Genomic DNA, 55637 nt, shown 5'->3' with positions numbered 1-55637 from the left:
CCGACATAGGCAAACAGGGCAGGGGACGGGGTTTCGGCTTTTAGCGGCATGCTGGTCATGGTAAGCAGTGCGATGGAAAGCGCCATTCTTTTGGCGCCGCGAATGAAAGGTCTCTGGTGTTGCATCTTTTCTCCTGTGCCATTTGTTTCGCAAGAACCGAAGCTGCCCGGATTGCGCCAGGGTGGCGGGTTCGCATCATTTTTGCATCACCGAATCGAATAACGATGACGCCAGCAGCTGGTCCAGCCAAGCTGCCAGGCTCTTGTATTCGCTGGCATAAAACCATGCTTCGTCAACGTGTGCGAATTGCCGTATGAACGGAAAGATGGCCATGTCGGCCAGGCCCGGCCTTTCACCGCACAGGAATCCGTGGCGTGCAATGCGCGCATCCAGCTGCGCCAGGATGGCTTCGCCCTGGGCCCGGTAATGGGCAGCGGGATATTCCGGGAAACGCGCGGCATATTTGTAGCGGTCCAGCCAGCCCTTGAACGGGCCGTCATTCTGCTGGATCAGTTCTTGCGCCTGCTGCCGCACTGCGGGGTCCGGGCTTAACCACTGTGCCGGATCATGCTGTGCGAGCGCCCAGTGCATGATGTCCAGGCTTTGTTCAAGCGGCGGGCCATCCGCCAATTTCAGGACCGGGACCGTGCCTTTGGGCGAACAGTCCAGCATCGCTTGCGGTTTGTTCCTCAAACTGACTTCATGCATTTCCACCTCGACGCCGCTGATCTTGATCGCAAGACGGGCGCGGATGGCATAGGGACAGCGGCGGAAGGTGAATAAAATCGGTTTCAAGTAAGCGTATCCATGGCAGGCGGGCGTTAACAAAATAGCAGAAATTCCCGTTCGCCGGCAGCCAAGGCGCTTGAATTGAACGGCAATGCGTCAATTCACCGCCGCAATGGACGAACCTTGGGCGGCGCCTGCTGTCAGAACGCCAGGCGCTGAAATCTCGGGATGCGCCGTGTTCTCGGCTAAAATGGCGCTCGCATCGTGATTTTAAAGGCCGGGATGGACTTCCAATTCATTAGCCCCAGAAAAAATGCCCTGGTTTACCTGGTCAAGATCCTGACCGGCGCGCTGATCACCTGGTACGGATTGCGCGCCCTGGGTTTGCAAGAGCCGTATTGGGCCATGATTTCCCTGATTATCGTGACCGAGCCGGATGTCAACCTGGCCAAGGCGAATTTCCGGGCCCGCTTGATCAATACCTTGAACGGTTGCGTGGTTGCCTGCCTGGCGCTGGTGCTGTTCGGCCCGGGATTCCTGTCCTTGCTGGTTGCTTTGGCAACATCGGTGCTGGTAGCCATGCTGTTGCAGAACTATCCGGCCAACTGGCGCCTGGGGCCGGCGACCGTGGTGATCCTGATGTCCGCTGCGATCGGCGGCAAAGGGCTGCACCAGGAGCTGGAGTATGCTTTGTTGCGGGTCGGTGAGGTGATCGTCGGCAGTACCGTGGCATTATTGCAGTCGCTGGCGTATTCCTATGCGCTCAAGCGATTGGCGCCCAGCACGAATTGATGGCCGGCCGCGAGATTCATTGGTCTAATCTATTGACGTAATTTCCTTAGCAACACTATAGTGACAAAATGATTTCAGAATTCCATCAATTATCAGAAAAAATCGGCCAGCTGGCTGAGTTGACGCACACCTTGCGCCGGGAAAACGCCCAGCTGCGCCTGCGTGCAACCGGCTTGCAGAGTGAAAACGAAGAGTTGAAGCAACGCATCGGCGAAGCGCACCAGCGGGTTGCCGCACTGCTTGAGAAATTTCCTGCGTTGCCGCAAGAGTTATCGCAAGAGTCGCAAGATCAGGAGCTTACATGAGCCAGTTAAGCGTTAACATCATGGGCCAGCCCTATACCTTGGCTTGCAAGGAAGGCGAGGAAAAGGCGCTGCAGGAAGCCGTGGCTTACCTGGACGGCAAAATGAGCGCCATCCGCGACGCTGGAAAAATCCGCGGCAATGACCGCATCGCCGTCATCGCCGCGCTTGGCATCGCTGCCGAATTATTGGGCAGCAAAGCGCCTGCCGGTCCGTTGTCCGACCTCACCATGTCGGAAGTGAAGCAGAATATAACTGCAATGCATACGGTCCTGGATGAAGCCCTGGCAGCGCAGGAAGACTTGTTCTGACCCTGCGGCCAGCCATGCTGCAGGCCGTGTTGCCGGTCGTGTTGCAGGAAAAACTTTCGGCAAAAGGGGTTTGACTTGGGATGCGTTTGGAGTAGACTAACGTCTCCTGCCGTGTTCGCGATTGTCATAAAATCCTTGAACCATTTATACGCAACGGCTGCGGAATTTTGTTCGATAGGTGTGAGCGTCGCTAGTCCGATGAACCCGAAATTGAACTAACTGCGGCCAACTTGAACTGCTTTGGTTCAGGATGCCGACAAAGCGGCACAGGCGGGACTTGATTCTGAAGCGGTTGCATGCATGTGCAGCCGCTTTTTTTATTGCCGGCTTGTTTCTAACTTTCTTTCTGATATCCAGACTAGGGGCGAAATGAATTATTGGCTAATGAAATCCGAGCCGGACGACGCCAGCATCGACGATGTCCTGGCCATGGCCGGACAAACCATCGCCTGGTACGGCGTGCGCAATTACCAGGCGCGCAATTTCATGCGCGATGCCATGCAGGTCGGCGACGGCGTGCTGTTTTACCATTCCGGCTGCGCCGTGCCGGGCATCGCCGGACTGGCCGAGGTGGCGAGCACGCCTTATCCCGACGACACGCAGTTTGATCCGAAGAGCAAATATTTCGATCCCAAGGCAGATCGCGAAAACCCGCGCTGGATGCTGGTCGACGTGCGCGCCTTGCGCAAGACACGGCTGATTCCCCTGCCGGAATTGCGGCAGCAGGAAGCGCTGGCCGACATGCAGATCCTGCGCCGCGGCAACCGCCTTTCCATCACCCCGGTCAGCGCCGCCGAATGGCGCCATATCGCCAAGCTCATGAAGGCGTGACGCTGCCCGCAGCCGGTAGCGCATAACGCTCGCGCAATACATTCTTTTGCACTTTACCCATGGTGTTGCGCGGCAGTTCTTCTGCGAAGAACACCTGTTTGGGCACCTTGAAATTGGCGATCGAGGTTTTCATCATGGCGATCACATCCGCCGTCGTCAGGCTGGCTTCGGGCCGCTTGACGATCACCGCGGTCACCGCCTCGCCGAAATCGGCGTGGGGAATGCCGATCACCGCCGATTCCAGCACGCCATCGATTTCATCTATCACGCTTTCAACTTCCTTCGGATAGACGTTATAGCCGCCTGAAATGATCAGGTCCTTGCTGCGGCCGACGATCGCCAGGTAACCCTCGTCATCGAATTTGCCGACGTCGCCGGTCTTGAAATAACCGTCGGCGGTGAACTCCTCCGCAGTCTTTTCCGGCATGCGCCAGTAGCCATGGAACACATTCGGCCCCTTGACCTGGATGTCGCCGATTTCACCTGCGCCGCACAGCGCGCCGTGGCCTGCCTGGTCGCTCTTCATCAAGCGCAGCGAGACGCCCGGCAGCGGCAGGCCGACGGTGCCGCCGCGCCGTTCCTGCGCATACGGGTTGGAGGTCAGCATGGCGGTTTCGCTCATGCCATAGCGCTCCAGTATGGTGTGGCCGGTGCGCTCCGCGAATTCGGCAAAGGTGTCGGCCAGCAAAGGCGCCGAGCCGGACACGAACAGGCGGATATTGCGGCAGGCGTGGCGGTCGAAGCCGCCATGCGCCAGCAGCCGCACGTAATAGGTCGGCACGCCCATGAAGACGGTGCTGTGCGGCAGCTGGCGGCAGACTTCGGCGGCCTCGAACTTCGGCAGGAAAATCATCTTGCTGCCGTTCAGCAGCGCGCCGTTGGCCGCCACCAGCAAGCCGTGGATGTGGAACAGCGGCAACGCATGCAGCAGCACGTCGCCGGCCTGCCAGTGCCAGTATTGCTGCAGCACCTGGGCGTTCGAGCCGATATTGCCGTGCGAGAGCATGGCGCCCTTGCTGCGGCCGGTGGTGCCTGAGGTATACAAGATGACGGCAAGGTCGTCGGCTTGTTTTTCAACCGTGTCGAATGAATCCGGATGGTGCATGGCGCGCGCCAGCAGCGAGCCGGAATTCCTGCGGCCGTTGCCGCCTTCATCCAGGGTGAACAGGTGGCCGGTGCCGGCCTTGAATGCAATCTGCGCTACCCAGCCGAAATTTTGCGGCGTGCAGACAAACACCGCCGGTTCCGCATCGCCGATGAAATATGCGATTTCGGCAGCACGGTATGCGGTGTTCAGCGGCAGGTAGACAAACCCGGCGCGCAGGGTCGCCAGGTAGAGTATCAGCGCCTCGGGCGATTTTTCCACCTGCGCGGCGATGCGCGCGCCGCTCGGCAAATCCAGGCTGGCGAGCAGGTTGGCGATGCGGGCGGAAGCGTGTTCGATGTCGCCCCAGCTGTAGTACTGGCCGTCATGGGTTTCGATGCAGCAAGCTGTGTCGTCGGCCGGGAAGCGCGACGCAAAAAGGGCGTAAAGATTGGCGGTCATGTTCAGGGCGGGGAAGGCGTGCGGGAAACATGCGCCTGGCTGGCTGCCAGGCGCATGCCGGTTCAGGTAGCAGAGCGCGTTGCGGCCTTGGCCGGCGGCGCATCGGCGGGGCCGGCATACTGGCGCGGATTGCGGTAAGCGATCACCAGCAGCACGATGCCCAGCACGATCATCGGCACCGACAGCATCTGGCCGGCGGAAATGGTGATGTCGCCGAACGTCACGTTATAGTCCGGCACGCGGAAATATTCGGTGAAGAAACGGGCGCAGCCATACAGCAGCGAGAACATGCCCGCCACCGCCATGCGCGGCCGCGGCTTGCGCGAGAATATCCAGAGGATGATGAACAGCAGTATACCGTCGACCAGCATCTGGTAGATCGGCGACGGATGGCGCGGCAGGCTGTCGACATTCGGCCAGATCATGGCCCATGGCAGCGACGGATCGGAAACCACCCGACCCGGCAGTTCGCCGTTGATGAAATTGCCGAGGCGGCCTGCAGCGTAGCCGAGCGGCACCAGGGGCGCGATGAAATCCATGATGTCCATCAGCTTGCGGCCCGCCTTGCGGCCCCACCAGGCCATGGCGATCATGACGCCGAGAAAGCCGCCGTGGAACGACATGCCGCCCTTCCAGACCGCGATGATTTCGGCCGGATGCGAGAAATAAAAGGAAGGATCGTAAAACAGCACCTGCCCCAGGCGGCCGCCGATCACCACTCCCAGCACGCCATAAAACAGCATGTCGTCGATGTCCTCTTTTTTCCAGCCGGCGGCGGCGACATGCGGCTGCTTGATCCTGATCCTGCCGATCCAGATAAACAGGATGAACGCCAGCAGGTACATCAAGCCGTACCAGCGTACATGGAGCGGACCGAGGGAAAAGGCGATCGGATCGGGCAGGGGATGAATCAGCATATTCTTTATTTCTTTCGTAACAATTCCAAAAAGGCTTGCAGTACCGGTGAAACATTATCGCGGCGCCAGGCCAGGCCGGTTTCGACCAACGGCGCCTGGTCCTGCAATTCACGATAGTCGACCCCCGGGCGTTGCAGGTTCGACACCGATTGTGGCACAAGCGCGATCCCCATGCCAGCCGACACCAGGCCGACGATGGTTTGCATCTGGATCGCCTCCTGGCCGATATGCGGGGTGACGCCGGCGGCGCGGAAGCAGCCGAGGATGGTGTCGTGGAAGCCGGGCGAGATGCGGCGCGGGAAAATGATCAGGGGCATGTCGGCCACAGAGCTCAGCGCAATCCTGCCTTTCGCCCGCAACGCCTTGAGGCCGCTGGGCGCGGCCAGGATCAGCGGTTCCGCCAGCACCGGCTGGTAATCCAGCGCCAGCTTGGCCTTGTCCGGCAGCGGCGGGATCAGCAGGCCGGCGTCGATCCGGCCCTCCATCAGCTGCGCCAGCTGCAGGTCGCTGGTGGCTTCCTGCAGGTCGATCTGCACCTGCGGATAAGCTTCGCGAAAAGCGCGCAGCAGCGGCGGCAGGATGCTGTAGTCGGCGGTCGAGACAAACGATAGCGTGAGCAGGCCGGATTCGCCCGAAGCCGCGCGCCGCACCAGGTCGGGCAGGGTAGCGGCCTGCTGCAGCAGGCGCTGCGCTTCCGGCAGCAAGGCCAGCCCGGCCGGCGTCAGCGCTACGCTGCGCTTGGTGCGGGCAAAGAGCGGCGTGCCAAGGTTGGCTTCCAGCGCCTGGATCGCTTGCGACAGCGGCGGCTGTGTCATGTGCAGGCGCAGCGCGGCGCGGCCGAAATGTCTTTCTTCAGCAACCGCGACGAAATAGCGCAATTGCCGCAGCTCTATGTTCATGGATCCGAGCCCATGGGGCTAATAAAAAAGCCGGGAGGTACCGGCTTATGTTGTGCAGTCCCGCGCGTTTCAGCGCCGTTTATGGGGGTCGAAAGTCTTCTTGACCCGGTCTTTCCTGGTCTTTTCGATTTCCTCGTGGGCCTTGCGCTTGTCCAGGCCCAACAGCCGCTCAAGGAACTCGAACCAGATAAAGGCCACCGCCATCAAAGCGGCGATCCACCACCAGGAGATGCCGGCAAACGGGCCGACTTCGAAGTATTTTAACGCTATTAACGAAACGATAATGATAATCAGTGGCATGGCATTCCCTTTTCTTTGCGGAAAGGATAGGGCGAAAGATGCTTGTGGTCAACGGATGTCGGTCTGATATGTCGGATTCCAGATGTATGTAGGTGTTTCAGGGATATGAGACAATGCACGCGGGCAGGTAAAATGGTGTCACATTTTTTGACGGAGATAAGAATGAAACGTTTGTTGATCTGTGCACTGCTGGGGACAGTGGCCTCGGGATCCGCTCTGGCGGACGCCGGCCTGGACCTGGCCAAGAGCAAGAACTGTATGGCATGCCACTCGGTGCAAAACAAAGTGGTCGGCCCGGCATACAAGGACGTTGCAGCAAAATACGCGGGTCAAAAAGATGCGGAAGACAAGCTGGTGCTGAAAGTGATGAAGGGCGGATCAGGCACTTGGGGCGCGATCCCGATGCCGGCCAATCCGCAAGTCAGCGAGGCTGAAGCGCATACCCTGGTGAAATGGGTTTTGTCGCAGAAGTAATTCCGCTGGCAAGGCAAAAAAAATGGCGCTCGATCGAGCGCCATTTTTTTTGGGGGGAAGACCAGGACCTTTATTTGGTTACCGTCAGCTGGGAGCGTTGCGCGCCCCGGTAAGTGTACAAGGTGATGCTGCCGTCCCTGATGTCGCCCTTGGCGTCAAACGAGATCATGCCGGTCACGCCCTGGTGGTGGATCTTGGCCAGTTCCGGCAGGTATTTTTTCGGATCGGCAGACTTGGCTTTTTGCATGGCGTCCACCATGGTCATCAGGGCATCGTAGGTGTACGGCGCATAGATCACGATGTCCTTGCCGTACTTGATCTTGTAGGCGGTCTTGTAGGCGTCCAGCGCTTTCCTGCCTGACTCTTCCACACCGCCGGCTTCCGCGCAGATCACCTGGTCGTTGCTGATGCCGTCGCCGGCCAGCTTGGGCAGGTCGGAAGTGCAGATGGCGTCGCCGCCCATGAACTTGGCCTGGATCCCCAGCTGCTTCATCTGGCGCAGCATGGGGCCGGCGCCGGCGTCGAGTCCGCCGAAGAATACGACGTCGGGTTTCTTGGCCTTGAACGAGGTCAGGATGGCGTTGAAGTCGGTCGCCTTGTCGTTGGTGTACTGGGTCGCCACGATAGTCATGCCGGCAGCCTTGGCAGCCTTGGTGAATTCCTCCGCCAGGCCCTGGCCATAGGCGGTACGGTCATCGATCACGGCGGCTGTCTTGGCATGCAGGGTGTTGGCTGCGTAGCGGCCCAGGGCGCCGCCCAGCTGGCTGTCGTTGGCCACCACGCGGAAGGTCGTGTTAAAACCCTGCTGGGTGTATTTGGCGCTGGTGGTCGACGGCGAGATTTGCGGAATGCCGGCGTCGTAATAAATCTTCGATGCGGGAATCGAAGTGCCGGAATTGACGTGGCCGATGACGCCGGCAACTTTGGCGTCCACCAGTTTTTGCGCAACCGCGGTCGCCTGCTTGGGATCGGATGCGTCGTCTTCCGCCATCAATACGAACCGGGTTTTCTTGCCGTCGAGCGTGATGCCTTGTTTGTTCAATTCTTCGATCGCCATCCTGGCGCCGTTTTCGTTGTCCTTGCCGAGATGGGCAATGGGACCGGTGATCGGGCCGACATGGGCAATCTTGACCACCTGTTCCTGCGCGTATGCGCTGGTGGACAGGGACAAGGCGGCGGCTGCGGCCAGCGGAATCATTCTGATGGTATGCACTGGATTATCTCCTGATGATTTGCAATGTTATTGATGGTAAAAATTTTTGGAGCCGCTGACTTCGGCTTCAGTCTGGTCAGGGTCTTAAACGTTACAACAATACAAAAGCTGCGCAAAGCGCTTTTATATGTTTTTTTGTCAATTCGACAGAACGATCTGCGTAAAGCGCAGGGCAACGGCGATTGAAATAAAAAAAAGCGTCCCGGCGCTGAGGCCGGGACGCTTTCATGAACGGCAGGTGAATGTTATTTACTTGGTGACGGTCAGCAAAGTGCGCTTGCCATCCTTGTAGGTGTACAGGGTCAGCGTGCCGTCCTTGATGTCGCCCTTGGCGTCGAAGGCGATCATGCCGGTTACTCCCTTGTGATGGATCTTGGCCAGTTCCGGCAGGTATTTCTTCGGATCGGCGGAGTTGGCTTTCTGCATGGCTTCCACCATGGTCATCACCGAATCGTAGGAGTAGGGCGCGTACAGCTTGACTTCGGCATTGAATTTTTTCTGGAATGCCGCCTTGAAATCTTCCAGGCCCTTCTTGCCCGATTCCTCGACGCCGCCGGCTTCCGCGCAAACCACCTGGTCGTTGGCCAGTCCGTCGCCGGCCAGCTTGCCCAGCTCGGCAGTGCACATGCCATCGCCGCCCATGAACTTGGCCTTGATGCCGAGCGCCTTCATCTGGCGCAGCATCGGACCGGCTACCGCATCCATGCCGCCGAAGAAGATCACGTCCGGATTCTTGGCCTTGATCGAGGTCAGGATGGCGTTGAAGTCGGTTGCCTTGTCGTTGGTGAACTGGGTGGCGACAATATTGACGCCCGCGCTTTTTGCGCCCTTGGCGAATTCCTGCGCAACGCCCTGGCCGTAGGCGGTGCGGTCGTCGATCACGGCGATATTCTTGGCTTTCAGCGTGGTGGCTGCGTAGCGTCCCAGGGTGCCGCCCAGCTGGCCGTCGTTGGCGACCACGCGGAACACGCTGTTAAAGCCTTGCTGCGTATACTTCGGGCTGGTGGCCGCGGGTGAAATTTGCGGGATGCCGGCATCGTAGTAGATTTTCGATGCGGGAATCGTGGTGCCGGAGTTCAGGTGGCCGATGACGCCGTCAATCTTGGCGTCCACCAGTTTTTGCGCCGCCGCGGTGCCTTGCTTGGGATCGGATGCATCGTCCTCCGCCAGCAGCACGAACTTGATTTTCTTGCCGCCCAGGGTGATGCCCTTGGCGTTCAATTCTTCGATCGCCATCTTGGCGCCGTTTTCCATGTCTTTGCCGAGGTGGGCGGAAGGGCCGGTAACCGGGCCGACATGGCCGATCTTGACGATTTGTTCTTCAGCATGCGCCGAGCCTGCAGCGACCAGCGCCAATGCGATTGCTGCAGCCAGCGGCAACATTTTGTTCTTCATCTGCACGTGTTTCCTCCTGATGGTTTATACAAGGTAAGTGAAAGCAATTTCCGCTGCCCAACGAGCGGAACATGCAAACGTTACAACATAACAAAACCTTCGTATAGGTCTTTTCCTGCATTTTAAGCAATACCCTTGCGATCCATGCGGGGATTAGGGCAGGCGGCGGAATGGCGTGCGGGTTTTCAACAGGCGAAAAAAAACGCCCCGGCTGCCGGGGCGTTTTTATCAGGGACGCGCGACGATTATTTTGTCACGGTCAGCAGGGTGCGCTTGCCATCCTTGTAGGTGTACAAGGTCAGCGAACCGTCCTTGATGTCGCCCTTTGGATCAAAAGCGATATCGCCGGTCACGCCTTTGTAGTGGATCTTGGCCAGCTCAGGCAGATATTTCTTCGGATCGGAGGAACCGGCTTTTTGCATTGCCGCCACCATCGCCATCAGCGCGTCGTACTCGTACGGTGCGTAGATCACGACTTCCTGGTTGAATTTCTTCTGGTAAGCCACCTTGAAGGCTTCCAGCGCAGCCTTGCCTGCATCCGGCACACCGCCGGCTTCAGCGCAAACTACCTGGTCGTCTTTCAAGCCTGCGCCAGCCAGCTTGGCCAGCTCAGTGGTGCACAAGCCATCGCCGCCCATGAACTTGGCCTTGATGCCCAGCTGGTCCATCTGGCGCAGCATCGGACCGCCGACAGCGTCCATGCCGCCGAAGAAGATCACGTCCGGGTTCTTTGCCTTGATCGAAGTCAGGATGGCGTTGAAGTCAGTCGCTTTATCGTTGGTGAACTGCGTCGCCACGATGGTAGCGCCGGCCTTCTTCGCGCTCTTGGTGAACTCTTCCGCAACACCTTGGCCGTAGGCGGTACGGTCATCGATCACGGCAATATTCTTGCCCTTCAGGGTATTGACCGCATAGCGACCCAGGGTGCCGCCCAGCTGGCCATCGTTGGCGACTACGCGGAATGCCGTGTTGAAGCCTTGCTGGGTGTATTTCGGATTGGTGGCGGAAGGCGAGATTTGCGGAATGCCGGCGTCGAAATAGATCTTCGATGCAGGAATGGTGGTGCCGGAATTCATGTGGCCGATAACACCCTTGACCTTGGCGTCCACCAGTTTCTGCGCAGCTGCGGTGCCTTGTTTCGGATCGGAGGCGTCATCCTCTGAAGCCAATACGAAAGTCACTTTTTTGCCGCCGATCATGGTGCCTTTGGCATTCAGTTCATCGATTGCCATCTTGGCGCCGTTTTCATTGTCCTTGCCGATGTGCGCGTTAGGACCTGTGAGCGGGCTGACCTGGCCGATGGTGACTGTTTCTTGCGCCGAAGCCGAGCCTGCGAAAGCGAAAGCCATGGCAACTGCACCTGCCAACGGAATCAATTTGATCTTGTTCTGCATGAATATCCTCCTGAGGATTTAAAATAAAACAAACTAGTTACAGTTTCACCGTCCGCTGCTTATTTGTTATTTATTCGAACTTGTCCGAATAGAGCAACGTTACAACATAAAAAACGCTTCGCATAGCGGTTTTTGCGAATTCTTGACACAGCTGCAGCAGCCCCTGATCCCCTGGCATGAGCAAACATCACACCCTAGACAAAGTCGACCGCAAGCTGCTTAACTTGCTGCAGCGCGACAATCAAATGCCGACCCGCATGCTGGCCGACAAAGCCCACATTTCCCAGCCCACCTGCCTGCGCCGCCTGCGCGATTTGCGCGACGCCGGCATCATCAACGCCGACGTCTCGCTGGTCGATCCTTTCGCGCTCGGCTACGGCATGCTGGCCTTCCTCGAAATCTCGCTGAACCACCAGTCAGACGAGCACATGCAGGAGTTCGAGCTGCGCATGAACAAGGAAGCCGAAGTCATGCAATGCTATTTCGTGTCCGGCGATTACGATTATTTCCTGGTCGTGCATGTGATCGATATGGATGCCTATTATCAGTTCGTGCGCCGGGTCATTTCCGGTTCCGGCAATGTCCGTCATTTCCAGTCCCGTTTTCCGATGAAGCGCGCCAAGTTCGTGACCCGCGTCGCCTTCGACGAAAAACCGGCCACGGTCGAGGTGCGCGTCGCCAAGTGATGCACTCCAACAGTGCGCCTGGACAATAAAAACACGGCGCTGCCGACTTCCGCAGAGACATACGCAAAAACCGCGCCATGTCGCTCCAGGCAAAAAAAAGACCGATGCTGTCGCCAGCACCGGTCTTTTTTATCGCCTCCCTGCAACGGGCGCGGCGGTCATCATGCTTGCACAGGGCGCGGCAGGATCAGCGGCTGCGGAGCCTGCCGCGGCATGCCGGTGAACGCGAAGTCGACTTCCGGCCGGCGGCCCGAGACGATCTCGGCGATGGCGCGGCCGGAACCGCAACCCATGGTCCAGCCCAGCGTTCCGTGGCCTGTATTGAGGAACAGGTTGCTGATCCTGGTCTTGCCGATATAGGGCACGTTGGATGGCGTCATCGGCCGCAAACCGGTCCAGTAAACCGGATTGTCGTAATCGCAGCCGTCGGGGAACAGTTCGCGGGTGCGGCGCGTGATCGCTTCGCAGCGGGTGGTGTTGAGCTCGCGCGTGTAGCCGTTCAGTTCGCAGGTGCCGGCCACCCGCAGGCGGTCGCCCAGGCGCGACACCACCAGCTTGTAGCCGTCGTCGGTCAGCGAAACGCTAGGCGCCGCTTCCGGGTTGGTGATGCTGTAGGTGGCGGAATAACCCTTGCCCGGATAGATCATCAGTTCGATGCCGAGCGGCTTCAGCAGCGGCGTCGAGAAGCTGCCCATGGCGACCACGAAAGCATCGGCATGCAGCACTTCGTGGCGGCCGTCGGCATTGATCACTTCGACGCCGGTGATCTTGGCGCCGGCGCCGCTGCCTTCGGTGATCAGGCGGGTGACGCTGGTGTTGTACTGGAAATCCACGCCGGCTTCGGCGGCCTTGGCGGCCAGGCCCGAGGTGAATTTGTAGACGTCGCCCGATTCATCGGTGGCGGTGAAATCGCCGCCGACGATCTTGTCGCGGATGCGCGCCAGCGCCGGTTCGATCCGGACCACTTCATCGGCGCTGATCGATTCGCGCGGGCAGCCGAGGTCGCGCATCAGTTGCGCGGCAGGCAGCGAGATGTCGAATTCTTTTTGTTCGGTATAGAAATGCAGGATGCCGCGCGTCAGGCAATCGTAATCGACGCCGGTGTCGGCGCGCACGGCTTGCAAGGTCTGGCGGCTGTATTCGCAGATGGCGACGATCTGGCGGATATTGTCGTTGGTGCGGGCCGGCGTGCATTCGCGCAGGAAATTCAACGCCCACTTCCATTGCAGCCATTCCGGGCGGAAGCGGTACAGCAGCGGTGCATCTTCCTGTCCCAGCCATTTCAGCACCTTCAGCGGCGCCTGCGGATTGGCCCAGGGTTCGGCATGCGACACCGAAATCTGGCAGCCGTTGGCAAAACTGGTTTCCTGGGCCGCGCCCGGCTGGCGTTCGATCACTGTCACATCGTGACCTTCCTTGTTCAGGAACCATGCAGAACTGGTTCCGATGACGCCTGCGCCCAATACGATTACTTTCATCTCATCTCCAAAAACCACCGTTTAATTACTGTCGAGCCACCATTTCAATAGCGCTATTGTAAGAAAACAGAGATTTTTTAGGCGATCAAAATGAGATCTGTTTTTTTTACTTTTATCTACCGTATTGCAAAATGTGATTGAAAAACAAAAAATTTACGTTAAATGTTTGTTTTTTTTAATTTGACTAATTCCAGGCTCACGGCACGGGAAATCACCTCGTCCAGGGTCTGGTGCAAACCCTCCCGGATTTGCGCCGCCATGCCCTCCACCGCGGTTTGCAGCACATCCGCCAAGCCGTCGCGCACCCGTTGCTCGATGACAAAATCGATCCGGTCCTGCAGCTGCTGCAGCACTTTTTCCCTTACTTCGGCTTCCAGCCGCTCCCAGTCGTGCTGGCTCAGGGCGCGCGCAACGGTTTCTTCCTGGCGTGCCCTGGGCAGCTCGAAACTGCCGTCATCCTCGGCAGCCTGCGCGGCGGCGCCGGCCGCGGTCGGCGGCGGCGTTTCTATAATGTCGGTCAAAGTCGGCAGCGGGACAATGACCTCGGTCAATAAAGGAATATTGGCGTCAAGATTGCTCATTACAGATTCCTCTAGGTCTATCTATACATTGTCAGCAACGAAATGGGTCAGGGGATAACCGCGTTGCTGGTAAAAGCGGTAGCGCTCGCGCCCGCCGGCCTTGTCGTCGTCGGCCAGCGAGATGATTTCGAACATTCTTTCGAAGCGGGCGAAATGCTGCGGTGTATTGCCGGACAGGTTGATCAGGATCTGGTGATGCGGCCATTCGATCTCTTCGTCGGCGGCCAGGATCACCGGGGTTTGCGCCGCCAGCGGATCGCCGGCCCTGACGTGGGGCAGGAAATCGTGCTCGGAAAATGTCCAGAGCGCGCGGTCAAGCGTCGCCAGGTCCTCGGCATTGCTGCCCAATATGACGATCTGGCGCTGCGCCGCGCGTGCTTTACGCACCAGTCGGCAGGTGTACAGGAACTTGTCCGAAATATTGGTGTGAAAGTCGATTTGCGTCATGAATGGAAATTGTCGGGCGGTAGCGTTTTAAAAACGGAAGCCGGGCGGCGCATTGCCGGCTGCCGGCGGAGTGTCGCCATTGCCGGTGCTGGCGGCAGCAGGCGAGGCGCTCTTGCCGGGTGCGGCGGCGGCCGGCGCAGCGGCGACCGGGGCGGCATTGCGATAGGTTTTCGGCAAGCGGCTGGTTTCCGGGTAGCCGGCGGTTGTCAGCGCGGTGCCCCAGGCGCTGGGGGAAAAGCCGCTTTCCTTGTTGCGGCCGACCGTCAACAAAGGCAGCTGGCTTTCGCTGGTAACCTTGCGGAAGGCGGCGATATCTTCATTGCTCTTGATGGTCTTTTCGCTGAACGGGATGCCGCGTTCGGTCAGCATCTTGCGGCCGTCGTCGCAGGGAATGCATTTCTCCGAGCTGTACAGCGTGACCGGACTGTTCTTGACCGCCTGCGCCAGTTCATAAGGCATGCCGTCGTTGACGTCGCTGATGCCGGCGCCGGTTTTCTGCTGCGTCACATTGCCCTTGGCCGGCGGGATGTCGCTGTAGGTGACTTTGCCGTCAGGGCCGGTCGATTTGTACAGTTGCGCTTGCGCGCCCGCGGCCAGCGTCAGCAGAAAAACCGTTGCAGCGAATTTCGTCCCAGCTTTCATCCTTTTTCCCCTATTGTAAGAATCGCCGTTGTACAGCGAAGGTTTGGTAGTGGTGTTGCTTCGATCCTGCTTGTCTTTACGCTTCTTTGCCGCCGCTTGCCTACTCATGCCGCCATGCCGCTATGGCGCAGCAAGGCGTCTATGTTCGGTTCGCGTCCGCGGAAAGCCTTGAACGATTCCAGCGCCGGGCGCGAGCCGCCGACGGCCAGGATTTCGGCGTGGAACTTTCTTCCGGTTTCCGCCGAGACCACATTGCCGCCGTGCGACGCTGCTTCTTCAAACGCGCTGTAGGCATCGGCCGACAACACTTCAGCCCACTTGTAGCTGTAATAGCCGGCAGCGTAACCGCCGGCAAAAATGTGGCCGAACGAGTGCTGGAAGCGATTGAAAGGCGGCGGGCTGATGACGGCGACCTTGCCGCGCACCTGGTTGATCACGTCCTGCACGCTTTGGCTGCCATATGGATCATAGTCGTCGTGCAAGCGCATGTCGAACAGCGAAAACTCGACCTGGCGCAAAGCCTGCAGCCCGGACTGGAAATTCTTGGCGGCGATCATCTTGTCGAACAGTTCACGCGGCAACGGTGCGCCGCTTTCCGCCTCGGACGTCATGTGCTGCAGCACATCCCACTCCCAGCAGAAATTCTCCATGAACTGCGATGGTAGTTCGACCGCATCCCATTCGACGCCGGAAATGCCGGAGACGCCGATCTCGTCGACCTGGGTCAGCATGTGATGCAAGCCGTGGCCGAACTCATGGAACAGGGTGATCACTTCGTCATGCGTAAACAAGGCCGGCCTGGCCGCGCCGTCGACCACGGCCGGCGCCGTGAAATTGCAGGTCAGGTAGGCGATCGGGGTCTGGATTTCGCTGCCGAGGCGGCGCCGGGCGCGCGCATCGTCCATCCATGCGCCGCCGCGCTTGCCGTTGCGGGCATACAGGTCGAGATAAAACTGGCCGATCAGCTTGCCGTCTTTCTGGATCTTGAAAAACTTGACGTCCGGGTGCCACACCGCGGCCTGGTCGGCGCTGATGTCGACTGAAAACAGTTTCTGCACCAGCTGGAACAAGCCTGCGACTACCACCGGTTCCGGAAAATACTGCTTCACTTCCTGTTCGGAAAAAGCGTAGCGCTGCTCGCGCAGTTTTTCCGCGGCATACGCCAGGTCCCAGGCTTCCAGCGCGGCCAGGTCCAGCCGTTCCGCCGCGAACGCGCGCAGCTCGGCCAGGTCTTGTTCGGCGAACGGCCGCGCGCGCTGGCCCAGGTCTTCCAGGAAAAGCATCACTTCGGCCGGAGTCTTGGCCATCTTGCGCACCAGCGACAGCTCGGCGTAGTTCTTGAAGCCCAGCAGTTTTGCTTCTTCATTGCGCAAGCGCAGGATCTCGACGATGTTGGCGCTGTTGTCCCATTCCGGCTTTTCGCCCAGCTCGGAGGCCTTGGTGGCGTTGGCGCGATAGATTTTTTCACGCAAGGCGCGGTTGTCCGCGTATTGCAGGATCGGGAAATAAGACGGGAAGTGCAGCGTGAACTTGTAGCCGGGCTTGCCGTCCTGCTCGGCGGCGGCGCGCGCCGCCTGGCGTACATCGTCCGGCAACCCGGCCAGTTCGGCTTCGTCGTCGACAAACAAGCCATAGGCGTTGGTGGCGTCGAGGATGTTTTCCGAAAAGCGGGTGGTCAGCGCGGCGTGTTTTTCCTGGATTTCGGCGAAACGGGCCTTCTTGGCCGGCGTCAGTTCAGCGCCGCCCAGCCTGAAATCGCGCAGCGCATTGTTGACGATCTTGCGGCGCGCTTCCGACAGTTCGGCAAAGTCGAGATTGTTCTTGATCGCCTTGTACTTGTCGAACAAGGCCAGGTTTTGCGCCAGCGCGGTCCAGAACTCGATCAGTTTCGGCTGGTTTTCGTTATAGGCGGCACGCAGGTCCGGCGTGTCGGCTACCGCATTCAGATGGCTGACGATGCCCCAGGCGCGGCTCAGCTTCTCCGTCACGTGTTCCAGCGGGACCACAAAATTGTCCCAGGTGACGGTGTCGGCAGGCGCTTCCAGCAAGGTCACCACGGTCTGCGCCTGCTGCAGCAGCGCCGCGATCGCCGGACTGATGTCGGCCGGCTTGATCTGGTCGAATTTGGCCAAGCCGGTAAAGTCGAGCAGGGGATTGCTGGTCTTGGTAGCGGTAGATGTCATTGCAATTACATTCTTTCTGCGGCTTCGATGGTATTGACCAGCAGCATGGTGATGGTCATCGGGCCGACGCCGCCTGGCACCGGGGTGATGTAACCCGCCACCTCCTTGGCGTTGGCAAAGTCGACATCGCCACACAATTTGCCGTTATCGTCGCGGTTCATGCCGACGTCGATCACGGCCGCACCCGGCTTGACCATGTCGGCGGTGACGATATTGCGCTTGCCGGTAGCCACCACCAGGATGTCGGCCATGCGCGTGTGCAGTCCCAGGTCGCGGGTCTTGGAATTGCAGATGGTGACGGTGGCGCCGGCCTGCAAGAGCAGCATGGCTTGCGGCTTGCCGACGATGTTCGAGGCGCCGACGATCACCGCATGGGCGCCGCGCACCGGGAAATTCACCGATTCCAGCATTTTCATCACGCCGTAAGGGGTGCAGGGGCGGAACAGCGGCTGGCCGGTCATCAGCAGGCCGGCGTTGCTGATATGAAAACCGTCGACGTCTTTTTCGGCGGCGATGGCTTCGATCACCTTATGGGCATTGATATGCGCCGGCAGCGGCAGCTGCACCAGGATGCCGTTGATCTTCGGATCGTGGTTCAGCGCATCGATGCGCGCCAGCAGGGCCGCTTCGGTCAGGTCGGCGTCATATTTTTCTAGCACTGAATACAGGCCGTTGTCTTCGCACGCCTTGACCTTGTTGCGCACATACACCTGCGAAGCCTGGCTGTCGCCGACCAGGATCACCGCCAGGCCGGGCTGCTTGCCCTGCGCGGTCAGCGCGGCGGCGCGTTTGGCGACGTCGGCGCGGAGTTGTTGGGAGAGGAGATTTCCGTCGATCAGTTGGGCAGGCATAGTAATGGCAATTGAAGATTGAGAGCAAAGCAGGATTATAAGGGGTGCGCGCGCCGAAGACTGCGCTGGTGACGTGTTGCCTTGTGGAAATTTGCGAATTTTTGCTGTTTACTTTGTCATCGGCCTGCGCAAATCCATTGGAAATTGCCGATTTAATAAAATTAAGCCTCGTCCGGCGTACTTCCCGGGTTCCCGGACGATTGTAAATTGCTGTCCAGCCGACATCCAACGCGTTCTTTCATTTTCGGCTATTCTCGCCTTCTACGACATCTGCATGTCACCGACCATGCCCGGAATAATGCAACAGGCGGCCGCATGGCAGAGCTGGCAAATTTGAATAAAAGGATGCTGAATTGACCGATCATTACACTCGCCGGCTGGCGCTGCTAGGACAAGAGCAGCATCGCGGCTTGCTAGGCCAGGGCCTGCGCGGCATCGAACGGGAAACCCTGCGCGTCGAGCCTGACGGCCGCCTGGCCCTGACGCCGCACCCGCGCGCGCTGGGCTCGGCGCTGACCCATCCGCAGATCACCACCGACTATTCGGAATCGCTGCTGGAATTCATCACCCCGGCCGAGCACGATATTGCGACCGCGCTGACCGAACTGGATGCGATCCACCGTTTCGTCTACACCAAGCTGGGCGACGAACTGCTGTGGAGCCAATCGATGCCGGCCCACCTGCCGGCGGAAGAACAGATCCCGATTGCCTGGTACGGCACTTCGCACATGGGGACCTTGAAGCACGTCTACCGGCGCGGCCTGGCGCTGCGCTACGGCAAGCGCATGCAATGCATCGCCGGCATCCACTACAACTATTCGCTGGCTGAAGGGGTGTGGCAGACCTTGCAGCAGGCGGAGGGCGCCAGCGGCACGGCGATGCACTTCCAGTCGGAAAGTTATATCGCGCTGGTGCGCAATTTCCGCCGCTACAGCTGGCTGCTGATGTACCTGTTCGGCGCTTCGCCGGCCTTGTCCAAATGTTTCCTGGACGGCCGCCAGCACCGGCTGGAAGAGCTGGACAAAGATACCCTGTACCTGCCTTACGCCACCAGCTTGCGCATGAGCGACCTCGGCTACACCAGCGAAGCCCAGGCCCGCCTGACGCCGCAGTTCAACAGCCTCGACAGCTATATCAAGAGCCTGGCGCGGGCGGTCAGCCAGCCTTATCCGCCGTACGCCGAAATCGGCACCCACCGCAACGGCGAGTGGGTGCAGATCAACACCAATATCCTGCAGATCGAAAACGAGTACTACTCGACCATCCGGCCGAAACGCGTGATCAATTCCGGCGAGCGGCCGATCCAGGCGCTGTCCGCGCGCGGCGTGCAATACATCGAAGTGCGCTGCATGGACATCGACCCGTTCGAACCGATGGGCATCAACCTCGAAACCTCGCGCTTCCTCGACGCCTTCCTGCTGTTCTGCGCGCTCGACGACAGTCCGGTGACCAGCGACGAAGAAAGCCTGGAAAACACCGAGAATTTTTCGCGCGCGGTGAAAGAAGGGCGGCGTCCGGGCCTGCAGTTGCGGCGTGACGGCAATCCGGTCGGCCTGCAAACCTGGGGCAAGGAATTGCTGCAGCGGATCGGTTCGGCGGCAACCCTGCTCGACGCCCAGCGCAGCGACGGCGCCCATGCGGCATCGCTGGCGAAACAAAACCTCAAGCTGGAGTCGGTTGAACTGACGCCATCGGCGCAGGTGCTGGCGATCTTGCGCGAGAACCAGGAATCGTTCGGCAGCTTTGCGCTGCGCCAGAGCAAGGCGCACGCGGCTTATTTCCTGGCGCATCCTCCGAGCCCGGAAGAGCGCAGCTATTTCGAAACGCTGGCGGCCACCTCCCTGTCCGAGCAGGAAAGCCTGGAGCGCAGCCAGACCGGGGATTTCGATACCTTTGTCGCGGCTTATCGCGCCAGTACGCTGGGCAACATGAGTGTCTAGCAAAAACGCCATCGGGTAATCTTGCCGGCGCCGGCGGCTTAGGCGGCCGGCCGGGTTCTCGCTGGCTTGAATGCGGAAGCGCAGGTCGCGCATCATTCTGAAAAACGCCTGTGAACACAATAGCCTGTGAAAGATATTGGAGAACTGCGTTCATGCTTAAGCCGGATTTGTTTGTGGACACCGGTGTCCAGCAATACTGCACTCCATATTGAAGTCCGAGCCAAGTCTCAATACAAACAAGCCGTTAAGCTAGCTTTCATTCCGCAATCCCTATTCAGCGCATGCCTGCAAAACCTTGCCAGGCCTTGCGGACTAATTCTTTGCGGAACAATAGGCAGCCCCAGATAGATTTCGAGAAAACTCAAATATTTCTGATAAAGTCACCCAGCTTGAAAGGCCGCGGTCGGCTATCGATTCAACCGTTTCCCCGTCACTCGTCTTTAACTAGGTATTCATATGTCAGCCAACTATCTTCCCAACGTACGGGATCAGTATGAATCGCTGCCTTACCCACCGTGCAATCCGCAAGACGAAAAAAAACAGTTGATACAGACATGGCTGGAAAGCCTTGCAATGATCAATCATTATTGTTTTTCTGGAAAACAATCGTTTCAGGAGCATTTTCGGATCTTGGTGGCAGGCGGTGGAACAGGAGACGCAACAATTTACCTGGCAGAGCAATTGCGAGGCACCAACGCCGAGATCGTCCATCTGGACTTGAGCTCGGCAAGCATTGCAATCGCCCGAGAGCGCGCGAAGATAAGGAGTTTGAAAAATATAACGTGGATCCAGGATTCCCTGCTGAATCTACCACTGCTTCAAATCGGGAAGTTCGATTACATTAACTGTAGCGGTGTTCTGCACCATCTTGAGGATCCTGACGCAGGATTGCACGCGCTGCGCACCGCACTCAAGGATACCGGCGCAATCGGCCTCATGGTATATGCCACTTATGGCCGAACCGGCGTGTACCAAATGCAGGAATTGATGCGTTTGATCAATGGCGAAGAATCCGATGCCGGCGCCAAGATCCGGAATACGAAGGAGATATTGAGTAGCATACCTGGGTCCAACTGGTTTCAGCGTGGCGAGGACCTGCACCATGACCATAAGCTGGGCGACGCCGGCATCTACGATTTGCTGCTGCATTCCCAAGACAGGGCCTATACGGTTGGAGAGCTGTTCGACTGGGTACAAGACGCACATGGCCTCAACCTGGAACTGACGGACGTTGGGCGAGGAAGATCCGCGTATCTTCCACATATGATTTTAGGTAAAAAGCCGCCAAAAAATCTGGGAACCTTGAAAGGCCTGCCGATGCAAAAGCAATATGAAATCGGTGAGCTGTTGATCGGCAACGTCATCACCCATTCATTTTATGTGACACGGTCAGCCGCATGCAAAGCGCCGTATGGCGATGCTGACTACGTTCCGTTTTTTTATCACGAACCGCTGACGGGTCCGCTGATGGCGCAGGTATTCAGCGCCAACAAAGGGCTGCCGTTCGTTCTTAATCACCAACACTCAGAAGTGAGCCTGATGGTGAATCCTGGAAAATATGGCGCAAAAATCCTGCACCATATCGACGGCAAACGCACTTTTCAACAAATATTCGATGCAATTCGATCCGCATCGGGAACAGACCAGGCAGCGCTGAGCAACCAAGATTTTTTTGCTGATTTCTTTGAGTCGTTCGACACGCTTAACGCACTGGAACGGCTGCTATTACGGCACGTTTCGGTGACAGAGCGGTGATATATTCCTGGCACGACCGGCGGCGGCTCCATGGCGTGTGCGCGATACTTGTCGTGATCGCTTGAGGAAGGCCTGTGGCCGCAATCGGGTGTGGATTCAACGGGTGTGGCCGGCTCAAAACAGCCAGTAAAAACCAATCTCTAAGGCGAGGTCCGCCCTCAATCCGGCCTGTTCCAATTGGATGAAATCACTTCGTTATGGAGGGCGCCGGACTGATATTGGGCATAAGAGACCACCGTCGAAACGAAAATCAAGGCGAAGGCAATAATGCTCCAAAATGCCGACCTCATTTCTGCCTCATCTCGTCCTGTTGATGGCTTATATTACACCCACCTGGTTAAACTAATGTAGCAGCTGTTTCGAGGCGCCGGCTATCAGCCAGAAAAAGGCGGATGAGAGCTTCTTCATAATGGCCGTTGATTCATGTTGTGTTCTATTTTTCTGCATTGGTATCATTGAGTACGATATTCAGCCGCCGGCGGTAAAGAGGTTTCAACCACATGTAGCTCAAGCGGGAGGATGTGATGAGTCAATTGAAAGACGTCAAAAAAGTGTTGTTCGTCGGCCAGCAGCCGGAAACTGTCGACTTCTCGGACCCAGCGTTACCGCCGGGTTTCAATGCGGAGAAGATTCATGCCGGCATTGCTGTTGGGATGCGGCAGATGGCTGATCGTGGGTGGCATGCCGACCTCTGCCTGGTGCGGCCGGATGAATCCGCAACTGTGGCGCTCGAGCGTCAACTCGCCAGCGCGACCTATGATTGCGTTGTAATCGGCGGCGGAATCCGCATCCCTCCCAAGAGCCTGCTGCTCTTTGAAAGGCTTCTGAACAGCGTCCACAAATCGGCTCCCAAGGCATCTATCGCTTTCAACACAGTACCCCAAGACACTGCGGACGCGGCTGGTCGATGGTTCAAAACTGAATGACGAATGCACGTTATTTCAGATATTGCCTAGCTGCGTGGGGCCGGATGACTTTCGCAAAGACAGCTTTGGAACGAATTGAGCCTGTCGCGACTGCCTCAAAACGGCCAGTACCTGCCGCTCGAACTTTCTGTTGAATAAGTCATATACAGGAAATTTTTCCATGTCCGTCATTCATGCCTATCTCGCGAAACCATCAAATTCTTATTCTTATGAACGCCTAGCGGCCGAGGTGAAGGCCTATTTTGACTTTGAAACCAAAAATGGCCTATCGATTGGTACATCTGCGAATCCGTTCACACGCGAGAAATATGAAATCCTCCGTTGGCCTGGATGGAGCTTTACCGCACATTTTGAAACTGGCCCTAACGTGGAAGCAGATGCAAATCATGTCGCAAGCGTCGTCCGCCATTGCTCGCCTGAAGTTAAAGAACGGACCGAGCGGATTCGTTTCGTGTTCTCACCCGATAAAACCCGCGAGTACACGAATCATATGGTTTGGGCTGTAGACTTTCTGTTGGCGATACCAGGAGCAATAGTTTTTGATGAAAGTGGAGAATCCATAATGCGACTAGTAACACCAGAAAAATAGACAGCTAGGTGATAAAAGACTTCAAGTTTCATCGGCAACTTGACTGAAATTTATAATTATTAGGATAAGAAATGCCATCTCCACTGTCGACAAAAAACAGGAAGTTACTGGGCTATGCTTTTTTTGCATTTTTAATTCTTATTCTTGGGGCTTTCGCAGGCGCTTTTATTGGACCGCCAAGTATCACGAAATCGTGTCTGGGAGTATTTTCCGTGGGCGTTGGCTTATTGATGCTGGCTGGCTGTATTCGAGCCATTTTTACCGGCGAATATAAATATGGACAGCCGGGTCTTTGGGAAAATATAGAAAAAAAAGAAGATAGACCGTTCGGATTTTGGTTCGTAATTGCTTTTATGTGCCTTTTAAGCGCCGTCATGCTGATGCTTGGTATATCAATGCTTTTATACCGATAACTCACTTTCAGTAATCCAGGGTATGGTCAGTCAAGATATTGTCGTGCCTAAACTAGGTTTGTTCAAACAGCAGCAATCGGCCAACAACAGCCGTCCGATCAACCTGCGGATCCGGTATATCAATGTTAATTATTCGATGATCAGGATGCATACAACGACAGGCGTCAACATATGACCACACAAGTACCGGAAATTCTATTTAATGCCACAGACTTTGAAGCTAGGAAGTTAACCGAGGCCGATCTCCCCGCGTTACAGGATTTCTTCGTTGCCAATCCCGAATATTTCCTGGCGGTCAACGGCATGTTGCCTCGCCCTGATGAGGCCAAACAGGAATTCGAAGATCGACCGCCCCCTGACATGCCCTTCGACGAGGTCTACGTGATCGGCTTCGTGGACAGAACAGAGCACCTCGTGGGAATGGCAACGGTGCTTTCAAATCTCATCGCTCCACACGTTTGGCACATAGGCACGTTCATCGTCGCCACTTCGCTTCACGGGACGGGCGCAGCCGGGTTCTTGTACGACCGGCTTGAGGAGTGGACCAAAGAAGAAGGCGCGCACTGGTTACGCTTGGGTGCCGTGACCGGCAACTTGAAGGCAGAACGCTTCTGGGAGAAGGTCGGGTACAAGGAGATCCGTCGTCGCACCGGCGTGCAATTAGGCAGCATGACTCATACGATTCGAGTGTTCGTAAAACCGCTTTGTATGTTTGGCCTACCAGAGTATTTGAGCTTGGTCGTTCGCGATCAGCCGGAGCTATAGTCTTTGAGAGATCGAACTCTAAACTTCGCTATCGACGGTGATAAGTTGACCGTCAGTTATCGGCCGATAGTGTTGAAAAACTCTTGTGCGATGCGGATTTTTTGCTAACCTTACAGCCATCATCAGACATAGGAGCATTGCCATGATGGGACAGCAAGGTGGGATGCAGAATAAGCTTTTCTACTCTTTCAACCTTGAAGATCATGTCCCTACCGGGCACCTGCTTCGCGGCATCGATCAGTTCTTTGATCTTGGCGATCTACGTGCTCACCTTGCTCCGTTCTATAGTCAAATTGGCCGTCCTTCAATTGATCCGGAACTGATGATGCGTATGCTGATCGTCGGTTACTGCTTTGGAATCCGCTCGGAGCGCAGGCTTTGTGAAGAGGTCCATCTCAACCTCGCCTATCGCTGGTTCTGTCGGCTGGGATTGGAAGACGCAGTTCCTGATCATTCGACCTTCTCGAAGAACAGGCATGGTCGATTCCGTGACAGCGATGCATTACGCCATGTATTTGAGTCAGTCCTGCGTCGCTGCATGACCGAGGGATTAGTTCGTGGTGAAGGCTTCGCTGTGGATGCCAGCATCATCAAGGCAGATGCCAATCGGGCGCACGGCGTTCCTGGGACTGAAGCGGTTGATTGGCGCCAGGCAGAAGGACAAAGCCGTGCGGTGCGTGAATACATCGCCGCTCTCAATGAACATAATCCGATAGAGGATGACGCAGTGGCTGCAGCAGAACCAGCAGCACCGCCGAAGAACATTTCAACGACCGATCCCGCAGCGCGCTGGACGGCAGCCTCAGGCGGCCCAGCCTTTTATGCTTACTCAACCAACTATCTGATTGATCTGCACGCCGGCATCATCGTCGATGTCGAGGCCACGCCAGCGCATCGTTCGCAAGAAGTCGAGTCGACTAAAACGATGATTGATCGAGTGGAAGATCGCTTCGATCTCAAGCCGCGCCGCTTAGTAGGTGACACTGCGTATGGTGTCGCGCCAATGCTGGCCTGGATGGTCGAGCAAAAAGACATTGCGCCACACATGCCGGTGTGGGATAAGACGAAACGGAAAGACGACACATTCGCCAGCGGCGATTTCCAATGGAGTGAGCAGGAAAACGAATATCGCTGCCCGGCGGGGAATGCGCTGCGCAGCGAGTGGCGCCAATTCAAAACCTCACGCACACATGTCACAAAAGCCGATACGATCGTTTATCGCTCTAGTCAGCCCGACTGTGCTGGATGTGCAATGAAAGATCAGTGCTGCCCGAATACCCCGATTCGGAAAATAGCACGCAGCATTCACGAGACAGCGCGGGATGTAGCCAGGCGCATCGCGTCCACACCGGAATACCAGCGATCGCGCCACGAGCGCAAGAAGGTGGAGATGCTCTTCGCCCACCTCAAACGCATTCTGAAACTTGATCGCTTACGATTGCGAGGGATTTCTGGTGCACAGGATGAATTCTTGTTGGCAGCAACGGCGCAAAATTTACGTCGGATGGCAAAGTGGTTGATGCCAAGCGAAGAAAAAGCTCAAATAGCGGCCGCATAACGCTAATCAGGCGGAGGCAATCGCCTAAAATTCCTATCCAACGAATCGATCCATGCCAAACGAAACGGAATCAACATCTCAATTTTTGAAAAAACAGAGTTTTTCAACACTATCGGCCACAACCGGTCGGTGGCGGATGGCCACTTTCGGCTGGGCGACCCTGCGGCACATCGACATGTCGCGATCCCTTGTCTGACCGTACACATTCCGTTAGCTGTCAGACGGCTCGTCGTCCAGCGCGGCAGCACAGCGTTTGAGCAGCTCGCAAAGAAGCCGGGCCTCTTCAGTTGACAGCATGGAGAGCATCTGCTTTTCCACTGCGTCGGCAGCTTTCGCGCCATCGGCGACGGCCTTTTGACCGACCGTTGTCAGCTCGGTCATGATGACCCGGCCATGCTCCGGGTGCGGGCTTCGCACAATCAGGCCTCCGCGTTCGAGATTGACGAGGATCGCTTGCATGGTCTGCGGCGTCACGAACGCCGCGCGAGCCAACTCGGCATTCGAGATTCGCGGATTGCTGGCGACGGCAAGCAGGGCTGCGTTCTGAGGTGCGGTGATGCCGAACCGTGCGAGTTCGGCATCCAGGCGTTGCCGCAATCGATGTTGCGTAATCTTCAGGTTGTAGCCAATCCAGTCGACTCCTCTTCGAGGCGTCAGTTTCGCAGTTGACATATCAGGGTCCTTACATTAATATCAGTACACTGATATTACTTGATAGGAGCTAGTATGACAACGCCAATCGGCCCCGACTTCATTGCCTTGCAGGTGCGCGACCTCGCTGCATCCCGCAAGTTCTACGTCGAGATCTTCGGTTTCGAAGCCTCGGCTCACTGTCCTCCCGGAGCGGTCATTTTCAAGACTGAGCCGATCCCGTTGGCGCTACGGGAGCCTCTGCGTGCGCTTCCCGAAGCGGGGCCGCTCGGTGTGGGGATGGCGCTCTGGATCGCGTGCACCGATGCTGACGCGCTGCACGACCTAATTGTCAAGCGGGGCGGAGCGATCCTCAGCCCACTCGCCGACGGCCCCTTCGGTCGCTTCTTCGTCGCCGGTGATCCCGATGGCTACGCGATCACCTTTCATACGGCGCGGAGCTGACCGTAGTCTGGTGGCCTTACAGCCACTGGAGATTTCGAATAACCATCGTCGACTCGTTCGCCGACTACACGTCGCGAAGAAGTCACGACCAACTGGAGTGCTGCACATTCGCCGCAAAACTGCTGCGGCGACTACTCGACATTACGAACGTCGGCTTTGCGGCGTTCATTATCGAGATCGCTACTTCCGCTTTGGGTCGAAATCGGCCTGTCACGGCCGGCTCAACACGGCCAATAGCGGGCACTAGAGCCCACGAAGTCGCTGCACTGAATAGCCATTCGCAGTATGCGATAGGATTAGTCCGAAGCACATCAAGCCCAGCCGGATTGTAGGGAGGAAACACCCAAAATCCAGTGGGTAAATCTGTTCCGCTTATCCGGCGTTTTCGGCTAGCGGCAGGCTGATGGTTAATCCAGGTTTTTGCCGGGAATATCAACGATGTTTGACTTATCCTCTTTAACCGAGGATGGCTAAGCGCGTTGTCACACACTTGAGCGGCGTCGCGGTCGCGTATCTCAGGGAAGACAACGTCCCGGCGCGCCAAGTACAGGTCGATTTCCTGCGTCTTGACAGGGTTGTTGTTACGGCCCCGATCGGGTCCAGGTCTGAAACAAGTTGGCCGCATTATTTGTTGAAAGACCAGCGTCGCCACGCACTGGCGACGCTGGTGCAGCAGGCCCTGTCTGTCCTTGAACCAGACAAGGCCGCAGTCGGCATTACGCGAGATCGAAGCGGTCCGCGTTCATGACCTTGACCCAAGCCGCAACGAAGTCCTTGGCGAACTTCTCCTTGGCATCCACAGTTGCATAGACCTCGGCATAAGCCCGCAGCACCGAGTTGGAACCGAAGATCAGATCGTTGCGGGTGCCTGTGTACTTGACCGCGCCGGTCTTGCGGTCGCGTCCTTCGAACAATTCGGCCTCGCTGTCCACGGCTTTCCACTCCAGGTCCATGTCCAGAAGATTGACGAAGAAGTCGTTGCTGAGTACGCCGACCTTGTCGGTGAACACCCCGTGCTTGCTACCATCAAAGTTGGCGCCGAGTACCCGCAGGCCACCGACCAGCGTGGTGAGCTCCGGTGCAGTCAGCGTCAGCAACTGGGCCCGGTCGACCAGCAACGCTTCGGTCGGAGCACTGAACTTGCCCTTGTTGTAGTTGCGGAAACCGTCGGCGAGTGGCTCCAGCACGGCAAAGGCCTCGACATCCGTCTGTTCCTGTCTGGCGTCGGTGCGGCCCGGTGCGAAGGGCACCTCGATCGAGATTCCACCCGCCTTGGCCGCCTGTTCAACACCAACGCCGCCGGCCAGCACAATCACGTCAGCCAGCGAGGCCTTGCCCGAAGCCTTCTGAATGTCGACCAGCTTTGGCAAAACACTCACTGCCGTCGCGTTGACTTCCCAGTCCTTCTGAGGGGCCAGAGCCAGGCGTGCGCCATTGGCGCCGCCGCGTTTGTCACCGCCGCGGAAGGTGGAGGCGGAAGCCCAGGCCACCGACACCAGCTCGGCTACCGATAGACCAGAGGCAGCGATCTTGGCCTTGATATCGGCAATGTCGGCCGGTGACGGCTGGTGCGTCGCAGCCGGCAGCGGGTCCTGCCAGATCAAATCTTCCTTCGGCACTTCGGGGCCGAGGTAACGCGCCTTTGGGCCCATGTCACGGTGGGTCAGCTTATACCAGGCGCGCGCAAAAGCGTCTGCAAAGGCTTGCGGGTCCTCATGGAAGTGCTTGGATATCTTGCCGAACTCCGGGTCGAAGCGCAGCGTCAGGTCGGTGGTCAGCATGGTGGGCTTGTGGAACTTGCCTTGCACATGCGCGTCGGGAATGATGTCCTCGGCATTCTTGGCCACCCACTGCTTGGCTCCAGCCGGCGAATGGGTGAGCTCCCAGTCATACTTGAACAGGTTTTCGAAGAAGTTGTTACTCCACAATGCCGGGGTTTTGGTCCAGGTCACTTCCAGGCCACTGGACACGGTGTCTTTGCCGTGGCCGCTGCCAAAGTTGCTGTTCCAGCCCAGGCCCTGGGCTTCGATGCCCGCGCCTTCCGGTTCGGGGCCCTTGTGCGATTCGGGCGCGGCGCCGTGCGCTTTGCCGAAGGTGTGGCCGCCGGCGATCAAGGCAACGATCTCCTCGTCGTCCATGGCCATGCGGCTGAAGGTGGCGCGGATGTCCTTGGCTGCAGCCATATAGTCGCCGCTGGCGTTCGGACCTTCCGGGTTCACATAGATCAGGCCCATGTGGGTGGCCGCAAGGTTGTTGTCCAGTTCGCGGTCATCATGGAAACGTTTGTCTGTCCCCAGCCAGGTGGTCTCGGCGCCCCAGTTCACGTCCAGGTCCGGTTCCCACACGTCTTCACGGCCGCCGGCGAAACCGAAGGTGCGGAAGCCCATGGATTCCAGCGCCACATTGCCGGCCAGGATGAAAAGGTCGGCCCAGGAGATTTTCTGGCCATATTTTTGCTTGATCGGCCACAACAGGCGGCGCGATTTATCGATATTGACGTTGTCGGGCCACGAATTGAGCGGTGCGAAACGCTGTTGCCCACGACCGCCGCCGCCTCGACCATCGAGGGTGCGATAGGTGCCGGCCGAATGCCAGGCCATGCGGATGAACTGCGGGCCATAGTGACCAAAATCGGCCGGCCACCAGTCCTGGCTGTCGGTCATGAGTTTGATCAGGTCTGCCTTGAGCGCCTTGTAGTCAAGTTTCTTGAACTCTTCAGCGTAGTTAAACTTCTCGCCCAACGGATTGGACTTGTTGGAATGCTGGTTCAGCAAATCAATGCGTAGCTGATTCGGCCACCAGTCTTTGTTCGTTGTGCCGCCACCGGCGTGGTGGAAAGGACATTTGGCTTCAGTTGACATGGGGATCTCCTTTGTCGTGGGTAGGTTAGGTGACTACAACATCTCTTTAACCAGGTCGTTCGGGCCAACAGTTTGTGAACTTTGATTATCACCTATTGCTGCGCCCTTATCCCGAGTGGGAGCTGCTGCAATGCTTGGGCCGCTGCCAAGGGCAATGACCGCCACCGCGATGGTCGCTAGACATAGAGCTGGCAGCCCGATATAGCGCCCGGGAAATGAAGCATTTTTCATGGGGCATCTCCTGATTATCAAATGGCGTATCTATAGTAATTTCAATTCAATGATATATGAAATTAATTATCATCATCGAATCGATAGCTATATACAATCACTCGCTCGACTTAGACTAAGATAGCCCGAGTCATTCGACCGTCTGCTAAGGCGTGTTGACATTCACTTCAGCCACAGCGCCGAAGCAGCGATCACCACAAACGGCTCGAAGCGCGAGACGAGTTTGCCGTAGCGGGTGGCGATTCGATGGAGTTGCTTCAGTTGAGCAAGGAATCGCTCAACAGCACCAGCCGCGGCTCGCACGTCCGCTTTGGATAAATCTCATAGAACGCTTTGGATCGGAAGCCGTCCCTACGCAGCACCAGTCCGTATTCTTGTAGTCACCTGCCAACATCAATTCTAGAACCGCTTTGCCCACTCCATCGTAGTCTGGAAAAAATGAGGCGGCTGAAACCCCAGATTTGTCACAACGGTGCAATAATTTATCGGCTAAGGTTTTCGGTCTTAATGATGATACCGGTTTTACGCTTCACGGCATGGAAGGGACGCCAGCGACACTGCTTGGGATTGACGTGCTGAAGCAACGACGTCTGTCCATTTCCAAAGGGGCTCGGCAACTCTGTTCCGGTGAAAATTAGTATAGGTCAGTCATCACATCGAAGGGAAAGAAATCATGGCTACGAACACAATCCGGCTTCATCTCGTGCTGCGGACCACCCCGGAGAAAATCTACCGGGCGTTTCTTGATGCCGACGCGATGGCTAAATGGCTTCCGCCCAATGGCTTCACCGGCAAGATCCATCATATCGATGCCAAAGTCGGCGGCACCTATAAAATGTCGTTTACCAACTTCACCACGAAAAATAGCCATTCCTTCGGCGGCGAGTATCTCGAGCTGATACCTGACGAACGCATTCGGCATACGGACAAATTCGACGACCCTAATTTGCCGGGGGAAATGCAGACGACAATTTCCTTGCGGAAGGTCTCCTGCGGCACGGAAGTAAACATTGTGCAAGAGGGCATACCGGAAGCCATTCCACCCGAGGCTTGTTATCTCGGATGGCAGGAATCGCTCACTCTTCTCGCACAATTGGTTGAGCCGGAGATTACCGGGTAACTTGCGTTTTCGATGTAAAACCAGATGCTTGGGCTAATCCATTGCGGTCATCGCCTGGCCGCTCGGCGACGAATCCGAAGGCGCCTTCGGTAAAGCTTTTCGGCGCCCGAGGCCGGATGCCGATGTCAGCATGACTCGGCCAGCGCCACCGCATCAGCGCCGGCAGCAAGGCGAACCGGGCACGACGGGTCGTTCGCCGCGCGCCATACCGCTTCCGCCACATCCTGTGCCCGCGTGACCGCGGACGACTGCCGCCATGCCGCGAAGACATCCTGCGCCAGGCCGGCGTAGGCCTCGGGGATGCCATCCTGTATCCGCGGCTGGGCGTTTTCGCCGAAGCGGGTTTCCGGCGCCCGCCCCGGCAGCACCAGGTTCACCCGCACATTGAATTGCTGGAGCTCCAGCGCGAGAGACTCGGTGAATGCGTTGACCGCCGCCTTGCTGGCGGTGTACACGGACAGCAGAGGAAGCGGCTTCAATGTCACGCTCGACGTGACGTTCACGATGACGCCGGCCTGGCGTTGCCTGAACTGCGGCAGCACCGCCTGGGTCATCGCCATCGTGCCAAGGGTGTTGGTCTCGAAGACGTCGCGGGCAGTTTCCGTCGAGGTGCCTTCGAGGGCGCCCAGCATGCCGATCCCGGCGTTGTTGACCAGGACATCGATAGTCCCCGCGGCGTCCACGGCCCGGCGGATGCTGTCCGGATCGGTGACATCGAGGGCGAGCACGCGCAGATGTTCGGAACGCGGCAGAAGATCCGCGCGCGGCGTGCGCATGGTGGCGATGACGCGCCAATCGCGAGCGAGGAAGTATCGGGCGGTTTCGAGGCCGAAACCGGATGAGCATCCGGTGATGAGGACTGTTTTCATGGGCGATTCCTGTAGGTGGTTTGCAGTACCTGGACTGTAGCTCGGCATGGTCGGACGTACTACAATCATGAGTCCATGTTTTATTCGCAGGAGTCCAGTTATGGTCGATCCACTCACGGAGGTTGTCACACTCCTCCAGCCGCAGGCCCGGTTCTCGAAAGTCGTCAGCGGCGCTGGCGCCTGGCGTGTGCGCCGCTCGGAAGCCGGGCAGCCCTTCTACTGCGTGATCCTCGGCGGTTCCTGCCGGCTCGCGGTCGACGGCCGCGATCCGATCGGACTCGAGGAGGGCGACTTCATCCTGATCCCCGCGGTGCATGGCTTCACCATGTCGAGCATCGAGCCGACAATACCGGAGGACATCGATACCGTGCCCGTCGCGCTGCCCGATGGCGAGTTCAGGCTCGGCGAGCAAAGCGGGCCGCCCGAGGTTCAACTGCTTGTCGGCTACTGCGTCTTCGGTTCGCCGGACGCGTCCTTGCTGGTTTCGCTCCTGCCGCAGCTGTTGCACGTGCGCGGCGAGAACAAGCCTACCAACAGACTGGCCACCATCGTGCAGCTGGTGGGAGAAGAATCCCGCGCGCTGCGGCCCGCGCGTGATGTCATCCTGGCGCGCCTGATGGAAGTCCTCCTGATCGAGGCCCTGCGATCCGCGGCGGGGACCGCGGCGTCGCCGGGCCTCTTGCGCGGGCTTGCCGACGAACGCCTCGCAGTCGCGATACGGTGCATGCACGACAGCATGGCCCGGCCGTGGACGGTGGCGCAGCTGGCGAAAGAGGCGGCGCTTTCCCGCTCGGCGTTTTTCGAGCGCTTCAGCCGCGCGGTAGGCGTCGCCCCGATGGCGTATTTGCTTGCCTGGCGCATGGCTTTGGCAAAGAACCTGCTGCGGCGGAAAGAGGGCGGTGTGGCTGAAGTTGCTGAACGTGTCGGCTATGGCTCCGCCAGCGCGTTCAGCGTCGCATTCACCCGGCATGTCGGATTGCCGCCAACGCGTTATGCGCGGGAAGCAGTGTGAACACAGTGCGCCAGATTCACGATGGCGGCTACGGGCGCGGCTTTTGCGACCTGCTTGCCAGCACCAGCGCAATGCCGCCAAGGATGGCCACGGAAGCAGCAGCCAGGCGCGGTGTGATCGCTTCCGACAGGAACGCCACGCCGCCGAATGCGGCGATGAGCGGCACCGACAACTGTACCGTGGCCGCGCGCATGGCGGACAGCTTGCTCAGCGCGGCATACCAAATGACGTAGCCGATGCCTGACGTGAGTGCGCCAGAGACAATGGCCAGGGCAACCCCCGCCGCATCCGCGTAGACATTGGTGACGGACAGCAAGCTCAGTACCAGGGCCAATGGCGCCGCCCGCGCGAAGTTGCCCGCCGTGGCCGCCAGCGGGTCGAGTACGCCACGGCCGCGCAGCGAGTACACGCCCCACGCCAGGCCCGCGATCGCCATCAGCGCAGCGCCGAGCGGCGGCGGCGCAGCGACACCGGGCGACACCAGGTAGACCAGCCCCGCGACAGCCAGTGCGAGACCTAGCCATGCAATGGCTCCGAACATCTCGCCCGAACGCAAGCCTGCGATGAACATGGTCAGTTGAACCGCGCCGAACAGTATCAATGCGCCAGTGCCTGCAGGCAAGGTCAGGTACGCGAACGAAAAGAATGCGACATAAGCAAACAGCATGGCCGCAGCGAGCCAGTCGGCATGGCCGGGCGCAAGCCGTGCCGCCCTGAAGCGCACGATGACGGCGAGCGTGATGGCGCCGGAAACCAGCCTGATGCTGGCGAAACTGGCGGGATCGATGCCCCTTTGCTGCAGCGCCAGCCGGCACAACAGGGAATTGGCCGCGAAGGCGAACATCGCCGCCGTTGTGAGGATGATCACCGGCAAGCCGGGCAGGCCGTTGCGCTCCTTATGCATGGATCGCCACCAGGACCACAGCCCAGGACAGCAGCGCGACACCGAGCGGCGTGCTGAGACGCGGTCCCCAGCGCACGTTCTTTTCGATCGCCATCACGGCCGCCAGCACGAGCATCCAGCCGAGGCTGCCGGTGCCGAACGCGAACATCAGCAGCATCAGCGCCCAGCAGCATCCGACGCAGAACAGGCCGTGCTGCACGCCAAGCGCAAACGCGTGCCGCGCTTGCGCCTGCCCGCGCCAATGACCGATAACGAAACTCAAGGGCGTACGGCATTTTTCCAGGCATCGGTACTTGAGCTTGCTGAACTGAAAGGCGCCGGCCAGCGCAATTGTCGCAGCGCCGATCATCCAGCCATGCCAAGCCAGGGAGGGCACGGTGGCAAGCAGCGACAGCATGGCGCCATGCAGTGCGTGCGCCAGGAGCCCGAATGCGCCCCAGGCCGTCATGTATCCCAGGCCGAGCAGCGCCAGGAGACGCCCGTGGTCCGGACGCTGGGCCGTCAGCCGGTCGAACGTATTGAACAACGGCAAGGTGGTCGGCAGCATCATGGCTGCCGTCATGAGTATCCACGCCGCGGCGTACAGCACCATGGGCACCACCACTGCGCCGCCAGGAACGACACGGCACAGGAACGCCGCCGGCCCGGATGCGGTCCAGTCGCCATGTTCGAGATAGCGGCCGTAGGGACTGCGCCCCCATACCCATAGCGACAGCCACGCGAGCGCAATCAATGCCGCCAAGACCGGCAGGAACACGCGCTGCCGGCGGGAGTTTCCGGGCGGCAGCGAACCAGCCGAAGCGCTCATGCGTCGAAGACGAAGGTGCTCTGCAAGGCGTTGTGGTTCTTGATGTTCAGATCGATGCCAAGGGCAGCGTTCTTGGAGCGATAGGTCGGAGCCTTGCCGACAAACACCGGCGCTCCCGGCACCGTCGAGAACACGGTGTCGGACAGGGTAGTCTGGCCGCCGGTGGCGCCCAGGTAGGGTTCAAGTTCGGCATAATAATCGTTGCCGATCTGAAGCTCGCCTTTACCCGAATTCACGGTGAAACGTATCGGCGCCCGCTCTACCGACACCACCTCGCCGATCAGCTTGGCGAGTTCGGCGACCGGCCCGCCGGCCTGGCCGGTGTAGACCTTCAGCAGTGCCTCTTCCTGCGCCTTGGAAGCCTGGTCGTCGACGTAGATCGCGGCGGTCCAGTTGCCCAGCAGAATATTGCCGGGTACATGCGCCACGGCGGCGATGGTGTTGCCGCTGACATCGACTCCCTCGACCGTTCCCTTGTCGATGCGCCAGGCGACGATCGTGTCGCAGGTGCCGTTATCAGGATCCTCGCCGATCCAGCAGGGGCACAGGACATTGCAATTGCAAACTTCGAGCAGACGACCTTCCAGGTGATAGCTCATACAAGCCTCCGTTGCAGCTATACAAACACCGGCTTGTCGCCGCAGCTAGCAACGGCAAGAGATAAATTATTCTAGGCTGCGTGGTGGGGCAATTCAAGTTCGATGACGTGGCATTTCCTTGTTGTTATTAGTTCAAATTTCTTTGGCATCGCTTCCGTCATTTACACATTCCATATGCGGCGTAGTGCGCTTCGCCATTGCGCCCTACGCCTTACCCGTTGGCCATTGCTTGCCGACGTCTGTTGCCTTAGAAATTCCAGCGCACCCCCGCATTTGCGGCCCAGCCACGCAAGCCCGCGCTGCCCATGCCGTGCTGGTAGGTAGCTTCGCCGTAGAGCGATACGTTATTGGCGAACTGGCTGGAAGCGCCTGCGCCAATGCGGTAGCTGGCGCCGATGCGGCCGCCGCTGAAGGTTTCGCTGACATTCCACGCTTCGCTGGCGACAGTGACCTGCGGACGGTCGCCGATGCTGCGGATCAGGTCCGCGCGCAGGTAGGGAGCGAATTTCGGTTCGTCGGTCTTTGCCACGCGCACGCCAAGGCGGCCAGTGGTTTGGGCTGCCGAAGCGATGTGCGTGGTCAGCCCGTCCACGTCGTTGAAGTCCTTGAAGTTCAACCATTGCCGGGTCACTTGCGCTTGCGGCTCGACGGACCAGCCCTTGCCTACGGCAAACGGATAACCGACTTCCAGCGACGCTGTCCACATGTCGGCGTGGATCTTTGCTACGTTGCTGCCGCGCAGGGTTGTGCTGACGTCACCCGAGAAGCGCTGCGCACCCAGTACCGCATCCACGTAAAAACCGTTCGCCTGTTGCCAGGTCAGCCAGCCCGATACGCCATAGGCGGTGTAGTTCGCATGGCTCTCGCCGTCGGCGGCCTGGGGAGTGACGCGGGTGGTGCCGAGATCGATCGCCCAGCCGGCGCGCATAGTAGAGTCGCCGGCATTCCATTTGACCAGGCTGCCGCCTGCCTGCAGCGTGTTCATCTGCTGTTCGAAGTCATAGCCGTAGTCGTTGAAGCTCAGGTCCGAGCGGTACTTCAGCTGGCCGCCCAGCACGCGGGCAAACACTTCGCCGCCCAGCTGGTCATTGGATTTTCCGGCGGTGCTGCGCAACTCGCCCAACCGCTGGTGCAGCGTGTCGAGGGTGCGCGAGCCGTAATTGAACAGGGCTGTCGGCGCGACCAGGTAGGACGGTATTTGCGGCACGACCGCGATCCGGCCTGGATGCGGCAGCTCCGGCTTTTCGATCCCTCCAGGCTCCTCGGGTTTTTCGATCCCTCCAGGCTCCTCAGGCTTGTCGATTTCGCCAGGATCCCCGGGTTCCCCAGGGTCACATCTACCTCCGCAGACATAGGTATTGCCTAGGCGATAATCCCAGCTCAGCTTCCCACCCGGCAGAACGCTTTGCGACGAGTCAGCCTGGCCCGGACCGAAGGCGTGCAAGGTATACTGCCACGGACCGGCGGCGACATAGCCGCCCTTGAGCGCGAATGCATCGGCGCGCGAATCGCCGCCCACCTGCACCAACGAAATACCTTCGTCGGCATCGACCACGCCGTTCTTGTTGGCGTCGGTCAAGCCGCCCTGGCCGGTCGGCCTGACTTCGATCAGGGTGGTCCCGATGGCATTACCTTCAACCAGCAGGCGGTCAGTGTGCTGGTTAGCCAGCGCGCCACCTTCGTTGAGCACGGTGTTCACCGTCACCACGCCGTTGTTGCCGATGTAGTCGCCACGCACGGTGAGACTCTTGTAATCCCCGGCGGCAGGCGCTACGAAACCCACTGTGCCTGCATTGCTCAGGTCGCGCACGTCTGATGAACCAGTGATCTGCCACTTGCCGCTGGTATCCAGCGTGAGTCTGCGCAGGTTGGAGGTGGCGCCGGTCCAGCGCGACTGGTTGGCCAGCGACACATTGACGATGGCATCGCCGTGGATGACGATATCGCCATCGGCGCGCACATCGCCATTCATGGTCAGGCTGGTCTGCGTGCCGACGTTGGCTTCGAGCAAGACCCCGACGCCGCTGCTAACCTGAGTGCCGTTGAGCAGATCGATGGCGGCGACCTGCTGATTAAGGCCGGAGATCCGGATGGCGGCGCCGTTGGCGCTGCTCAAGATGCTGTTGCTGACCTGCACCGTAGCCGAACCGCCTGTCACGCCACCCATCGACAAGGCGCTGCCGCCCGCGCCGCTGGCCTCGACGGTGCTGTCCCGCAAGGTAACGCTGGCACCGTCATTGACCTGCACACCCGCGGACGACGTGCCGCTGACACTCACCGTACTGCCCTGCAGCACCGCCGTGGAAGGAGCGTCCAGCAATAGCCCGTGGCTACTCGTGCCTTGCGTCTGGATACTGCTGCCACTAATCTGCACCCTGGCGCCGCCGGATGTGAATATGCCGTCGGCATTGTCGCTCGTGGTGCGGATCTGGCTGTCGTTGAGCACGACAACCGAGCCCGACCCGGCTATGACGCCACGCACCTTCTCGCCAACCGTGACGATATCGACACCGTTCAGCTCGACATAGCTGTTGATGACCGCCCGCACACCAAAGCCGCCGAGGCCGCCGCCAGCATAGTCGCTACGGTTGTCCGACGTGATGCTTCCACCGTTCATGACGATCGTCGCGTCAGCAGCGGCGATACCCCACGTAACGCCGTTACCAGCAGTCTTGGATGCGTGGATCGCTGTGTCTGTGATGTCTACGCGAGTGCCAGCGCTGGCATTAATACCGACAGCGCTCCCGCGAGCTGACGACACTGTGATATCACTGTTCGCTATAGAGACCTGCGAGCCATTGTCAAACACCCTGATGCCACTGGTATCGTTGGTGAGAGCGGAAGAGGAAGGAGTCGAGGCGACGATGGAGGCGTTATTGATATTGATGTGTGATCCGTCTCTCGCTTCCACGCCGTTGCGGGCCGTAATCGTGCCGCCCAGAAAATCGATCCGGCTGCCAGCGCCACGAGTGGATATACCCACGCCAGTGTCGATGTTGGTGTTGAGCACATTGACCGGACCGTTGGTGGTGATAGTGCCGCCGTTGATCGCGCTCAGTACGGGCACCCCGTTCGACTCGTAATCGCCGGATGCAACAAGATCCACGCCGGGACCCGCTTGCAGCGGCGGTTTGGCGGCATAAGCGGAGGCCAATGGCATGGATAGCAGGCTGCTGACGGCAAGCGCAAGGGTGTGCTTTCTGAGCGCCGGTGGGGAAGTCAATGTTTTCATGGTTCTTTACAGTTAAAAGTGATGCCTGGAATAAGCAACTCGCAACTATGCGGAACCGACTCGTTATCGAATATAAGAAACGTCCTAGAATTAAGGCAATGCCTAATCTCTAATTAAGGTAATTCCTAAATTCATACGGAGAACATGCCAAGCAGAAACAAAAAAGCCGGCATGACGCCGGCTGCGGAGGTTGAAGGGAACAAAACAACGCGGTAAGGCGTAGGGCGTAATAGCGAAGCGCATTACGCCGTATGTTTGGTCGACATCATGCAGTTTCTCCTATTGCTATTCGCCCCAATTCATTTGACATCGCTTGCCTTAGTGAGGCATCACATGCGGCGTAATGCGCTTCGCTATTACGCCCTACAGGGTGTGCCTTACCGCGCGTTTAGGATTATTTGGTAGACTGCGCATGGAGCGTTGTAGTGGGTTTCGATGCCGCGATACTGCATGCCGAGCCGCTTCATCACCGCAATGGAGGCAATATTGCCAGGATTTGCCACGGCCACCACTTTTGGAATGCCCAGTTCTTTTGCGAACAAGACGATTCGTTCAGCAGCTTCAGTCGCGTAACCCTGTCCCCAACAGTCTCGCCTTAACCGCCAACCGATTTCCGGGACGGCGCCTGCCTGAGCAGCCAATGGCTGCAATGTCGCAGCACCAATCATCAGATTGTCGTCTTTACGGAACACCCCCCACCACGAGAATCCGTGCAAGGCCCATCTCGGTTTTACGCGATCGATCATCGCTTGGCTTTCAGCCTCAGACATTGGGGCGCCGCTGCCGATGTAAGTCATGACCTCTGGATCACTATTAATCGCCGTTAAGCCAGCAAGGTGTTCGTCAGAGAGTGGAACCAATTTCAACCGCTTTGTTTCGAGAGTAGTCATGATTTTCAGTATTGCGCGAGGACTTGCGACCGGCCGCTATTGCCGAATTGAGCCAGTCACGATAGACTCAATTCGCCCCACTGCGGCCGGTCGCGATCCTAAAGAGTGGTCGTTCACCTGCGTCAATGATACGCTGCCAATCTCGCGCTTTACGATGCAAAATGTTTATCACGTCATTTCTTTCAGCTGCGCCAGACTTTCATCGGTGCAACCGCTTTCTACTTTGTTCAAAGCATCTGACAATGCAACGCGCAATATGGATAGCGAGTGCGCTTTTTTCTCCACTTCACAAATTTTTTCTTGAATCAGAAGACTTTTTTTGCTCGGCGCCAGCCCGTCCTGCTCCCAGGCGACGATCACGTCCGCGATCTCTTTTAAAGTAAATCCGAGCGCCTTGGCGTGGGTAATGAGCTCAATGCGGCGCAACGCCAGCGGCGAATACTCCTTATAGTTGTTGCTTAAATGAGGCTGAGCTGCCTCGTCGAGCAAGCCCATGCGTTCATAAAATCGGACCGTATCGCGCGACACGCCGGCCCGAGATGCAATTTCACCAATGCGCATTACCCAGTTTCCTTCCAATCGAGACGCAAGCTGTCGAAAAGAATGATTGACCATGGACCATAGTCCACGCTTTACAGTCGACACTCTCATAACGAATCATTTCACCATGCGACCACTCAACTATCGCAACACCGCCATCATGATAACAGGCGCCTCATCCGGAATAGGCCTGGCATTTGCCCATGCGCTGGCCGCACGCGGCGCGAACCTGACTCTTGTCGCACGCTCAGGCGACAAGCTAAGCAGCCTGGCACAGGAGCTGGCGCATCGCCACAGCATCCGAGCTCACGCCCTAGTAGCCGATCTGACCGAAACCGGTGCTGCCAGTGACGCCCACGCGAGGGCAAGTGCGCTTGGTTTGACGCCGAACATCCTCATCAACAATGCTGGCTTTGCGACTTACGGTCATTTCGATACGTTGTCGCTGGAACGGCAACTCGACGAGATATCGCTCAATTGCAGAGCCGTCGTCGAACTCAGCCATGCAGCATTGCCAGCCATGTTGAAACAGGGGGAAGGATCAATCATCAATGTGGCGTCAACCGCCGCTCTGCAGCCGCTGCCCTACATGGCCATCTATGGCGCCACCAAGGCTTTCGTGCTCTCTTTTTCAGAAGCTTTGTGGCAAGAATATCGCGCTCGCGGCGTGCGCGTGCTTGCAGTGTGCCCAGGTGCCACCGATACTGCTTTCTTTGATGTAGTGGGCGCTGCCGAGGCTGGGGTCGGCACGCGTATGGCCACAGATACTGTCGTCAACGCAAGCTTACAGGCACTTGATCGAGGTCAGAGCCATGTCGTACCCGGAGGTGCAAATCGCATGCTTGGGTGGTTACCTCGGATGCTCCCCAGGCAAACAATATTGCAAATCGTCGCGAACATGCTCCGACCTCGTCATCGGGTCTCGATTTGATTCCTCGCCCCCTATGCTTGCACGACATTCCAGCAGGGGGGAGACTGTCTATTATCGTGTCTACCACTGATACAGCGTTACCGTGCCGTTACGACCCTCTGCCGCCGTTCGGTAGTAGGCCCATCGATCGGCGGCCTTCAATACACAGCTGCCGTTCAGGTAAGTGTTCTGGTGCCATCGATGCAATGGCCGCTTTGGAGCAGCGCACAGAATCAGCGACCGCAAAGGAGAAGATAAGCCAGTGGCTGGTCATGGCCGTCTTCAGCCAATCGCCACAGGTTGATTTCGCCCTATAGCGGCCTGTGACGATTCCAAAGAGCAGACTTTAACGTTCGACGTAAGGGAGCCGCCCCGGGCAGGCTTCCTTGACGGAGTGGTTAGGGCTCATCGTGCGCGCTCCAAGGCAACCTTGACTCCAAGACTGACAAGCGCGGCACCGGCAAACTGCTGAAAGCGCTGGAAAAGCATTGGCTTGGCTAGTAGCCAATGCCGCGCGCGGCCGCCAAGCGCGGCGGTGCAGAGGTTTACCGCGGTGCCCGATGTGATGGAAACTAGACCAAGAATGGCCGCTTGTAGCCCAGGATTGCCCAGAGACGGATTTATAAATTGAGGAAGAATAGCGAGAAAGAAGAGAGCTACCTTTGGATTTAACAGATTGGATACAGCGCCCTGTGCGAAAGGTGATGCCCGACGGATTTTGGATGGCTCCGTGGCGACAGAGGCAGGGCTGCGCAGCATTTTCCAACCAAGCCAGCAGAGGTAGACAGCTCCAATGGTCTTTACAACGACAAATGCCGTGGGTACTGATGCCAGAAACGCAGTGATTCCAAAGGTCGCAGCCCCTGCATGCACTAACGCCGCACAAGCGATGCCGGCACAGACCTGTGCACCGGCCGACGCGCCGCGTGAGACTGAATTGGACAGGATGCAGATGACGTCGGGTCCTGGAATCAGAGCGAAGCTCATATTGAGTAGAGTGAAAGCCAGGAGTGTGGAGAGTTCGATCATCTTGAGCCCTAACGTGATTTAAAGTTCATTTCGCAAATTTGACCGGTGCAAAAAAATGAGCGGCGAGTTCCTAATTCTTGGACAGCCTTACGAGTCTAGTTTAAATCTGCCAATAATTTTTTTGGACATCTGGGCAAGATCTTGAATGACCGTTACTGGCTGTGGATTCAACCGGTGGATGCAACACACTACTATAAACTGCTCAAACAGTGGGAGTGTTGCAAATGTCCCAAAGATCTCGGATCTATTACACGGAAAGCCAGAAGGCCTTGATGTGGGGCGCTGGCAAAATGAGCAAGGATCGCCTGGCGGACAGAGTTAAATAACAAACCATCCTGTTGGATACTGGCCGCAAATGAAGTCGACAAACGCCCGTACTTTCGGGCTCTGCAGCCGGCGCGACGTGTACAGGATCCAGAGTTCGACCTCCTCGCCGACCATTCCCCAAGTCGTCAGTCTGCCCTCGTCGACCAGGCCTTGCGCCAAGGATTGCGGCAGCAGCGCCACGCCGGCGCCGGCCGCGGCGGCATCGCGCACCATCAGTAACGACGACAGGTGCAGGACCGGCCGCGGCTCCACCACCAGCTTGCGGTCGGTAGCGGACCACAGGTCGCCGTCGCGGTAGGTCGGCGTGACTACCGCTGGCGTAGAGACGGGCTTGGCGGTTCGTCCTCCCGGGGCGCGCAGCGATGGGACGGCGGCGAGAACCAGCCGGTCTCTGGCGAAGCACCTGCCTACCAGAGCGCTGTCCTTGCGCGGGTTGATACGGATGGTGACGTCGAAGTGTTCCTCCACCAAGTCAACCAATCGGTCTTCCGCCACGGCCTCGACCTGCACCTCCGGATAGCTCGCCTGAAACCTGGCGAGTATTCCTCCCAGTGCCATCTGCGAAAAGACCAGGGGCGCCGCGATGCGCAGTCGCCCGCGCGGCTTGTCCACGCCTTCCCTGGCCTCGGCCAGCGCCTCAGCGAGTTCGCGCATCGGTGCTTCGGAGCGCTTCAGCAGGAGTCGTCCCGCCTGCGTCAGCTCAAGATTGCGCGCGCCCCGTTCGATGAGGCGCACGCCCAGCGCTTCCTCGAATTCGGCGATCCGGCGCGACAAGGTCGCCTTTGAGCGCCCGCTCGCGCGGCTGGCGCGGCCGAATCCGCCGTGGGTCGCCACCAGTTGGAAATCTGCCAACGCGTTAATGTCCATTTCGTCTCAATATCAATACAGTGTGTCTATATTTTATGGTCTTTGTTTTGAATATGAAACACATTATTGTTAGGTCCGTACCCAACCACAAGGAGTTGTCATGAAAAAGATTCGTGCTTTGCAGCTGATGCAGTATGGCGGTCCCGACGCCGCCAGGATTTCCCTCATCGAGGCGCCGGTCGCGGGCGCCGGCCAGGTCGTGGTGCGCGTGCACGCCGCCGGCGTCAACGGGCTGGACTGGAAGGTCCGCGAAGGCTACGTCAGGGACGCCTTCCCTCTGGCGTTGCCGACCGTGCTGGGCATCGAGCTGGCCGGCGTGGTCGAGCAGGTTGGCCCCGGCGTCACCCGCTTCACCAAGGGTGATCGCGTGATGGGGCCGCTCGGCGGGCTGGGCGCCTATGCCGAACTGGTGGCTGTGGATGCAGCCAACCTCGCTCCCATGCCCGCGTCAATGAGCTTCACCGACGCCGCGGCACTGCCGGTAGCGGCCGTCTCCGCATGGCAAAGCCTGCACTTCGCCGGGCCCGTCCACGCCGGACAGCGCATCCTGATCCATGGCGCGGCCGGCGGGCTGGGCGGTTTCGCGGTGCAGTTCGCGCGCCGCGCCGGCGCCAAGGTGTTCACCACTGCGCTGACCCGCGATTTCGACTACGTGCTCGGCCTGGGCGCCGACCATGCCATCGACTACCAGACCGGCCAGTTCGAGGCGGTTGTCAGTAACATTGACCTGGTGCTCGACTACGTCGGCGCAGACACCCTCGCTCGCTCCTGGCAGGTGCTCTCTGCCAACGGCGCCATCGTCAGCACTGCCTCCCCGGCGATCCTGCAGAGCACTCCCGCCGGCAGCCGCGGCCTGTGGTTCATGAGCAAGCCCGACGCCGAGCGGCTACAGGAGATCGCCGTAGACGTCACGCACGGCCGCCTGCAATCTCGGGTCGACGCCGTGGTTCCCTTCGATGATCTGCCCGCCGTGATCGAACGCAACCGCACCCGACCGCAACTCGGCAAGACCGTCGTCGCCTTCTCCCTCTGACTCATCCATCCGCATCCATTCATAAAGGAAATACAACATGAGCATCCTGATTACCGGTGCCTCCGGCACCATCGGCTCCCTGATCCTGCAACGCCTGGCGTCGGCCAACGTCGAACTCAAGGCCTTGGTTCGCACGCCCGGCAAGGCCTTGCTACCCGACGGCGTGACCGAGGTCGTGGGCGACATGAGCAGCCCCAAATCCATGCGCGCGGCGCTGTCGTCGGTGCGCACCCTGTTCCTGCTCAACGCGGTGACGCCAGATGAAGTGACGCAAGCGCTGATGACGCTGAATCTGGCCAAGGAGGCGGGAATCGAACGCATCGTCTACCTCTCGGTAATCCACGCCGATCTCTACACAAATGTTCCGCACTTCACGGGCAAGCACACGGTTGAGCGGATGATCGAGAGCCTGGAGCTGCCGGCGACCATCCTGCGGCCAGCCTATTTCATGCAGAACGACGAGCGTATCAAGTCCGTGATCGAAGGCTATGGCATCTATCCGATGCCGATCGGCGAGGCCGGAGTGGAAATGATCGACGTGCGCGACATCGCTGACATCGCGGCGGCCGAGCTGTTGGCGCGCCATCACACGACGCATGCGCTGCCGCGCCGCACGCTCGAACTGGTGGGCCCCGAGATCCTGACCGGACCGGTTGCCGCCGGCGTCTGGGGCGAGGAGCTCCACCGCGAGATTCACTACGGTGGAGATGGACTTGACGGTTTCGAGCAGCAATTGGCGGCCTATGGCCCCGATTGGATGGCCTATGACATGCGCCTGATGATGGGACGCATCCAGACCATCGGCATGCATGCCGCACCAGGCGTAGTGGAGGTGCTGGAGAAGATGCTGGGGCGTCCGCTGCGCAATTATCGTGATGCGGTCCGTGATCTGCTGAAGCAGGATTAAGCGCCTAAGCTGAGGGAGCCCATCTTGGTGGGCTCTCTTATATGAAATTTCGCTCCTGGCCGGAAGCGAACATCAAGAGGCAACTGTCATCGGCCCCACATCTTCCGATGTTATCGAGATGAACCCAAGTGTTGCCGCGTTGATAGCTCTCCAATTTCCCTGAGCCTTGAGAAAGAATGCTTTGCTCACTGCATAGTCACTGATTCCAAATTTAACGTGGTCAAACATAATTTCTCCAGAGGTGTGTAGGGCTGTCGAACGACCGCTGGTGGCCCAGACTGTGTAAAAACGGATCCAATCGGGATCCGGCTTCAAATATAACGTAACTTTCTTGTTTTTCGAGTAAACGAAATAAGCGTTGCCGTGTCCTAGCGATATCTCGTCATATTTCGGGTAATCAATATGGGGCGCTTCATCGAAGGCAGGGATCGGACACAAGGCATATTGCTTCCAGAGCGGCTGGACGACTACGTTACAACGCGGTAAGGCGTAGGGCGTAATAGCGAAGCGCATTACGCCGTATGTTTGGTCGACATCATGCAGTTTCTCCTATTGCTATTCGCCCCAATTCATTTGACATCGCTTGCCTTAGTGAGGCATCACATGCGGCGTAATGCGCTTCGCTATTACGCCCTGCAACGTGCGTCTTACCGCATTATAAATATCAATTCATGGAATAGTCCGGAGAACCCATAGTGACAGCATATCTTTCTATTTCCACCCTTCTGGCGGGCATCCTGTCGGTGCATCCTGCCATGGCCGCCGGCATGGCGCCGGCAGCAAAGGAAACACAAGTCTTGCAAAGAATCCGCGTGCAGGGAACCGATCGCGAAATGGGCATGGGGATTGCCGAGTTTCCTCCGAACGCCGAAAAACCCCGCCACAAGGCGATCGGGCCTGAGGTCGTGTATGTGCTTGAAGGGGAAATAACAGTTCTGGTAGATGGCGTGCCTGCAAAAGTTGTCCATGCGGGCGAGAGTTACCAGCTTGCCGCAAAAGATGTTCATGTCACTAAAGCAGGGCCGGCAGGCGCAAAAACCATTGCGTCGTGGGTGACCGTGCCAGGCAGGCAATTTAACGTATTTGTGCCGAAATGATCAGGCGGCCGTGGCCGCTGGTAGCCGATTGCAGGCGCTCGCAGGCAACACGCAACTTTAAAACAATTCCTTCTGCCTCCCCACCAGCGCCGCAAAATTATCGTCCAGAAACGGCAATATCGCATCCGCCAGCGGCTGCAGCTGCCGGCTCAGGTAGTGGTCGTAGTCAATCGCCGAGCGCTGCGTTTCCAGCGGCTCGGGGCCGGCCGTGGTCATGACGTAGCTGATCCAGCCGCCGTTCTGGTACTGCAGCGGCCGGCCTTGCTCGCGGTTGAATTCATCGGCGACGCGCGCGGCGCGTACATGCTGCGGCACGTTGCGCTGGTACGCATCGAGAGGCCGCCTCAGGCGCTTGCGGTAGACCAGCAACTCATCGAATTCGCCGTTAAGCGTGCGGCTGACATAGTCGCGCACATAGGACTGGTAGGGTTCGCGCTTGAATATGTGCTGGTAAAGCTGCTGCTGGAATTGCTTGGCCAGCGGCGTCCAGTCGGAGCGTACCGACTCCAGCCCCTTGTACACCATCTCTTCCGTGCCATCTGCGTTCACGATCAATCCGGCGTAGCGCTTCTTGCTGCCCAGTTCGGCGCCGCGGATGGTCGGCATCAGGAAGCGATGGTAATGGGTGTCGAACTCCAGTTCCAGCGCGCATTCGATATCCAGCGTTTGCCGCAGGTGCCGCCGCCACCATGCGTTGACGTCCTGCGCCAGTGCATTGCCGATCCGGGCCGCCTGTTGCTCCGTATGCGGCTGCTTGAGCCAGACAAACGTGGAGTCGGTGTCGCCGTAGATGACCTGGTAGCCTTTGGCCTCGATCAGTTCGCGTGTCTTGTGCATGATTTCATGGCCGCGCATGGTGATCGACGACGCCAGGCGCGGATCGAAGAAGCGGCAGCCGGTCGATCCCAGCACGCCGTAGAAGGCGTTCATGATGATCTTCAAGGCTTGCGACAGCGGCTGGTTGTGCTGGCGTTTTGCCGTTTCGCGCCCTTGCCAGATCTGGCTGACGATGGCCGGCAAGCTGTGTTTGGTGCGGGAGAAGCGGGCGCCGCGGAAGCCTGGCACGGAATCGCTGTCGGCGGGATGCTGCATGCCTTCGACCAGTCCGACCGGGTCGATCAGGAAGGTGCGGATGATCGAGGGGTAAAGGCTCTTGTAGTCCAGGACCACGACCGAATCGTACAGGCCGGATTGCGAATCCATCACGAAGCCGCCGGGACTGGGTTCGCCCGAGACATCGCCGAGGTTCGGCGCGACGTAGCCCTGGCGGTGCATATGGGGCAGGTACAGGTGGCCGAAGGCCGCTACCGATCCGCCGCTGCGGTCTGCCGGCAAGCCGGTGACGGCGGCGCGCTCCAGCAGGAAAGTCAGCAGCTCGGTCTTGGCGAAGATGCGCGTCACCAGCTCGCAGTCTTTCAGGTTGTAGGTCGCCAGCGCCGGCTTGTCCTCGGCGAAGCGGCGGTCGATTTCCGCCATGCGCTGGTAGGGATTGGTGATCGATTTTCCTTCGCCCAGCAGGGTTTGGGCGACATGCTCCAGGCTGAAGGAGGGAAAATTCCAGGTCGCCGATTTCAGCGCTTCGATGCCGTCGATGATCAGGCGGCCGGCGGCGGACGCGAAATGATGGTTCGGCTTGAAGCCGTGTTCGCGCCACTCCATCTGGCTGCCGCCGCGGCCGATGCGCAGCGGCATGCCGTATTCCTGGGCATGTTTTTGCAGGACGCGCAAATCGAACTGCACCAGGTTCCAGCCGATGATGGCGTCGGGATCGTGCCGCTCCAGCCATTGGTTCAGTTTCTCCAGGAGGAGCGGGCGGCTGGCGCAATACTCCAGGTCGAAATCGATCTCGCCGGCGTCTCCGTTGGGCGGCCCCAGCATGTACACCTGGCGCTGGCCGCAGCCTTCGAGAGCGATGGAATACAAATCGCCATGCGCCGTTGTCTCGATATCGAGCGATACCAGCTTCAGCTGCGGACGATACCCGGCTGCCGGTTTCATGAAGCTGTCGAGCATGGGCCCGCTGCCGTTCGGCTCGCCGGCGAACCAGACCGGGGCCGTGATGAAGCGCTCCATCAGATAACGTTCGGGCGGGCGGATGTCGGCTTCGTAGACGTCGACGCCATGCTCCTTCAGCAGCTTGTCCAGCTTGATCAGCTGGCGGTGCTGCTGGACATACAGGCCCAGCACCGGGCGCGAGTGGAAATCTTTCAAGAGCAGCGGGCGCAGCTCGAACCGGCGTTCGTTGCGCAATACGCTTTCAGCCTGTTGCTGCTGCGCGGCCGGGATGAACGCCACCGACTGCTGGGGAGACAGGCGGACATGCTGCGGGCCGCTGTCGGTCGCCAGCCAGAACTCGACTTCTGTGCCATCGGGAGTGTCGCGCCAGTGCCTGGTCAGGATGAAACCTTGTTGTGCCACGCTACTGCCTTATATAGAACTGCTCTCATTTGCGCATCGACGCGATGCTGGGGACCAGGTCTTGCAATGATACATTTCATGAATGCACTTTGCTGCCGACGCCAGCCCGGAAGAATGCAATTATTCCGAAACTCTGGCCGTTGCCGCGTTGTCGGAGCAGGAGGGCTTGCAAGGCAAAGCGATAGCCGGAAAATCGCCAGGGATTGGCGCCATAGTTATTCGCAATCCGGGCGATAGTTTTAAATTCAATTTAGATTGCTTGCAATTTAATTTTAAGCGATATATTATTCAAGCCATGGACACCAGCAAACAGACGACTGCAAACCTTGCCCCGGAATCATTCGGGCCGGACAGCCTGCTGCTGGACAATCAGCTATGCTTTGCGCTGTATTCCGCATCGCTGACCATGACCAAGATATACAAGCCGCTGCTGCAGAAAATGGGCCTGACCTATCCGCAATACCTGGTGCTGCTGACCCTGTGGGAGCGTGACGAATTGACTGTGTCTGCCCTCGGCGAGCGCCTGTTCCTGGATTCCGGCACCCTGACACCTTTGCTCAAGCGCCTGGAAAGCAGCGGTTTTTTGCGCCGCCAGCGCTCGTCTCACGATGAACGCCAGGTGATCGTCAGCCTGACCGCGGCGGGCAAGAACCTGCGCCAGCAGGCGCTAGCGATACCGCCGCAGGTAAGCTGCAGCGCAGAATGTTCGCTGGATGAGCTGCAAGCGCTGACCCAGGAGTTGCGGCGCTTGCGCGCTGCGATGGCCGGCAATATCGCTTAAGAAGGATAGGGAGTGCGCTTTTGCATGGAATATAAGTTGTGAGCAATATGATTGTGTAATTAAGAATTTCCTTATACCTCGTTTCATTCTTGCGTCATCTTAATGTTGTACCTTTGATCCGGATCGTCAGTACGGCCGACTGCGCTGATCCAAAGGATTTTCCAACCGGCCAATAAAGGAAACCATCATGTCAGTCGAAAAAGTTCTGTACCGCGCTCAAGCCACCGCAACCGGAGGCCGTGACGGCCGCGCTGTGTCATCCGATAACGTGCTGGACGTCAAGTTGACCACGCCGAAAGAATTGGGCGGCGCCGGCGGTGTCGGCACCAATCCTGAACAATTGTTTGCAGCCGGTTATTCCGCCTGCTTCATCGGCGCCATGAAATTCGTCGCCTCGCAAGAAAAAATTTCCCTGCCTGCAGACGTGTCGATCACCGGCCTGGTAGGCATCGGCCAGATCCCAGGCGGCTTCGGCATCGAAGTCGAACTGCGCATTTCCCTGCCAGGCATGGACGCCGGCGCTGCGGAAGACCTGGTCAACAAGGCGCACAAAGTCTGCCCTTATTCCAATGCAACCCGCGGCAACATCGACGTTACCCTGACTTTGGTGTAATCAACCGGGCGAATCGCATCTGCATCCGCATCCGCCCAGCCTGGCTTGCCAGGCTTTTTTTTCGTCAGCCAAGCTTGAAAACGGCAGCGGTCTGCGCCAGCTGCGCTGCCTGGTCCTGCAGGCTTTGGGCGGCTGCCGCGGCCTGTTCGACCAGCGCGGCGTTCTGCTGGGTGATGTCGTCTATGTGACCCATGGCACGGTTGATCTCTTCGATGCCGCTGCTTTGCTCCCCGGTTGCGGCAGTAATCTCATGCATGATGTCCGCCACCCGCTTGACCGCGGCGACGATGCCCTGCATGGTCTGGCCGGCCGCATCCACCAGCTTGCCGCCGGCATCTACCTGTTCCACCGAGTCGCTGATCAAGCCTTTGATTTCCTTGGCGGCGGCAGCCGAACGCTGCGCCAGGCTGCGCACTTCCGCCGCCACCACCGCAAAGCCGCGTCCCTGTTCGCCGGCCCGCGCAGCTTCCACCGCGGCGTTCAGCGCCAGGATGTTGGTCTGGAAAGCGATGCCGTCGATCACGCCGATGATGTCGTGGATCTTGCGCGAGCTGTCCTTGATCGCATTCATCGTATCCACCACCTGGCCGACCGCCTGACCGCCGGCGACCGCCTGTCCCGATGCGCCGATCACCAGCTGGTTGGCATGCTGGGCGCTGTCGGCGTTTTGTTTTACTGCCGCCGTCAGCTGTTCCAGCGAACTGCTGGTCTGTTCCAGCGAGGCCGCTTGTGATTCGGTGCGCGCCGACAGGTTGGCGTTGCCCTCCGCGATTTCCTGCGAGGCGCGCGCCATTTCGCCGGTGCCTTGCCGCACATTGCCGATGACTCCGGCCAGTCCCTGGCTGATGCCATTGATGGCGCGTTCCAGCTGGCCGATTTCGTCGCCCCGGTCGCTTTCCAGGGTAGCGCTCAGGTCGCCCGCCGCCAGCTGCTGCGCTGCCTGCTTGACTCTTTCCAGCGGCTGGCTGATGGTGTTGCGGATCAGCCAGTACAGCGCCGCCACCATGACCAGCACCGCCGCCAGGCCGAACAAGGCATTGCGGTTGCGCAGCGTGGTGATTTCCTGCGTCAGCTCGGCGGCGTCCTCGTTGCCGACAATCTGCCAGTTCCAGTTCTTGTACAGCGCGAAGGCGGCGATTTTTTCCGGTCCCTTGGCAGCGCCTTCCGGCAAGGCATAACGCATGCTGCCTTCCTTGTGCTCAAGGATTTCCCTGATGAAGTCGCGGCCGTCGGCGTCCTTGAGCGCCAGCACATTCTTGCCTTCGTCGGCCGGCGCCACCAGCAGCTTGCCAAGGTCCTTGCCCTGGGCCGCATTGAGCACATAGAAATAACCGGACTCGCCCAGCTTGACCGAGCGGATGCGAGTCTTCAGCGTCTCGATGTCGCTGCTGATGTCGACCCCGACAAACAGCGCGCCGACGATGGCGCCGGCCTCGTCCTTGACCGGGTTATAGGCGGTCATGTATTCCTTGCCGAACAGGGTGGCGCGGCCGACATACGGCAAGCCGCCCTGCAGGCGCGCATAGCCGGGATGGCCGTGGTCAAGCACGGTGCCTATCGCGCGCTCGCCGTTTTCTTTCTTGAGCGAGGTCGAGATACGGATGAAGTCCTCGCCGTTCTTGATGAAGATCGTCGCTACCGCCCGGCTGGCCGAAGTGAAGCGGTCGGCGATGGAAAAATTCATGTTGATCACGTCATTGCCGTTTTTCAGCAGCGGCGTCGGCTTGCCGGCGACATCGACGGTCTTGCTGCCGTCGATAGAAAATTTTCCGGGGAAATAACTGGCCAGCAGCAGCGCGAAACGGTCGGCTTCGCTTTTATGGCTGGCGTCGAATGTATCGAGCATCTGGATCATGGTGCCGGTCCTGCCGGAAATGTCGCGCGCTCCGCGCTGCTCCAGCAATTGCGAAGTGGCGCTGGCGCTGGCCCAGCCGTAGACCAGGAAGATCAGGGCGGCCAGCAAAAAGGTAAACAAGCTGAGCTTGATGCCTACGTTGAGGCTGTTGAAGAATTTATTGTTCATTGACTATCCTTTTCTTGTTGGATGGGCCGGGCTGGCGAGTGGCGTCCTGCCGAATTCCTGGCAATCAAAGTCAATAACGACAACTTTCGCGAAAGTTGAAGGGCGCGCAAGCGCGGCCGGCTGCCTGGGGCCTCAAGAAACGATGCGGCTTGCCGTTAACAGGATCAGGAGACAGGATCAGGAGGGCGGCTAGCTGGCATCCGCCATTCCTGAGTTAAAGGCTCACGTGCAACTGAAATCCCATTCGAAAAGAAAATCATGACCTGGTTCTATAACTTGAAAATCGCAACCAAACTGCTGCTGTCGTTTGCGTTGATATTGATGCTGACACTGGTGCTGGGCGTGGCCTCGATCACGCAACTGGGGCAGGTCAACGCCACCACCAACGAAATCAACACCAACTGGCTGCCGAGCGTGCGGCTGCTGCTGACCATGAAGAGCAACCTGGCGCTGCTGCGCAATGTCGAAATGCAGCACGTCATGTCGAATGACGCGGCGGACATGGACAAGAGCGCCCAGTTCATCAGCGAGATCCGGGGCGGCCTGCAAAAGAGCATGAGCGAATATGCGCCCTTGGTGTCGGAACAGGAACGCGCTGTATACGACCAGCTCAAGGATAAAATCCCGCAGTACCTGGAGATGGACAAGAAAATCGTCGACATCTCGCGCGCCTTCAGGAAAGACGATGCGGCAAAGGAAATACGCGGCGATTCCCTGGCAGCCATCGTCGAGCTGGACAAGCAGGTTGAACGCCTGGTGAAAATCAATAGCGACGGCAGCGCCGCCTCGGCGAAAGAGGGCGAAGCCATCTATAACAAGGCCCGGGTCTGGATGATAGGGCTGATGATCGGGATGCTGCTGCTGGGTTTCGTCCTGGCGCTGTGGATTGCGCGAGTAGTGTCCCAGCCCCTGGGGTTTGCGGTAGACGTGGCGCGCCGCGTTGCCGGCGGCGATTTGACGGCGGACATAGAAGTCAGGTCCAGGGACGAGACCGGACAGCTGATGCAAGCGCTGAAAGACATGAACCAGAGCCTGCAGAAAATTGTCGGCGAGGTGCGCAGCGGCACCGATACCATCGCTACCGCCTCCAGCCAGATTGCGGCCGGCAACCAGAACCTGTCGCAGCGTACGGAAGAGCAAGCCAGTTCGCTGGAAGAAACCGCGGCGTCGATGGAGCAGCTGACCTCGACCGTCAAGCAGAATGCCGATAACGCCAGCCAGGCCAACCAGCTGGCGGTGTCCGCTTCGGAAGTGGCGCTGCATGGCGGCACGGTGGTGACCCAGGTGGTGAGCACCATGGGCGCGATCAATACCTCGTCGAAAAAGATTGTCGACATCATCGGCGTGATCGACGGCATCGCGTTCCAGACCAACATCCTGGCGCTGAACGCCGCGGTGGAAGCGGCCCGGGCCGGCGAACAGGGGCGCGGTTTTGCGGTAGTGGCGGCGGAAGTGCGCAGCCTGGCGCAGCGTTCGGCTGCCGCGGCCAAGGAAATCAAGGGACTGATCGACGACTCGGTTGAAAAAGTCGGGCTCGGCTCGCGCCTGGTCGACCAGGCCGGCACCACCATGGAAGAAATCGTGGCCAGCGTGCGCCGTGTGACCGACATCATGGGCGAAATCACTGCCGCCAGCCAGGAGCAGACCGCCGGCATCGAGCAGATCAACCAGGCCATCAGCCAGATGGACCAGGTGACCCAGCAGAACGCTGCTTTGGTGGAAGAAGCAGCGGCGGCGGCGGCCAGCCTGCAGGACCAGGCCGGCGTGCTGGCGGATGTGGTCGGCGCTTTCAAGCTGGAGCGCGTGCATGGCGCGGCGCAGGCAAACCGGATGATCGATATCACGCCGCATGCGCAGATGCTGCGCGGCGCCGCTGCCTAGCCTGGCGCGGCGCGGCGCCGCCATGCCCGGAGCAAGCGGCGTTTTAGGCTCTTGTTCGCGGCATCGGCGTGCGGCCGCCGTGTTTATATTGCAATACGGGCAGTTGCCGCAGCAGGCGGCGCTGCCAACCATGTTAAGGCGCACCGAATGACTATCAAACCGAGCACCAGGGCGGCGACGGCTTCAGCTCGGGATTTTTTGCTGACCGACGGCGATTTTTCCAGGGTCCGCGCGCTGATCCACCAGCGCGCCGGCATCGCGCTGGGCGAACAAAAGCGCGAGATGGTCTACAGCCGCCTGTCGCGCCGTCTGCGCGAACTCGGCATGAACGACTTTACTTCGTACCTGGCCTTGCTGGAAGGCGAAAAGGACAGCGCCGAGTGGCAAGCCTTCACCAATGCCTTGACCACCAACCTGACGGCGTTTTTCCGCGAGGCGCATCATTTTCCGCTGCTGGCGGAGCACGCAAAAAAATGCGCGGCGCCGGTGACTGTCTGGTGTTCGGCCGCGTCCACCGGCGAAGAGCCGTATTCGATCGCGATGACCCTGATCGAAGCGCTGGGCAGCCGCGCCGCCACGGCCAGCGTGATCGCTACCGACATCGACACCCAGGTGCTGGAAAAGGCCGCGGCCGGCGTCTACACCATGGAGCAGGTCAGCAAGCTGCCGCTGGAACGCCTCAAGCGCTTCTTCCTGAAAGGCAGCGGCGCCCGTGCCGGGCAGGTGCGGATACGGCCGGAAGTGGCGGCCATGGTCAAGTTCGGCCAGCTCAACCTGCTGGATACGCAATGGGGCTTGAAAGAACCGTTCGACGTCATCTTTTGCCGCAACGTGATGATCTATTTCGACAAGCCGACACAGAACAGGATCCTGCAGCGCTTCGCGCCCTTGATGAAACCGCAAGGCTTGCTGTTTGCCGGGCATTCGGAGAATTTTTCCTACGCCAGCCAGCCGTTCCGGCTGCGCGGCCAGACCGTCTATGAACTCGATTCCCGGCAAGCCAAGGGCGGCGCATGATTTCAGCGGCGGAAGAGTCGGTGGCGACCCATCATTATTTTGACCGCGAGTTCGACAGCGCGGCGGTCAAGCTGCTGCCCAACGAATACTACGTCACGCCCGACGACATGGTGCTCAGCACCGTGCTCGGTTCTTGCGTGGCGGCCTGCGTGCGCGACAGCACGGCAGGAGTCGGCGGCATGAATCACTTCATGCTGCCCGATGACGGCAACTCCGGCAACAGCGCGTCTGCCTCCATGCGCTACGGCGCTTACGCCATGGAGATGCTGCTCAACGAACTGCTCAAGGCGGGCGCGCGCCGCGAACGGCTGGAGGCCAAGGTGTTTGGCGGCGGCGCGGTGCTGGCGAACATGACGATGCTCAACATCGGCGACCGCAATGCCGATTTTGTATTGCGTTACCTGCAGATGGAACAGGTACGGGTGGCGGCGCAAGACTTGCGCGGCAACCTGCCGCGCCGGATCAGCTATTTCCCGAGGAGCGGCAAGGTCATGGTGCGCAGGCTGCACCGCATCAACGAAGCCGAACAGGTCCAGCGCGACGAACAGAAACTGGTGCAGACGCTGGCGCAGCAGCCGGTGCGCAGCAAGGTGGAATTATTCAATACGGCAGTCGGCAAGAAAGCCGTAAAACAAGGTGGAGGCAGCGCGTGAGCG

The 55637-nt window shown here is 58.8% G+C and carries 55 protein-coding genes, 1 other RNA gene and 1 pseudogene (2 of these 57 cut by a window edge); 27 read left to right on the top strand and 30 right to left on the bottom strand.

Annotated elements, in window-relative coordinates:
- Both BM062_RS17120 and BM062_RS17115 read right to left on the bottom strand, forming a co-directional pair.
- Positions 1–125, bottom strand: the start of a protein-coding gene (locus tag BM062_RS17120; protein ID WP_092399012.1) for a lactonase family protein. 1081 nt of this gene lie to the left of the window's left edge; the window shows 125 of its 1206 coding nt (coding positions 1–125); the start codon lies at positions 123–125; its stop codon lies off the left edge, out of view.
- 70 nt (positions 126–195) lie between these two features.
- Positions 196–795 carry a glutathione S-transferase gene (locus BM062_RS17115; protein ID WP_092399010.1) on the bottom strand — a complete coding sequence of 200 codons (600 nt, stop codon included), beginning with the start codon at positions 793–795 and terminating at the stop codon, positions 196–198.
- 216 nt (positions 796–1011) lie between these two features.
- Between BM062_RS17115 and BM062_RS17110 the strand changes: the two genes are divergently transcribed.
- The 5 genes from BM062_RS17110 (at position 1012) to BM062_RS17090 (ending at position 2965) form a co-directional block, all read left to right on the top strand.
- Positions 1012–1521, top strand: coding sequence for an FUSC family protein (locus BM062_RS17110; RefSeq protein ID WP_092399008.1), 510 nt, complete (start codon positions 1012–1014; stop codon positions 1519–1521).
- Positions 1522–1589: 68 nt separating this feature from the next.
- Complete coding sequence (locus tag BM062_RS17105) at positions 1590–1826, top strand: DUF904 domain-containing protein (RefSeq protein WP_092399006.1); 237 nt, start codon at positions 1590–1592, stop codon at positions 1824–1826.
- Positions 1823–2134 (top strand): cell division protein ZapA, encoded by a 312-nt coding sequence (locus BM062_RS17100; RefSeq protein ID WP_092399004.1) that lies wholly within the window; start codon positions 1823–1825, stop codon positions 2132–2134. The genes BM062_RS17105 and BM062_RS17100 overlap by 4 nt, the downstream gene beginning before the upstream one ends.
- 100 nt (positions 2135–2234) lie before the next feature.
- A non-coding RNA gene (ssrS, locus tag BM062_RS17095) (6S RNA) lies at positions 2235–2415 on the top strand.
- An 88-nt stretch (positions 2416–2503) separates the two neighbouring features.
- Positions 2504–2965 (top strand): EVE domain-containing protein, encoded by a 462-nt coding sequence (locus BM062_RS17090; protein ID WP_092399002.1) that lies wholly within the window; start codon positions 2504–2506, stop codon positions 2963–2965.
- Here BM062_RS17090 and BM062_RS17085 read toward each other — a convergent pair.
- The 4 genes from BM062_RS17085 to BM062_RS17070 all read right to left on the bottom strand — a co-directional run bounded on the left by BM062_RS17085 (position 2952) and on the right by BM062_RS17070 (position 6627).
- Positions 2952–4511 carry a malonate--CoA ligase gene (locus BM062_RS17085; RefSeq protein ID WP_092399000.1) on the bottom strand — a complete coding sequence of 520 codons (1560 nt, stop codon included), beginning with the start codon at positions 4509–4511 and terminating at the stop codon, positions 2952–2954. The two genes, BM062_RS17090 and BM062_RS17085, sit on opposite strands and share 14 nt — an antisense overlap.
- 62 nt (positions 4512–4573) lie before the next feature.
- Positions 4574–5428, bottom strand: a complete 855-nt coding sequence (lgt, locus tag BM062_RS17080; RefSeq protein WP_092398998.1) for a prolipoprotein diacylglyceryl transferase — start codon at positions 5426–5428, stop codon at positions 4574–4576.
- A gap of 5 nt (positions 5429–5433) precedes the next feature.
- A complete protein-coding gene (locus tag BM062_RS17075; protein ID WP_092398996.1) occupies positions 5434–6327 on the bottom strand; it encodes a LysR family transcriptional regulator in 894 nt (297 codons plus the stop codon).
- Between the two features lie 69 nt (positions 6328–6396).
- The gene (locus BM062_RS17070; RefSeq protein ID WP_092398994.1) at positions 6397–6627 is read right to left on the bottom strand and encodes a TIGR04438 family Trp-rich protein; all 231 of its coding nucleotides are present in this window, start codon (positions 6625–6627) and stop codon (positions 6397–6399) included.
- A gap of 162 nt (positions 6628–6789) precedes the next feature.
- Here BM062_RS17070 and BM062_RS17065 point away from each other — a divergent pair, with 162 nt between their 5' ends.
- Positions 6790–7101 carry a c-type cytochrome gene (locus BM062_RS17065; protein ID WP_092398992.1) on the top strand — a complete coding sequence of 104 codons (312 nt, stop codon included), beginning with the start codon at positions 6790–6792 and terminating at the stop codon, positions 7099–7101.
- Between the two features lie 70 nt (positions 7102–7171).
- On the opposite strand, the gene BM062_RS17060 is transcribed toward BM062_RS17065, so the two are convergent.
- The 3 genes from BM062_RS17060 to BM062_RS17050 form a co-directional block, all read right to left on the bottom strand.
- Positions 7172–8299 carry a branched-chain amino acid ABC transporter substrate-binding protein gene (locus BM062_RS17060; RefSeq protein WP_092398990.1) on the bottom strand — a complete coding sequence of 376 codons (1128 nt, stop codon included), beginning with the start codon at positions 8297–8299 and terminating at the stop codon, positions 7172–7174.
- 264 nt (positions 8300–8563) lie between these two features.
- Entirely contained in the window at positions 8564–9709 is a 1146-nt protein-coding gene (locus BM062_RS17055) for a branched-chain amino acid ABC transporter substrate-binding protein (RefSeq protein WP_371326599.1), read from the bottom strand.
- A gap of 245 nt (positions 9710–9954) precedes the next feature.
- Positions 9955–11103, bottom strand: a complete 1149-nt coding sequence (locus tag BM062_RS17050) for a branched-chain amino acid ABC transporter substrate-binding protein (RefSeq protein WP_092398986.1) — start codon at positions 11101–11103, stop codon at positions 9955–9957.
- 176 nt (positions 11104–11279) lie between these two features.
- Between BM062_RS17050 and BM062_RS17045 the strand changes: the two genes are divergently transcribed.
- Positions 11280–11789 (top strand): Lrp/AsnC family transcriptional regulator, encoded by a 510-nt coding sequence (locus BM062_RS17045; RefSeq protein WP_092398984.1) that lies wholly within the window; start codon positions 11280–11282, stop codon positions 11787–11789.
- A gap of 161 nt (positions 11790–11950) precedes the next feature.
- Here the strand turns inward: BM062_RS17045 and BM062_RS17040 are convergent, their stop codons facing one another.
- The 6 genes from BM062_RS17040 to folD form a co-directional block, all read right to left on the bottom strand.
- Positions 11951–13267, bottom strand: coding sequence for a D-amino acid dehydrogenase (locus tag BM062_RS17040; RefSeq protein ID WP_092398982.1), 1317 nt, complete (start codon positions 13265–13267; stop codon positions 11951–11953).
- 158 nt (positions 13268–13425) lie between these two features.
- Positions 13426–13848 (bottom strand): hypothetical protein, encoded by a 423-nt coding sequence (locus BM062_RS17035; RefSeq protein ID WP_092398980.1) that lies wholly within the window; start codon positions 13846–13848, stop codon positions 13426–13428.
- A gap of 21 nt (positions 13849–13869) precedes the next feature.
- Positions 13870–14295 carry a DNA polymerase III subunit chi gene (locus tag BM062_RS17030; protein ID WP_092398978.1) on the bottom strand — a complete coding sequence of 142 codons (426 nt, stop codon included), beginning with the start codon at positions 14293–14295 and terminating at the stop codon, positions 13870–13872.
- A 27-nt stretch (positions 14296–14322) separates the two neighbouring features.
- The gene (locus BM062_RS17025) at positions 14323–14937 is read right to left on the bottom strand and encodes a glutaredoxin family protein (RefSeq protein ID WP_092398976.1); all 615 of its coding nucleotides are present in this window, start codon (positions 14935–14937) and stop codon (positions 14323–14325) included.
- Positions 14938–15041: 104 nt separating this feature from the next.
- Entirely contained in the window at positions 15042–17120 is a 2079-nt protein-coding gene (locus BM062_RS17020) for a M3 family metallopeptidase (protein ID WP_092398974.1), read from the bottom strand.
- 5 nt (positions 17121–17125) lie between these two features.
- A complete protein-coding gene (gene folD / locus BM062_RS17015; protein WP_092398972.1) occupies positions 17126–17971 on the bottom strand; it encodes a bifunctional methylenetetrahydrofolate dehydrogenase/methenyltetrahydrofolate cyclohydrolase FolD in 846 nt (281 codons plus the stop codon).
- 353 nt (positions 17972–18324) lie between these two features.
- Between folD and gshA the strand changes: the two genes are divergently transcribed.
- The 7 genes from gshA to BM062_RS16985 all read left to right on the top strand — a co-directional run bounded on the left by gshA (position 18325) and on the right by BM062_RS16985 (position 25917).
- Entirely contained in the window at positions 18325–19911 is a 1587-nt protein-coding gene (gshA, locus tag BM062_RS17010) for a glutamate--cysteine ligase (protein ID WP_092398971.1), read from the top strand.
- Positions 19912–20367: 456 nt separating this feature from the next.
- Positions 20368–21666: a class I SAM-dependent methyltransferase gene (locus BM062_RS17005; protein ID WP_092398969.1), complete on the top strand. Its 1299-nt coding sequence runs from the start codon at positions 20368–20370 to the stop codon at positions 21664–21666.
- A 524-nt stretch (positions 21667–22190) separates the two neighbouring features.
- Complete coding sequence (locus tag BM062_RS17000; protein WP_092398967.1) at positions 22191–22592, top strand: hypothetical protein; 402 nt, start codon at positions 22191–22193, stop codon at positions 22590–22592.
- Positions 22593–22752: 160 nt separating this feature from the next.
- Positions 22753–23181 (top strand): hypothetical protein, encoded by a 429-nt coding sequence (locus BM062_RS16995; protein ID WP_092398965.1) that lies wholly within the window; start codon positions 22753–22755, stop codon positions 23179–23181.
- Positions 23182–23252: 71 nt separating this feature from the next.
- Positions 23253–23594: a hypothetical protein gene (locus BM062_RS25195; protein ID WP_139220082.1), complete on the top strand. Its 342-nt coding sequence runs from the start codon at positions 23253–23255 to the stop codon at positions 23592–23594.
- 171 nt (positions 23595–23765) lie between these two features.
- Positions 23766–24359 carry a GNAT family N-acetyltransferase gene (locus BM062_RS16990; RefSeq protein WP_092398963.1) on the top strand — a complete coding sequence of 198 codons (594 nt, stop codon included), beginning with the start codon at positions 23766–23768 and terminating at the stop codon, positions 24357–24359.
- A gap of 142 nt (positions 24360–24501) precedes the next feature.
- Positions 24502–25917 carry an IS1182 family transposase gene (locus tag BM062_RS16985; protein ID WP_092398961.1) on the top strand — a complete coding sequence of 472 codons (1416 nt, stop codon included), beginning with the start codon at positions 24502–24504 and terminating at the stop codon, positions 25915–25917.
- 210 nt (positions 25918–26127) lie between these two features.
- Here the strand turns inward: BM062_RS16985 and BM062_RS16980 are convergent, their stop codons facing one another.
- Positions 26128–26589, bottom strand: a complete 462-nt coding sequence (locus BM062_RS16980; RefSeq protein WP_092398959.1) for a MarR family winged helix-turn-helix transcriptional regulator — start codon at positions 26587–26589, stop codon at positions 26128–26130.
- Between the two features lie 54 nt (positions 26590–26643).
- Here BM062_RS16980 and BM062_RS16975 point away from each other — a divergent pair, with 54 nt between their 5' ends.
- Entirely contained in the window at positions 26644–27012 is a 369-nt protein-coding gene (locus BM062_RS16975) for a VOC family protein (RefSeq protein WP_092398957.1), read from the top strand.
- Between the two features lie 716 nt (positions 27013–27728).
- Here the strand turns inward: BM062_RS16975 and katG are convergent.
- Positions 27729–29873: a catalase/peroxidase HPI gene (gene katG, locus BM062_RS16970; protein ID WP_092398955.1), complete on the bottom strand. Its 2145-nt coding sequence runs from the start codon at positions 29871–29873 to the stop codon at positions 27729–27731.
- 33 nt (positions 29874–29906) lie between these two features.
- The gene (locus BM062_RS25190; protein WP_139220081.1) at positions 29907–30104 is read right to left on the bottom strand and encodes a hypothetical protein; all 198 of its coding nucleotides are present in this window, start codon (positions 30102–30104) and stop codon (positions 29907–29909) included.
- A 673-nt stretch (positions 30105–30777) separates the two neighbouring features.
- Here BM062_RS25190 and BM062_RS16955 point away from each other — a divergent pair.
- The gene (locus tag BM062_RS16955; RefSeq protein WP_092398949.1) at positions 30778–31224 is read left to right on the top strand and encodes an SRPBCC family protein; all 447 of its coding nucleotides are present in this window, start codon (positions 30778–30780) and stop codon (positions 31222–31224) included.
- A gap of 125 nt (positions 31225–31349) precedes the next feature.
- Here the strand turns inward: BM062_RS16955 and BM062_RS16950 are convergent, their stop codons facing one another.
- Positions 31350–32093: an SDR family oxidoreductase gene (locus tag BM062_RS16950; protein ID WP_092398947.1), complete on the bottom strand. Its 744-nt coding sequence runs from the start codon at positions 32091–32093 to the stop codon at positions 31350–31352.
- A 100-nt stretch (positions 32094–32193) separates the two neighbouring features.
- Here BM062_RS16950 and BM062_RS16945 point away from each other — a divergent pair, with 100 nt between their 5' ends.
- Positions 32194–33105, top strand: coding sequence for an AraC family transcriptional regulator (locus tag BM062_RS16945; protein WP_092398945.1), 912 nt, complete (start codon positions 32194–32196; stop codon positions 33103–33105).
- A 28-nt stretch (positions 33106–33133) separates the two neighbouring features.
- On the opposite strand, the gene BM062_RS16940 is transcribed toward BM062_RS16945, so the two are convergent.
- The 6 genes from BM062_RS16940 to BM062_RS16915 all read right to left on the bottom strand — a co-directional run bounded on the left by BM062_RS16940 (position 33134) and on the right by BM062_RS16915 (position 40099).
- A complete protein-coding gene (locus BM062_RS16940; RefSeq protein ID WP_092398943.1) occupies positions 33134–34009 on the bottom strand; it encodes a DMT family transporter in 876 nt (291 codons plus the stop codon).
- The gene (locus BM062_RS16935; RefSeq protein WP_092398941.1) at positions 34002–34817 is read right to left on the bottom strand and encodes a DUF2182 domain-containing protein; all 816 of its coding nucleotides are present in this window, start codon (positions 34815–34817) and stop codon (positions 34002–34004) included. Before BM062_RS16935 ends, BM062_RS16940 begins: the two co-directional genes overlap by 8 nt.
- The gene (locus BM062_RS16930) at positions 34814–35416 is read right to left on the bottom strand and encodes a DUF1326 domain-containing protein (RefSeq protein ID WP_092398939.1); all 603 of its coding nucleotides are present in this window, start codon (positions 35414–35416) and stop codon (positions 34814–34816) included. The genes BM062_RS16935 and BM062_RS16930 overlap by 4 nt, the downstream gene beginning before the upstream one ends.
- Before the next feature lie 247 nt (positions 35417–35663).
- Positions 35664–38576 carry an autotransporter family protein gene (locus BM062_RS16925; RefSeq protein WP_175501052.1) on the bottom strand — a complete coding sequence of 971 codons (2913 nt, stop codon included), beginning with the start codon at positions 38574–38576 and terminating at the stop codon, positions 35664–35666.
- 449 nt (positions 38577–39025) lie between these two features.
- Complete coding sequence (locus BM062_RS16920; protein WP_092398935.1) at positions 39026–39538, bottom strand: GNAT family N-acetyltransferase; 513 nt, start codon at positions 39536–39538, stop codon at positions 39026–39028.
- A 168-nt stretch (positions 39539–39706) separates the two neighbouring features.
- The gene (locus BM062_RS16915; RefSeq protein WP_092398934.1) at positions 39707–40099 is read right to left on the bottom strand and encodes a MerR family transcriptional regulator; all 393 of its coding nucleotides are present in this window, start codon (positions 40097–40099) and stop codon (positions 39707–39709) included.
- Between the two features lie 139 nt (positions 40100–40238).
- Here BM062_RS16915 and BM062_RS16910 point away from each other — a divergent pair, with 139 nt between their 5' ends.
- Positions 40239–41009 carry an SDR family NAD(P)-dependent oxidoreductase gene (locus BM062_RS16910; RefSeq protein WP_092399028.1) on the top strand — a complete coding sequence of 257 codons (771 nt, stop codon included), beginning with the start codon at positions 40239–40241 and terminating at the stop codon, positions 41007–41009.
- Between the two features lie 384 nt (positions 41010–41393).
- Here the strand turns inward: BM062_RS16910 and BM062_RS16905 are convergent, their stop codons facing one another.
- On the bottom strand, positions 41394–42017 hold the full coding sequence (locus BM062_RS16905) for a LysE family translocator (RefSeq protein ID WP_092398932.1): 624 nt from the start codon (positions 42015–42017) through the stop codon (positions 41394–41396).
- A 318-nt stretch (positions 42018–42335) separates the two neighbouring features.
- Positions 42336–43211: a LysR family transcriptional regulator gene (locus BM062_RS16900; RefSeq protein ID WP_092398930.1), complete on the bottom strand. Its 876-nt coding sequence runs from the start codon at positions 43209–43211 to the stop codon at positions 42336–42338.
- A gap of 100 nt (positions 43212–43311) precedes the next feature.
- On the opposite strand from BM062_RS16900, the gene BM062_RS16895 reads away from it, so the two are divergent.
- Both BM062_RS16895 and BM062_RS16890 read left to right on the top strand, forming a co-directional pair.
- Positions 43312–44244, top strand: a complete 933-nt coding sequence (locus tag BM062_RS16895; protein ID WP_092398928.1) for an NADP-dependent oxidoreductase — start codon at positions 43312–43314, stop codon at positions 44242–44244.
- Between the two features lie 37 nt (positions 44245–44281).
- The gene (locus BM062_RS16890; protein ID WP_092398926.1) at positions 44282–45151 is read left to right on the top strand and encodes an SDR family oxidoreductase; all 870 of its coding nucleotides are present in this window, start codon (positions 44282–44284) and stop codon (positions 45149–45151) included.
- Between the two features lie 162 nt (positions 45152–45313).
- Here BM062_RS16890 and BM062_RS25185 read toward each other — a convergent pair.
- Positions 45314–45379, bottom strand: a pseudogene (locus tag BM062_RS25185) (VOC family protein); the annotation flags it as partial.
- A 467-nt stretch (positions 45380–45846) separates the two neighbouring features.
- On the opposite strand from BM062_RS25185, the gene BM062_RS16880 reads away from it, so the two are divergent.
- Positions 45847–46248 (top strand): cupin domain-containing protein, encoded by a 402-nt coding sequence (locus BM062_RS16880; protein WP_254785119.1) that lies wholly within the window; start codon positions 45847–45849, stop codon positions 46246–46248.
- 57 nt (positions 46249–46305) lie between these two features.
- On the opposite strand, the gene BM062_RS16875 is transcribed toward BM062_RS16880, so the two are convergent.
- Complete coding sequence (locus tag BM062_RS16875) at positions 46306–48666, bottom strand: DNA polymerase II (RefSeq protein ID WP_092398920.1); 2361 nt, start codon at positions 48664–48666, stop codon at positions 46306–46308.
- 295 nt (positions 48667–48961) lie between these two features.
- On the opposite strand from BM062_RS16875, the gene BM062_RS16870 reads away from it, so the two are divergent.
- Entirely contained in the window at positions 48962–49447 is a 486-nt protein-coding gene (locus BM062_RS16870; RefSeq protein WP_092399026.1) for a MarR family winged helix-turn-helix transcriptional regulator, read from the top strand.
- Between the two features lie 187 nt (positions 49448–49634).
- Positions 49635–50060, top strand: coding sequence for an organic hydroperoxide resistance protein (locus tag BM062_RS16865; protein ID WP_092398918.1), 426 nt, complete (start codon positions 49635–49637; stop codon positions 50058–50060).
- Positions 50061–50124: 64 nt separating this feature from the next.
- Here the strand turns inward: BM062_RS16865 and BM062_RS16860 are convergent, their stop codons facing one another.
- Entirely contained in the window at positions 50125–52083 is a 1959-nt protein-coding gene (locus BM062_RS16860; RefSeq protein WP_092398916.1) for a methyl-accepting chemotaxis protein, read from the bottom strand.
- A 258-nt stretch (positions 52084–52341) separates the two neighbouring features.
- Here BM062_RS16860 and BM062_RS16855 point away from each other — a divergent pair, with 258 nt between their 5' ends.
- The 4 genes from BM062_RS16855 to BM062_RS16840 all read left to right on the top strand — a co-directional run.
- Positions 52342–53964, top strand: coding sequence for a methyl-accepting chemotaxis protein (locus BM062_RS16855; RefSeq protein WP_092398914.1), 1623 nt, complete (start codon positions 52342–52344; stop codon positions 53962–53964).
- Positions 53965–54111: 147 nt separating this feature from the next.
- Positions 54112–54981, top strand: coding sequence for a CheR family methyltransferase (locus BM062_RS16850; RefSeq protein ID WP_092398912.1), 870 nt, complete (start codon positions 54112–54114; stop codon positions 54979–54981).
- On the top strand, positions 54978–55634 hold the full coding sequence (cheD, locus tag BM062_RS16845) for a chemoreceptor glutamine deamidase CheD (RefSeq protein ID WP_092398910.1): 657 nt from the start codon (positions 54978–54980) through the stop codon (positions 55632–55634). Before BM062_RS16850 ends, cheD begins: the two co-directional genes overlap by 4 nt.
- On the top strand, positions 55631–55637 hold the 5' end (the start) of the coding sequence (locus BM062_RS16840; protein WP_092398908.1) for a protein-glutamate methylesterase/protein-glutamine glutaminase. The gene runs 1073 nt beyond the window's last position; the window shows 7 of its 1080 coding nt (coding positions 1–7); its start codon is at positions 55631–55633; its stop codon lies off the right edge, out of view. The genes cheD and BM062_RS16840 overlap by 4 nt, the downstream gene beginning before the upstream one ends.

The organism is Collimonas sp. OK412 (genome assembly GCF_900112135.1).
GTDB classification, from domain to species: Bacteria; Pseudomonadota; Gammaproteobacteria; order Burkholderiales; family Burkholderiaceae_D; genus Collimonas; species Collimonas rhizosphaerae.
Note: the sequence above shows the minus strand (reverse complement) of the source record. Positions and strands in the feature narration are given on the sequence as shown.

What these genes read in the sequence shown, in the direction of transcription:
- BM062_RS17110 (WP_092399008.1), top strand. Translation starts at nt 1,012, where the DNA reads ATGGACTTCCAATTCATTAGCCCCAGAAAAAATGCCCTGGTTTACCTG.
- BM062_RS17105 (WP_092399006.1), top strand. Translation starts at nt 1,590, where the DNA reads ATGATTTCAGAATTCCATCAATTATCAGAAAAAATCGGCCAGCTGGCT.
- BM062_RS17100 (WP_092399004.1), top strand. Translation starts at nt 1,823, where the DNA reads ATGAGCCAGTTAAGCGTTAACATCATGGGCCAGCCCTATACCTTGGCT.
- BM062_RS17090 (WP_092399002.1), top strand. Translation starts at nt 2,504, where the DNA reads ATGAATTATTGGCTAATGAAATCCGAGCCGGACGACGCCAGCATCGAC.
- BM062_RS17085 (WP_092399000.1), bottom strand. Translation starts at nt 4,511, where the DNA reads ATGACCGCCAATCTTTACGCCCTTTTTGCGTCGCGCTTCCCGGCCGAC.
- lgt (WP_092398998.1), bottom strand. Translation starts at nt 5,428, where the DNA reads ATGCTGATTCATCCCCTGCCCGATCCGATCGCCTTTTCCCTCGGTCCG.
- BM062_RS17075 (WP_092398996.1), bottom strand. Translation starts at nt 6,327, where the DNA reads ATGAACATAGAGCTGCGGCAATTGCGCTATTTCGTCGCGGTTGCTGAA.
- BM062_RS17070 (WP_092398994.1), bottom strand. Translation starts at nt 6,627, where the DNA reads ATGCCACTGATTATCATTATCGTTTCGTTAATAGCGTTAAAATACTTC.
- BM062_RS17065 (WP_092398992.1), top strand. Translation starts at nt 6,790, where the DNA reads ATGAAACGTTTGTTGATCTGTGCACTGCTGGGGACAGTGGCCTCGGGA.
- BM062_RS17060 (WP_092398990.1), bottom strand. Translation starts at nt 8,299, where the DNA reads ATGATTCCGCTGGCCGCAGCCGCCGCCTTGTCCCTGTCCACCAGCGCA.
- BM062_RS17055 (WP_371326599.1), bottom strand. Translation starts at nt 9,709, where the DNA reads ATGAAGAACAAAATGTTGCCGCTGGCTGCAGCAATCGCATTGGCGCTG.
- BM062_RS17050 (WP_092398986.1), bottom strand. Translation starts at nt 11,103, where the DNA reads ATGCAGAACAAGATCAAATTGATTCCGTTGGCAGGTGCAGTTGCCATG.
- BM062_RS17045 (WP_092398984.1), top strand. Translation starts at nt 11,280, where the DNA reads ATGAGCAAACATCACACCCTAGACAAAGTCGACCGCAAGCTGCTTAAC.
- BM062_RS17040 (WP_092398982.1), bottom strand. Translation starts at nt 13,267, where the DNA reads ATGAAAGTAATCGTATTGGGCGCAGGCGTCATCGGAACCAGTTCTGCA.
- BM062_RS17035 (WP_092398980.1), bottom strand. Translation starts at nt 13,848, where the DNA reads ATGAGCAATCTTGACGCCAATATTCCTTTATTGACCGAGGTCATTGTC.
- BM062_RS17030 (WP_092398978.1), bottom strand. Translation starts at nt 14,295, where the DNA reads ATGACGCAAATCGACTTTCACACCAATATTTCGGACAAGTTCCTGTAC.
- BM062_RS17025 (WP_092398976.1), bottom strand. Translation starts at nt 14,937, where the DNA reads ATGAAAGCTGGGACGAAATTCGCTGCAACGGTTTTTCTGCTGACGCTG.
- BM062_RS17020 (WP_092398974.1), bottom strand. Translation starts at nt 17,120, where the DNA reads ATGACATCTACCGCTACCAAGACCAGCAATCCCCTGCTCGACTTTACC.
- folD (WP_092398972.1), bottom strand. Translation starts at nt 17,971, where the DNA reads ATGCCTGCCCAACTGATCGACGGAAATCTCCTCTCCCAACAACTCCGC.
- BM062_RS17005 (WP_092398969.1), top strand. Translation starts at nt 20,368, where the DNA reads ATGTCAGCCAACTATCTTCCCAACGTACGGGATCAGTATGAATCGCTG.
- BM062_RS17000 (WP_092398967.1), top strand. Translation starts at nt 22,191, where the DNA reads ATGAGTCAATTGAAAGACGTCAAAAAAGTGTTGTTCGTCGGCCAGCAG.
- BM062_RS16995 (WP_092398965.1), top strand. Translation starts at nt 22,753, where the DNA reads ATGTCCGTCATTCATGCCTATCTCGCGAAACCATCAAATTCTTATTCT.
- BM062_RS25195 (WP_139220082.1), top strand. Translation starts at nt 23,253, where the DNA reads ATGCCATCTCCACTGTCGACAAAAAACAGGAAGTTACTGGGCTATGCT.
- BM062_RS16990 (WP_092398963.1), top strand. Translation starts at nt 23,766, where the DNA reads ATGACCACACAAGTACCGGAAATTCTATTTAATGCCACAGACTTTGAA.
- BM062_RS16985 (WP_092398961.1), top strand. Translation starts at nt 24,502, where the DNA reads ATGATGGGACAGCAAGGTGGGATGCAGAATAAGCTTTTCTACTCTTTC.
- BM062_RS16980 (WP_092398959.1), bottom strand. Translation starts at nt 26,589, where the DNA reads ATGTCAACTGCGAAACTGACGCCTCGAAGAGGAGTCGACTGGATTGGC.
- BM062_RS16975 (WP_092398957.1), top strand. Translation starts at nt 26,644, where the DNA reads ATGACAACGCCAATCGGCCCCGACTTCATTGCCTTGCAGGTGCGCGAC.
- katG (WP_092398955.1), bottom strand. Translation starts at nt 29,873, where the DNA reads ATGTCAACTGAAGCCAAATGTCCTTTCCACCACGCCGGTGGCGGCACA.
- BM062_RS25190 (WP_139220081.1), bottom strand. Translation starts at nt 30,104, where the DNA reads ATGAAAAATGCTTCATTTCCCGGGCGCTATATCGGGCTGCCAGCTCTA.
- BM062_RS16955 (WP_092398949.1), top strand. Translation starts at nt 30,778, where the DNA reads ATGGCTACGAACACAATCCGGCTTCATCTCGTGCTGCGGACCACCCCG.
- BM062_RS16950 (WP_092398947.1), bottom strand. Translation starts at nt 32,093, where the DNA reads ATGAAAACAGTCCTCATCACCGGATGCTCATCCGGTTTCGGCCTCGAA.
- BM062_RS16945 (WP_092398945.1), top strand. Translation starts at nt 32,194, where the DNA reads ATGGTCGATCCACTCACGGAGGTTGTCACACTCCTCCAGCCGCAGGCC.
- BM062_RS16940 (WP_092398943.1), bottom strand. Translation starts at nt 34,009, where the DNA reads ATGCATAAGGAGCGCAACGGCCTGCCCGGCTTGCCGGTGATCATCCTC.
- BM062_RS16935 (WP_092398941.1), bottom strand. Translation starts at nt 34,817, where the DNA reads ATGAGCGCTTCGGCTGGTTCGCTGCCGCCCGGAAACTCCCGCCGGCAG.
- BM062_RS16930 (WP_092398939.1), bottom strand. Translation starts at nt 35,416, where the DNA reads ATGAGCTATCACCTGGAAGGTCGTCTGCTCGAAGTTTGCAATTGCAAT.
- BM062_RS16925 (WP_175501052.1), bottom strand. Translation starts at nt 38,576, where the DNA reads ATGCCATTGGCCTCCGCTTATGCCGCCAAACCGCCGCTGCAAGCGGGT.
- BM062_RS16920 (WP_092398935.1), bottom strand. Translation starts at nt 39,538, where the DNA reads ATGACTACTCTCGAAACAAAGCGGTTGAAATTGGTTCCACTCTCTGAC.
- BM062_RS16915 (WP_092398934.1), bottom strand. Translation starts at nt 40,099, where the DNA reads ATGCGCATTGGTGAAATTGCATCTCGGGCCGGCGTGTCGCGCGATACG.
- BM062_RS16910 (WP_092399028.1), top strand. Translation starts at nt 40,239, where the DNA reads ATGATAACAGGCGCCTCATCCGGAATAGGCCTGGCATTTGCCCATGCG.
- BM062_RS16905 (WP_092398932.1), bottom strand. Translation starts at nt 42,017, where the DNA reads ATGATCGAACTCTCCACACTCCTGGCTTTCACTCTACTCAATATGAGC.
- BM062_RS16900 (WP_092398930.1), bottom strand. Translation starts at nt 43,211, where the DNA reads ATGGACATTAACGCGTTGGCAGATTTCCAACTGGTGGCGACCCACGGC.
- BM062_RS16895 (WP_092398928.1), top strand. Translation starts at nt 43,312, where the DNA reads ATGAAAAAGATTCGTGCTTTGCAGCTGATGCAGTATGGCGGTCCCGAC.
- BM062_RS16890 (WP_092398926.1), top strand. Translation starts at nt 44,282, where the DNA reads ATGAGCATCCTGATTACCGGTGCCTCCGGCACCATCGGCTCCCTGATC.
- BM062_RS16870 (WP_092399026.1), top strand. Translation starts at nt 48,962, where the DNA reads ATGGACACCAGCAAACAGACGACTGCAAACCTTGCCCCGGAATCATTC.
- BM062_RS16865 (WP_092398918.1), top strand. Translation starts at nt 49,635, where the DNA reads ATGTCAGTCGAAAAAGTTCTGTACCGCGCTCAAGCCACCGCAACCGGA.
- BM062_RS16860 (WP_092398916.1), bottom strand. Translation starts at nt 52,083, where the DNA reads ATGAACAATAAATTCTTCAACAGCCTCAACGTAGGCATCAAGCTCAGC.
- BM062_RS16855 (WP_092398914.1), top strand. Translation starts at nt 52,342, where the DNA reads ATGACCTGGTTCTATAACTTGAAAATCGCAACCAAACTGCTGCTGTCG.
- BM062_RS16850 (WP_092398912.1), top strand. Translation starts at nt 54,112, where the DNA reads ATGACTATCAAACCGAGCACCAGGGCGGCGACGGCTTCAGCTCGGGAT.
- cheD (WP_092398910.1), top strand. Translation starts at nt 54,978, where the DNA reads ATGATTTCAGCGGCGGAAGAGTCGGTGGCGACCCATCATTATTTTGAC.